At 38.1% G+C, this 57,671-nt stretch carries 44 protein-coding genes (2 of these 44 cut by a window edge); 12 read left to right on the top strand and 32 right to left on the bottom strand.

Features of this window, described 5'->3' with window-relative positions; all coding sequences use genetic code 11:
* On the bottom strand, window positions 1–764 hold the 5' portion of the coding sequence (gene fabI, locus F7731_RS17170; protein WP_151536032.1) for an enoyl-ACP reductase FabI. Its footprint begins 16 nt before the window's first position; the window shows 764 of its 780 coding nt (coding positions 1–764); it begins with the start codon at window positions 762–764; its stop codon lies beyond the left edge, outside the window.
* Window positions 765–1,293: 529 nt separating this feature from the next.
* Here fabI and F7731_RS17165 point away from each other — a divergent pair.
* Complete coding sequence (locus F7731_RS17165) at window positions 1,294–1,563, top strand: hypothetical protein (protein ID WP_151536031.1); 270 nt, start codon at window positions 1,294–1,296, stop codon at window positions 1,561–1,563.
* Window positions 1,564–1,667: 104 nt separating this feature from the next.
* Here the strand turns inward: F7731_RS17165 and F7731_RS27100 are convergent, their stop codons facing one another.
* From F7731_RS27100 to F7731_RS17145, 5 genes are all read right to left on the bottom strand, one after another.
* Entirely contained in the window at window positions 1,668–1,802 is a 135-nt protein-coding gene (locus F7731_RS27100; RefSeq protein ID WP_281352564.1) for a hypothetical protein, read from the bottom strand.
* A 203-nt stretch (window positions 1,803–2,005) separates the two neighbouring features.
* Window positions 2,006–3,481 (bottom strand): protein adenylyltransferase SelO, encoded by a 1,476-nt coding sequence (locus F7731_RS17160; protein WP_151536030.1) that lies wholly within the window; start codon window positions 3,479–3,481, stop codon window positions 2,006–2,008.
* 61 nt (window positions 3,482–3,542) lie between these two features.
* Window positions 3,543–4,220: a hypothetical protein gene (locus tag F7731_RS17155; RefSeq protein WP_246197262.1), complete on the bottom strand. Its 678-nt coding sequence runs from the start codon at window positions 4,218–4,220 to the stop codon at window positions 3,543–3,545.
* A gap of 149 nt (window positions 4,221–4,369) precedes the next feature.
* Window positions 4,370–5,428 carry an LLM class flavin-dependent oxidoreductase gene (locus F7731_RS17150; RefSeq protein ID WP_151536029.1) on the bottom strand — a complete coding sequence of 353 codons (1,059 nt, stop codon included), beginning with the start codon at window positions 5,426–5,428 and terminating at the stop codon, window positions 4,370–4,372.
* 55 nt (window positions 5,429–5,483) lie between these two features.
* On the bottom strand, window positions 5,484–6,278 hold the full coding sequence (locus F7731_RS17145; protein ID WP_151536028.1) for a nucleotidyltransferase domain-containing protein: 795 nt from the start codon (window positions 6,276–6,278) through the stop codon (window positions 5,484–5,486).
* A 215-nt stretch (window positions 6,279–6,493) separates the two neighbouring features.
* Here F7731_RS17145 and F7731_RS17140 point away from each other — a divergent pair, with 215 nt between their 5' ends.
* Window positions 6,494–6,724 (top strand): hypothetical protein, encoded by a 231-nt coding sequence (locus F7731_RS17140; RefSeq protein ID WP_151536027.1) that lies wholly within the window; start codon window positions 6,494–6,496, stop codon window positions 6,722–6,724.
* Window positions 6,725–6,857: 133 nt separating this feature from the next.
* On the opposite strand, the gene qoxD is transcribed toward F7731_RS17140, so the two are convergent.
* The 4 genes from qoxD to qoxA form a co-directional block, all read right to left on the bottom strand.
* Window positions 6,858–7,142, bottom strand: coding sequence for a cytochrome aa3 quinol oxidase subunit IV (qoxD, locus tag F7731_RS17135; protein WP_151536026.1), 285 nt, complete (start codon window positions 7,140–7,142; stop codon window positions 6,858–6,860).
* Window positions 7,143–7,144: 2 nt separating this feature from the next.
* Window positions 7,145–7,741, bottom strand: a complete 597-nt coding sequence (gene qoxC, locus F7731_RS17130) for a cytochrome aa3 quinol oxidase subunit III (protein ID WP_151536025.1) — start codon at window positions 7,739–7,741, stop codon at window positions 7,145–7,147.
* Window positions 7,741–9,687: a cytochrome aa3 quinol oxidase subunit I gene (qoxB, locus tag F7731_RS17125; protein ID WP_151536024.1), complete on the bottom strand. Its 1,947-nt coding sequence runs from the start codon at window positions 9,685–9,687 to the stop codon at window positions 7,741–7,743. Before qoxB ends, qoxC begins: the two co-directional genes overlap by 1 nt.
* A gap of 71 nt (window positions 9,688–9,758) precedes the next feature.
* Window positions 9,759–10,679 carry a cytochrome aa3 quinol oxidase subunit II gene (gene qoxA, locus F7731_RS17120; protein WP_151536023.1) on the bottom strand — a complete coding sequence of 307 codons (921 nt, stop codon included), beginning with the start codon at window positions 10,677–10,679 and terminating at the stop codon, window positions 9,759–9,761.
* Window positions 10,680–11,157: 478 nt separating this feature from the next.
* Between qoxA and F7731_RS17115 the strand changes: the two genes are divergently transcribed.
* Entirely contained in the window at window positions 11,158–11,733 is a 576-nt protein-coding gene (locus F7731_RS17115) for a GNAT family N-acetyltransferase (protein WP_151536022.1), read from the top strand.
* 215 nt (window positions 11,734–11,948) lie between these two features.
* On the opposite strand, the gene F7731_RS17110 is transcribed toward F7731_RS17115, so the two are convergent.
* The 3 genes from F7731_RS17110 to F7731_RS17100 all read right to left on the bottom strand — a co-directional run bounded on the left by F7731_RS17110 (window position 11,949) and on the right by F7731_RS17100 (window position 15,764).
* Window positions 11,949–13,112, bottom strand: coding sequence for a M20 family metallopeptidase (locus F7731_RS17110; RefSeq protein WP_151536021.1), 1,164 nt, complete (start codon window positions 13,110–13,112; stop codon window positions 11,949–11,951).
* A 126-nt stretch (window positions 13,113–13,238) separates the two neighbouring features.
* Entirely contained in the window at window positions 13,239–14,465 is a 1,227-nt protein-coding gene (gene dpaL, locus F7731_RS17105) for a diaminopropionate ammonia-lyase (protein ID WP_170289734.1), read from the bottom strand.
* 42 nt (window positions 14,466–14,507) lie between these two features.
* Window positions 14,508–15,764 carry a Zn-dependent hydrolase gene (locus tag F7731_RS17100; RefSeq protein WP_151536020.1) on the bottom strand — a complete coding sequence of 419 codons (1,257 nt, stop codon included), beginning with the start codon at window positions 15,762–15,764 and terminating at the stop codon, window positions 14,508–14,510.
* A 184-nt stretch (window positions 15,765–15,948) separates the two neighbouring features.
* On the opposite strand from F7731_RS17100, the gene F7731_RS17095 reads away from it, so the two are divergent.
* Entirely contained in the window at window positions 15,949–16,848 is a 900-nt protein-coding gene (locus F7731_RS17095; protein ID WP_151536019.1) for an AraC family transcriptional regulator, read from the top strand.
* A gap of 41 nt (window positions 16,849–16,889) precedes the next feature.
* On the opposite strand, the gene F7731_RS26755 is transcribed toward F7731_RS17095, so the two are convergent.
* Complete coding sequence (locus F7731_RS26755) at window positions 16,890–18,092, bottom strand: SEC-C metal-binding domain-containing protein (RefSeq protein WP_246197260.1); 1,203 nt, start codon at window positions 18,090–18,092, stop codon at window positions 16,890–16,892.
* 322 nt (window positions 18,093–18,414) lie between these two features.
* On the opposite strand from F7731_RS26755, the gene F7731_RS17085 reads away from it, so the two are divergent.
* Entirely contained in the window at window positions 18,415–21,012 is a 2,598-nt protein-coding gene (locus F7731_RS17085; protein ID WP_151536018.1) for a M14 family metallopeptidase, read from the top strand.
* A 385-nt stretch (window positions 21,013–21,397) separates the two neighbouring features.
* On the opposite strand, the gene F7731_RS17080 is transcribed toward F7731_RS17085, so the two are convergent.
* On the bottom strand, window positions 21,398–21,943 hold the full coding sequence (locus tag F7731_RS17080) for a TetR/AcrR family transcriptional regulator (protein WP_151536017.1): 546 nt from the start codon (window positions 21,941–21,943) through the stop codon (window positions 21,398–21,400).
* Between the two features lie 323 nt (window positions 21,944–22,266).
* Here F7731_RS17080 and F7731_RS17075 point away from each other — a divergent pair, with 323 nt between their 5' ends.
* Window positions 22,267–23,364, top strand: coding sequence for an MBL fold metallo-hydrolase (locus F7731_RS17075; protein ID WP_151536016.1), 1,098 nt, complete (start codon window positions 22,267–22,269; stop codon window positions 23,362–23,364).
* Window positions 23,365–24,396: 1,032 nt separating this feature from the next.
* Here F7731_RS17075 and F7731_RS17065 read toward each other — a convergent pair.
* Window positions 24,397–24,984, bottom strand: a complete 588-nt coding sequence (locus F7731_RS17065; RefSeq protein WP_151536015.1) for a 50S ribosomal protein L25 — start codon at window positions 24,982–24,984, stop codon at window positions 24,397–24,399.
* A gap of 556 nt (window positions 24,985–25,540) precedes the next feature.
* Here F7731_RS17065 and F7731_RS17060 point away from each other — a divergent pair.
* Both F7731_RS17060 and F7731_RS17055 read left to right on the top strand, forming a co-directional pair.
* On the top strand, window positions 25,541–27,946 hold the full coding sequence (locus F7731_RS17060; RefSeq protein ID WP_151536014.1) for a M14 family metallopeptidase: 2,406 nt from the start codon (window positions 25,541–25,543) through the stop codon (window positions 27,944–27,946).
* A 421-nt stretch (window positions 27,947–28,367) separates the two neighbouring features.
* A complete protein-coding gene (locus F7731_RS17055; RefSeq protein ID WP_246197259.1) occupies window positions 28,368–29,762 on the top strand; it encodes a DUF4910 domain-containing protein in 1,395 nt (464 codons plus the stop codon).
* A gap of 217 nt (window positions 29,763–29,979) precedes the next feature.
* Here F7731_RS17055 and F7731_RS17050 read toward each other — a convergent pair whose 3' ends face one another.
* The 7 genes from F7731_RS17050 to lpdA all read right to left on the bottom strand — a co-directional run bounded on the left by F7731_RS17050 (window position 29,980) and on the right by lpdA (window position 40,296).
* Window positions 29,980–30,588, bottom strand: coding sequence for a hypothetical protein (locus F7731_RS17050; RefSeq protein ID WP_151536013.1), 609 nt, complete (start codon window positions 30,586–30,588; stop codon window positions 29,980–29,982).
* Window positions 30,589–30,837: 249 nt separating this feature from the next.
* Window positions 30,838–31,740 (bottom strand): succinate--CoA ligase subunit alpha, encoded by a 903-nt coding sequence (gene sucD / locus F7731_RS17045; protein WP_151536012.1) that lies wholly within the window; start codon window positions 31,738–31,740, stop codon window positions 30,838–30,840.
* Between the two features lie 25 nt (window positions 31,741–31,765).
* Window positions 31,766–32,926: an ADP-forming succinate--CoA ligase subunit beta gene (sucC, locus tag F7731_RS17040; RefSeq protein WP_151536011.1), complete on the bottom strand. Its 1,161-nt coding sequence runs from the start codon at window positions 32,924–32,926 to the stop codon at window positions 31,766–31,768.
* Window positions 32,927–33,111: 185 nt separating this feature from the next.
* Window positions 33,112–34,341, bottom strand: a complete 1,230-nt coding sequence (gene odhB, locus F7731_RS17035; RefSeq protein WP_151536010.1) for a 2-oxoglutarate dehydrogenase complex dihydrolipoyllysine-residue succinyltransferase — start codon at window positions 34,339–34,341, stop codon at window positions 33,112–33,114.
* 28 nt (window positions 34,342–34,369) lie between these two features.
* The gene (locus F7731_RS17030; RefSeq protein ID WP_151536009.1) at window positions 34,370–37,207 is read right to left on the bottom strand and encodes a 2-oxoglutarate dehydrogenase E1 component; all 2,838 of its coding nucleotides are present in this window, start codon (window positions 37,205–37,207) and stop codon (window positions 34,370–34,372) included.
* Between the two features lie 75 nt (window positions 37,208–37,282).
* Window positions 37,283–38,740 carry a DASS family sodium-coupled anion symporter gene (locus F7731_RS17025; protein WP_151536008.1) on the bottom strand — a complete coding sequence of 486 codons (1,458 nt, stop codon included), beginning with the start codon at window positions 38,738–38,740 and terminating at the stop codon, window positions 37,283–37,285.
* Window positions 38,741–38,892: 152 nt separating this feature from the next.
* Window positions 38,893–40,296 (bottom strand): dihydrolipoyl dehydrogenase, encoded by a 1,404-nt coding sequence (lpdA, locus tag F7731_RS17020; protein ID WP_151536007.1) that lies wholly within the window; start codon window positions 40,294–40,296, stop codon window positions 38,893–38,895.
* Window positions 40,297–40,757: 461 nt separating this feature from the next.
* Here lpdA and F7731_RS17015 point away from each other — a divergent pair, with 461 nt between their 5' ends.
* On the top strand, window positions 40,758–42,080 hold the full coding sequence (locus F7731_RS17015; RefSeq protein ID WP_151536006.1) for an alkaline phosphatase: 1,323 nt from the start codon (window positions 40,758–40,760) through the stop codon (window positions 42,078–42,080).
* A gap of 134 nt (window positions 42,081–42,214) precedes the next feature.
* On the opposite strand, the gene F7731_RS17010 is transcribed toward F7731_RS17015, so the two are convergent.
* The 4 genes from F7731_RS17010 to F7731_RS16995 form a co-directional block, all read right to left on the bottom strand.
* Complete coding sequence (locus F7731_RS17010; RefSeq protein ID WP_151536005.1) at window positions 42,215–42,943, bottom strand: response regulator; 729 nt, start codon at window positions 42,941–42,943, stop codon at window positions 42,215–42,217.
* Window positions 42,936–44,579 carry an ATP-binding protein gene (locus F7731_RS17005; RefSeq protein WP_246197257.1) on the bottom strand — a complete coding sequence of 548 codons (1,644 nt, stop codon included), beginning with the start codon at window positions 44,577–44,579 and terminating at the stop codon, window positions 42,936–42,938. Before F7731_RS17005 ends, F7731_RS17010 begins: the two co-directional genes overlap by 8 nt.
* 306 nt (window positions 44,580–44,885) lie before the next feature.
* Window positions 44,886–46,616, bottom strand: a complete 1,731-nt coding sequence (locus F7731_RS17000; protein WP_212031208.1) for an L-lactate permease — start codon at window positions 46,614–46,616, stop codon at window positions 44,886–44,888.
* A 278-nt stretch (window positions 46,617–46,894) separates the two neighbouring features.
* Window positions 46,895–49,927: an efflux RND transporter permease subunit gene (locus F7731_RS16995; RefSeq protein ID WP_151536003.1), complete on the bottom strand. Its 3,033-nt coding sequence runs from the start codon at window positions 49,925–49,927 to the stop codon at window positions 46,895–46,897.
* A 607-nt stretch (window positions 49,928–50,534) separates the two neighbouring features.
* On the opposite strand from F7731_RS16995, the gene F7731_RS16990 reads away from it, so the two are divergent.
* Both F7731_RS16990 and F7731_RS16985 read left to right on the top strand, forming a co-directional pair.
* Entirely contained in the window at window positions 50,535–51,803 is a 1,269-nt protein-coding gene (locus F7731_RS16990; protein ID WP_151536002.1) for a mechanosensitive ion channel family protein, read from the top strand.
* A 471-nt stretch (window positions 51,804–52,274) separates the two neighbouring features.
* Window positions 52,275–52,535: a zinc ribbon domain-containing protein gene (locus F7731_RS16985; protein WP_151536001.1), complete on the top strand. Its 261-nt coding sequence runs from the start codon at window positions 52,275–52,277 to the stop codon at window positions 52,533–52,535.
* 186 nt (window positions 52,536–52,721) lie between these two features.
* Here the strand turns inward: F7731_RS16985 and F7731_RS16980 are convergent, their stop codons facing one another.
* The 5 genes from F7731_RS16980 to F7731_RS16960 form a co-directional block, all read right to left on the bottom strand.
* Window positions 52,722–52,934, bottom strand: coding sequence for an acetyl-CoA carboxylase biotin carboxyl carrier protein subunit (locus tag F7731_RS16980; RefSeq protein WP_151536000.1), 213 nt, complete (start codon window positions 52,932–52,934; stop codon window positions 52,722–52,724).
* Window positions 52,935–53,040: 106 nt separating this feature from the next.
* A complete protein-coding gene (locus F7731_RS16975) occupies window positions 53,041–54,678 on the bottom strand; it encodes an AMP-binding protein (protein WP_343032867.1) in 1,638 nt (545 codons plus the stop codon).
* Between the two features lie 18 nt (window positions 54,679–54,696).
* Complete coding sequence (locus F7731_RS16970; RefSeq protein ID WP_151535999.1) at window positions 54,697–55,839, bottom strand: acyl-CoA dehydrogenase; 1,143 nt, start codon at window positions 55,837–55,839, stop codon at window positions 54,697–54,699.
* A 147-nt stretch (window positions 55,840–55,986) separates the two neighbouring features.
* Window positions 55,987–56,625 carry a TetR/AcrR family transcriptional regulator gene (locus tag F7731_RS16965; protein WP_151535998.1) on the bottom strand — a complete coding sequence of 213 codons (639 nt, stop codon included), beginning with the start codon at window positions 56,623–56,625 and terminating at the stop codon, window positions 55,987–55,989.
* Between the two features lie 336 nt (window positions 56,626–56,961).
* Complete coding sequence (locus F7731_RS16960; protein WP_151535997.1) at window positions 56,962–57,141, bottom strand: hypothetical protein; 180 nt, start codon at window positions 57,139–57,141, stop codon at window positions 56,962–56,964.
* A gap of 101 nt (window positions 57,142–57,242) precedes the next feature.
* On the opposite strand from F7731_RS16960, the gene uvsE reads away from it, so the two are divergent.
* Window positions 57,243–57,671, top strand: the 5' end (the start) of a protein-coding gene (gene uvsE / locus F7731_RS16955; RefSeq protein ID WP_151535996.1) for a UV DNA damage repair endonuclease UvsE. Its footprint extends 525 nt past the window's final position; only the first 429 of its 954 coding nucleotides appear in the window; it begins with the start codon at window positions 57,243–57,245; its stop codon lies off the right edge, out of view.

The following is a 57,671-nucleotide window of genomic DNA, read 5'->3' as shown; positions in this document are numbered from 1 at the left end:
TAGCCAGCATCTACATAAACAGTTTCACCCGTAACTCCTCTGGAAAGATGGCTGATTAGTGCAAGTGTCATGTCGCCAACTTCTTCTGCCGTAACATTTCTTTGCAATGGAGCTGTTTCGCCAATTTTATTAAGAATTTCATTGAAGGAAGGAACTCCTTTAGCAGCAAGCGTTCGAATCGCTCCTGCAGAAATAGCGTTAACGCGAATATTGTCCTTTCCTAAATCATGAGCTAAATATCTTACAGCTGACTCAAGTGCCGCCTTAGCTACGCCCATTACGTTATAGCCAGGGAGTACGCGCTCTGCCCCTAGATAAGACATTGCAATAATAGAGCCGCCTTCAGTCATTAAAGGTCTAGCTTCTCTTGCCACTTTAATTAATGAATAAGCGCTTGTATCTTGAGCGAAAGCATAGCCCTCTCTTGACGTATCGATGAAATCACCCTTTAAATCTTCTGCATGTGCAAAAGCAACAGAATGAACAACTCCGTGAATGGTTCCAGCTGCTTCCCCAATTTGTTTAAATGCATCCACAATGCTTTCATCATTATTGACATCACATTGAACGATGAATTTTGCTTCCAATTGATTGTCATTCAAAATCTTTGTCAGTTTACTTAATGAACGTTCTTTTCTGTATGTAAAAATAACATTTGCTCCCGCTTGGTATAAAGATTTCGCTACTCCCCAAGCGATGCTTCGTTCATTTGCTACGCCCATTACGACAATATTCTTATCTTTTAATTTAAGTAAATCTTCCATATTAACCTCCAAGTAATTATCAAGTTTATGAAAAAAGTTTATAGCAAATCTTAGTATCTGCTCCTAATAATTCATTATAGCATAAAGCTTTACAAAATATTATTTATTAAGATCGTTTTTATATGAGTAGGTCATATTTGCTAATTTCTTCCGATAATAAAAAATGCAGCTAAAAATATAAGTGACGCCGATGTTAATAGGATCATGTTTTTGAGCTTGTGTTAATTTCACCTTTTGTTATCAGCAACAAGCCCCCTCGAGAAAACTAACGATAAAATGTTTTAGCCAGTTGTGGCTTTTAATAACCCCTAACCCTTTAAGTCCATGGAGTCCATTTATTCTTGCAATATAAGAAGCAATTGGAAAGAAAAGCAGAAGACAAAAAAATTGCATGATACTATTTGAGATAAAATGTGTGGACGCATTAAAGTAAATATTTAATATTATAAAACTGCCAAAACCTATTATAATTTTCTTCATTTTTTCCCACATTTAATTAACCTACAACTTAGTAGAAAAAAATGATACATTGCTATTTAGTTATTCGCCAAAAAATAAATCGTTTCAAGAACGTACACTTTTTAGTATTGAAAAAATAAAGGAGCAAACGTGGAAGGACGGATATGAAGATAGCTTATATCAAAAATTAGGTGTGAAAAACGGCTATGTGTACGCCATTCTTCCAGCAAGCGAAAATCAATATGCCGATCGCCCGGAGAGTATTGAATATAAAGAATTTGAGAAAATGTGCCTAGATATTCATATTATAAAAAGTACTTTTATGTTTATTAATAATTAAGATGAAAGGGCAGTTATTAGCTGCCCTCTTTTCTTCAGTCGAAACATGCTCATAAATTTACGAACAATATGGTTTCAAATTACAAAAACAAAAAGCGTTCTTTTTTATTGACCTTGTGCACCATTCGATGTGACTCGGCGCACATGTTGATCTTCAAAGTTATTTTTTCGTAACTCTTCTACTTTGTCTTCAAGAAGCTGCTTTTGATCCACTTGATTTACCAGCTTTTTCTTTGCCATCAAAAAACCTCCCTTAAAATTCAATTCTCCCCCTCTTATTGTGCTATCTTTAATAAAAATTAAAACTATGTTAATTGGACAAGTTTTTGGGAATACACATAGACCTGTCCAGTAAACCAGTTTTTTGGACAGGTTATTGGTAATACCAAAGTCATCGTAAAACACAATTTAATCTCATGGGAAATTGAAATATAAGTTTTGCTTTATGTCCCACAAAATGTTCGATAAGGTTGAGATGATGATGCAGGCGCTATACAGTATTCGGTATGTTCCTGTGAATGTTCATACGGTTTGGAAAGAACAGCAAGCAGTCGTTCCATTACGGTAAGGTCGTCATTATTCACTGCTGCATCCAATGCCTCTTCCACCCGGTGATTCCGAGGAATAACGGCTGGATTGCGTTGCCGCATTAACTCATAGGAAGCCTCTTTTGACTGCTCTTGTCTCTTTAATCTTTCTTCCCACATTTTTTGCCAGCCGGCAAATTCAGAAGTGCTAAAGAGGGAGGCTCCATCTAACTTACCATTTGTTAACGCACGGAATGTATTCGTATAATCGGATTGATGCTTTTCCATAATACTGAGCAAAGATTCGAAAATTGCTTGATCTGTAGGCTCCTCATTAAATATTCCTAGTTTCGCTCTCATCCCCGAACGCCAATATGATTGATAGATCTCAGTGTATTGCGAAATTTCGTTTTGTGCCAATTCGAGTGCTTGTTTTTCATTTTCATGAAGCAAAGGCAAAATTGCTTCTGCAAATCGGGCAAGATTCCATCCGCCAATATAAGGCTGATTGCCATATGCATAGCGTCCGTTCCGATCAATTGAACTAAATACAGTTTCTGGGTTATACGTATCCATAAAGGCACAAGGGCCGTAATCAATTGTTTCGCCGCTAATCGTCATATTATCGGTGTTCATTACACCATGAATAAACCCGACTAGCTGCCATTTGGAAATTAACTCGGCCTGACGTTTAATCAATTCTTGAAGCAGAGATAAATAACGATTCTCTTGACCTTCAAGCTTTGGATAATGACGCTTTATTGTATAATCCGCAAGTGTTCGTAAGTCATCAATCGAACCCCATTGAGCGATATATTGAAAAGTGCCGACTCGTATATGGCTAGCTGCTACACGAGTAAGAACAGCTCCCGGCAAGTCTTTTTCCCGAATCACTGCCTCACCAGTCGTTACGACGGCCAGGCTCCGGGTCGTCGGAATCCCCAGTGCATACATCGCTTCACTTATAATATACTCCCTGAGCATCGGCCCGAGTGCAGCTCGGCCATCGCCCCCTCGTGAATAAGGCGTTCTTCCTGACCCTTTCAGCTGAATATCGAAACGTTCACCCTTATGTGTAATCTGCTCCCCAAGTAGCACAGCCCTTCCGTCTCCTAACATGGTAAAATGCCCAAACTGATGCCCTGCATAAGCTTGGGCAAGCGGAAACGCTCCCTTAGGAATTTCATTACCGGCAAATTCCGCTACACCTTCTTCGCTTCTAAGGGCTTCAGCATTCAAGCCAAGTGCGGCGGCCAGCGAATCATTGAAAATCACTAGCTCTGGTGAGCGCACAGAAGTTGGATTGATAGCTGTAAAAAATTTATTCGGAAGATGGGCATAACTATTATCTAAATTCCAGCCTTTATCCATTTTTCCCTTTTGATTTGTCATCTATTTTCCTCCTTTCGGCAATGGAGCCCAGGGCCACATTGCTTATAATGCCCCCCCAATATTAAGCAAACCGATAGTAAATTAATACAAATGCAGACAAGACAAAGATAAAATTCAGAAAGACAAAGATAAATTGGTCGATCCTTGTGTTATGCATTTTGATTGGCGGGTTGTAGAATGATACACCTTCAATTATAAAGATGATTAACACAATATGAATCATAAAGTGTCCGATAATTTCTGTCATTCCAAATAACATCGTTGTCATAATAAAAATAACGGTAACGACAAACCCCAATACCCTGTTCAAAATCCCGACAACTAATAAATATCCGACAATAAATTCAATAAAGGCGGCCATAACGATAAATGCTGCTGGAGCAAAGCCGAACGTAGGAACATGATGGTTTACGACTATATCCAAAGACATAGTTGGATATACCCATTTTTCGACCGCAACCCAGCATAAAGATAATCCTGTTCCTAAATATAAAAATGGAAAACCAATTTTCTCAAACCTTGTATTTCCTACTAATAAGACACCAATGATAGCAACATAAAAGCCATAATCTAGCATATGGAAAATTCCATTATTCATCGTAACATGAATAAATAAGCCTAATAATAAAACTGCCCCAAGTTTAGTAAAAATATGATGTGGAATAAGTAAGAGCCCAATTGTTATCCAAACGAGAATTGTTACAAATGTCGACCCGATATGAAATTCCGGTGTAAACAATATGTCGTCCACAAGGATTCTTTATCAGAGGTAGCTTTTGGGTGATATAACGAGCGGAGTTTTTGGAGATTCTGCGGCTTCCCTGAAATATTGGCGATACGGGTTAGGGACAAGTTCTCTGTCCCTTTTTCCATTATCGCATTCAATTATTATTGGCCGTCACCGGCAGCTTCCCACTCAGCTACCTCTTCCCTAACATGAGGGGCTACTTCTTTTCCTAACAATTCAATTGCACTCATAACATCCTCATGTGGCATTGTGCCCACAGGGACATGGAGCATAAAACGGGTAATGCCGACGTTTTTTCGCAAGTAAATGATTTTATTTGCAACAGTCAGCGGATCGCCGACATACAATGCCCCTTCTAAGCTGCGAGCAGCATCGAATGTAGAACGAGAATACGGTGGCCAACCGCGTTCTTTTCCTAGTTTGCTCATGACTTGCTGAGTGGAAGGGAAAAATTTATCGGCGGCTGTTTCCGTATCCTCAGCAATAAAGCCATGTGAATGGGAAGCAACAGATAGCTTTGATAGATCATGGCCTGCATGTGAGGCAGCTTTTTTATATAGCTCGACTAGCGGTGCAAAATGCAGTGGACTGCCGCCAATAATGGCTAGGACTAAAGGCAATCCAAGCAGACCCGCACGAACTACCGATTCAGAATTCCCACCGCTCCCAATCCACACAGGCAACGGATTCTGAACTGGGCGTGGATAAACGCCGCGATCTTGTATGGCTGGGCGATGTCCGCCTTTCCAAGTCACTTTTTCCGATTCCCGAATTTTCAATAATAGCTCTAGCTTCTCTTCGAATAATTTATCATAATCTTTTAGATCATAGCCAAACAAAGGAAACGACTCTATAAATGATCCCCTTCCGGCCATAATCTCAGCTCGTCCATTTGAAATCGCATCAACTGTGGCAAAATCTTGAAATACCCGTACTGGATCTGCAGAGGAAAGCACCGTAACGGCACTTGTCAGCCGAATTCTTTCAGTCCGCGAAGCTGCCGCTGCCAAGATCACAGCCGGAGAAGATGCCGCAAAATCCTCACGATGATGCTCCCCGACACCAAAAACATCCAACCCTAACTGATCTGCCAATACAATTTCCTCAATTACCTCACGAATACGCTGTGCATGACTAATCACCTCACCCGTCCTCACATCCGGTGTCGTCTCGACAAATGTACTAATCCCTATCTCCATGTTATAACCTCCTGCTACAATTAAATTGCTATTTTTAATAAAATGCGCTTGCTTCCTATCCCCAAACCTCAATTAATGTGTCTCTAAAAAGCTGGTCGAGTTCAGTTGTAGGATCGACTATTTCTTTATGCATAGTTTTTGCACGTGATTCTAGATTTCGTAATTCACTTTCAAGATATTGATTGATGACATCCAAGTCAATATCTCTGTTCCACTCTGTTGTAGTCAATTTACTTTTTATTAAATGTGTAATTGCCTCATTCAGTTCATCAGGCAAATTAAATTGGTCAAGCAAGGCTTGGAATTCTATAGGAGGAAAGGTTCGATGTAATTCGATCCATTTTACTGAAAATATCGGCTTTAAGGCATTTATGTATTTTTTTACGTTTGGCTCCTTGCTATGAAGACAGTCGCGAAAATTTCTTTTTCCCATGTTTAAATAATGATGAAAACAGACTACAGGTGAGAAAATGCTCGGTTCCATCTGACGCATCTTTTCAATAGTTGAATAAGATTCTGAATAAACTAACTTTGAGCTCAGCCATTCGAATATAGATGGATTGGACTTTCTATATAATCGCAATGCCTTCGAAAGCTCCCAACCACTTAAATCCAATCGGTCATCAAGCAGCATCGAAATAGGATCTCTATTAGGAATTTCTAGCGTATCCCTCTTTTGATCGATCGAAAGATACCAATTTTTCCGCTGGACATAAATAAAACGGACGTCATAGTCACTATTTTTTGAAGATAAGCCCCAAGCCCGGCTTCCAGCTTCACATGCATACAGCACCTTCATATCATAATCACGTTCAAGCTGTTTAATCACCTGTTTAATATGCGCTTCCAATGGAATGCCTCCATTCTCCATGTCTAAACAAATTGTCTACGGATTCAGCAGAACTTGTCCTTATACACAAAATAATCACCTTTATATGTTCAATATGAACAAGACATAAACACTTACAATTATAGCATTCTCAGACTAAAACAAGGAACTTCGCAAAAAACATTTGACAAATTTGTGAACAAAATGAATAATGAATACAAAGGGGGATGAAAGAAATGGAATCTAAGTTAAAAATACTTAATGCGACAAAATCTGTTGGCTACACCGTCCTCGCAATTGGGATGGCGATTTTCTTATATGGATTCTTTGTAAGCGATTACAGTGCGGTTACAGGAATTGGCATCGGTACAGTCATGGGAGCTATTTTTATCTTTCTAATTGGGGTATTCTTCGTTATTACAGAAGAAATGAATGAAAAAACGGATAAAGGTATTAAAGTTTTTTAGGGCATTTGAATGTACTTTGGTAAATCTAGGGGTAGTTTGCCAAGAGGAATTCGAAATTAAATACAATTCTATCAATCTTAAACATATTAATAATAAATAATAGGAGCGCCGCAATAGACGCTCCTTTAAATGATTATGCCATATCCCAAATCATAATTAGTAAAGTACCGAAAATGGTACATAGGGCAATAGCAAATGCATAGAAAATATTCGTATAGATCGAACCTTTGTCACCTGTTTCACCAGCGTGCATAAATACTACAAGTTGAACACCTGCTTGCACGAAAGCTGTTACTAAAAGAATTGTCATACCTACTGCAAATGATAGGTTAAAGAAGTAAACAGCAAGAGCAACTACAGTTAGAACCAACGAAAAGACAAAACCAATAACTTGTTTGCGCGGAAATAATTCGCTCATGTTTACATCAATCCTTTCAAGTAGACGAAGCTAAAGATAAAAATCCAAACAACGTCTAAGAAATGCCAGTAAAGTGAAAAGATGAACGCTTTATTCGTTGTTCTAGGAGTTAAACCATCTTTTTTGACTTGTAGGACGATAAATAATCCCCAGAATAAACCAAGCGTCACGTGTGCTCCGTGTGTTCCAAGCGTTGTTAATAGGCTGGCAGTAAATGCACTAGTTTGCAGCCCTGCCCCAATGTGAACGTAATGAACAAACTCAAAAATCTCAACACATAAGAAAGTGAGGCCTAGAAGGAGTGTAATCGCAAAAAAGCTCATCATTGCTTTTTTATGGCCAATACGCATCGCATGAACACCAAGGCCAATCGTAAAACTACTTGTTAAAAGCACGAATGTTTCAATAAGCACTGGTGTAATTTCAAAAATCTCGGCTCCAGATGGGCCGCTTCCTGTCCGATCCACTAATGTGAAATAGGTTGCAAAAAGCGTGGCAAAGAGCATAATTTCAGCTCCAAGGAAAATCCAGAAGCCTAAAATATTCATTTTGTTTTGATCTGTACTATATTCAAGCGGAAGCGAGTGATCTATTCTCATTAGCTAGCACCTCGCAATTTTTTTTCTGTGTCTTCAACTTCCTCAACGGAAATATAAAATCCATCATCTTTCTTAAATGAATTATAAGCCATACAAGCAAATATACCAATTGTTGTAATAATTAATGGAATCCATATGCTAAATACAAAGCAGAAACCCCATACGAAGAAGATACTACTCATAATAAATGGAACGCCACTGCTATTTGGCATATGAATTTTTTCAATATCACCTTTGAAGATTGGTGTTCCTTTTTTCTTATTATCCCAGAATGCTTCGATTGAATCCACTTGCGGTGTTACAGCAAAGTTATAAGCCGGAATCGGAGTATGTGTAGCCCATTCAAGTGTTCTTGCATCCCAAGGATCTGCACTAATATTTCTTGAAGCATAGCGTGTGCTGTAATATACATTGTACACGATTAACGCAAAACCAATTGCAAGCCCTGCAGCACCAATGAACGATAGTAAGTTCAGCGGTCCAAAACCAGTTTCTGCAGAATAAGTGTACATACGACGTGCTTGCCCATCTAATCCTGTGAAGAACATTGGGAAGAATGTCACGTTAAAGCTAATAGCGATAAACCAGAATGCCCATTTACCAATTTTTTCACTCAGCATGAAGCCAAACATTTTTGGCCACCAGTAAGTGAGACCTGCAAGCATCGCAAATACGACACCTGGAATAATTGTATAGTGGAAGTGAGCAACTAAGAACATTGTATTATGGTACTGATAGTCGGCACTTGCCATCCCTAACATTACCCCAGTTACCCCGCCAATTGTAAAGATCGGAATAAATCCTACAGAATAAAGCATCGGAACGGTAAACTTAATTTTCCCTTTATACATTGTTAACAGCCAGTTAAAAATCTTAATTCCAGTCGGAATCGCAATCGCCATTGTCGTGATTGAGAAAATACTATTCGATAGTGCCCCTTGCCCCATTGTAAAGAAGTGATGCATCCAAACTAAGAAGGACAAGAACGAGATGATTACGATAGAAGCAACCATCGATTTATAACCATATAAGTTACGGCGTGCAAAAGTTGAGATAACCTCACTATAAACACCGAATGCAGGTAATACTAGGATATATACCTCTGGATGTCCCCAAACCCAGAATAGGTTGGCCCAAAGCATATCCATACCACCGTTTGTCATCGTAAAGAAGTTTGCGCCAAACAGGCGGTCCATTGTTCCAAGTAATAAAGCAACTGTTAATACTGGGAATGCGAATACTACAATAACGTTCGTAATAAAAGCTGTCCAAGTGAACATTGGCATTTTCATTAACTTCATACCTGGAGCTCTCATTTTTAAGATCGTCGTAATAAAGTTGATACCAGAAATTAATGTACCAATCCCCGCAATCTGAATCGAAATCATATAATAATTCGTTCCTACAGATTGACTGAAGTCATTGCCTGCTAGTGGGAAATAAGAAGTCCAACCAGCATCTGGTGATCCACCAATAACGAATGAAATATTGAATAACATTGCACCCATGAAGTATAACCAGAAGCTCAGTGCATTTAAGCGTGGAAACGCAACGTCACGAGCACCGATCTGTAAAGGAACAACGACGTTCATTAAAGCATAAATAAATGGCATCGCCATAAAAATAATCATTACCACCCCATGGGTAGTGAATACTTCATTATAATGCTGAGCATCAAGTAGCTTATTATCAGGTACAGCTGTTTGTGCTCTCATCATAATCGCATCAACCCCACCACGGAAAAGCATGAGGAGTGCAGAGATTAAATACATAATACCGATCTTCTTATGGTCAACCGTTGTCAACCATTCACGCCATAAATAACCCCATTTTTTAAAATATGTTAAACCGGCGAGAATCGCGATCACTGTTAAACCAATCGCTACCATTGACGCATAAATCGCTGGACTTGGATGAGGTATGGCAAATCGATCAAAGAATTCCATACTTTGTAACTCCTTTCAAGGAAAAATATTGCTTTTAAGACTAAATAAATCGATATAAATCTTGGAGTCTATTAATTATGGTTGTGTTCATCATGAGATTCATGGGATTCATCGTGAGAATCTCCCGTTTCATGCACATGACCTTCATGAGAAGCATGTGATCCATGATTATGTTCTGGAGCAGGTCTAAATTCTAAATGAGTGTTACTAAATGTTAATTGACCAAGATGGCCTGGCTCTAAAAGCTTATCGAATTTTTCTTCCGTTAAAGGTTCAGCTGTCTCTTTCGCTTCTTTTACCCACTTATCAAACTCATCTTCCGGCATGGCTTTCACCTGGAACGTATTTTGTGCGAACCCTTTTCCACTAAAGTTTGAATTACGCCCCATATATTCACCAGGAACGTCAGCTGCTAAATGCAATGTATTCACCATGTCAGACATCGCATATTTTTGTCCACCAAGTTGTGGAATCCAGAAACTTGTAATTGGTCCGTATGAGTATAGTTTAAACTCTAAAGCACGGTCGGTCGGAATATATAAATAGTTAACAGTTTCAATACCTTCCTCTGGGTAACTAAAATGCCATTTCCAATCAGATGATGCTGCATAAATAACTAACGGTTTCTGATCTTCATACCCTTTCGGTGTAGCCTCAACCTCATATGTGGATTTAACCGTAATGATCGAAAGGAAAATAATAATGATAACAGGAATCCCTACACAAATTGCTTCAACCAAATGATTCCCTTCAATATGTGGAGGTTCATAATCCTCACTTTGTTTCGATGCACGGTATTTTAATACAACAAATATTAAAAGGGCAAAAACAACAATGACAATAATCGCCATCATCGCAATTGACATCCAGATGACATTGGCTGTCGTTTCGGCTTGAGGTCCTTTAGGATCTAAAACCATTAACGGTTCACAACCTGTAAGCATCGTGATAATAGTGATAACCAAGCATAAAATAGCCCATTTCAATTTCATTAAGGGTGCCCCTTTCTAAAAATTTTTAGCTTTAAATCATTTTAAAATAGTTTTTCTTGTGATATGTATCACAAACTACTTTCTATCTTATTCTCAACATACAATAAAAACAATGAATTTAGTGCGATGTCACAAAACGTTCAATATTTCACACAGCATTTATTCACAAAATGTTCAAAGGCACACTGCAAAACGAATATTATAGGAAAATAATTACTAAGTTTACTTTGATAGGTAGGTTTATATGTAAGATTTAGCCTTTTCAATAATCCGGACTAAATAGTGATTTGTAGTTATATTCTTGATAACGGACTTTTCTATTAATCTCTGAGTGGAATTTGCCGTTATAGCCTCGATAACGGACATTTTAATCGACCTTTGAGTGGAATATGGCCATTGTGATAATGACAAAAAAAGAAACACAAAGTGTTAATCATATCCAACTATGTATAAAATGGAAGAAAGGGGTGAATCCATTATGGAAAGTATCATATTAGAAAACGAGATTGTTTGTTTAAAAGAAATGGAAGAGAATGACGCGGATGGGGTTTTTGAAGCATCACAGGATGAATTGATTTGGAAGCATATGACGCTGAATATCGCAATTAAAGAAGACGCGGTTGAATTTGTACAAAAGGCCTTAATTTTAAAAGAAAAAGGGATAGAATTTCCATTTGTTATCATCGATAAGAGAACAAAACAAATCATCGGTTCCACTAGATTTCTAGACTTACACATGGAACATAAACGATTAGAAATAGGCTATACATGGTTGAATCCAAAATATTGGCGTACAAAGACCAATACAAATTGTAAATATTTGCTGCTAGAATACTGTTTTGAAAAATTAAACCTTCGCCGTGTGCAGCTTAAAACAGATCACGAGAATTTCCGTTCGCAACAGGCAATTGAACGAATCGGCGGGATAAAAGAAGGCATACTGCGCAATCATATGATTCGCCAAGATGGCACCGCACGTCATTCAGTCATGTACAGTATCACCCAGGAAGAATGGCCAGTAGTGAAAAAGAATCTTCAACAGCTAATCAAGTAGTTTGAATAAATTTTTCATAAAAACTCAATTTCAGATTAAAATATTAACTTAAAACTATTTAATAATGTAAGAAATTCTTAATTCGTTTTGTTTAAATAAAGATCCCCCATGACGCAATAGTGTGATGGGGGATCCCCTTTGCATATGTTTATTTAAGAAAGATTTTCCTTATTTTTATTGATTGTGTTCTACCCTTGTATAGCAAGGAAACTATATTAAACCTCTGCAATTATTCTTTTTTCTCGGAGAAACGTCGTTGCAGTATCTATTAATATATTTGTATTCATTATGACAGACTCGAAATCAACCCATTCCACTGGTTCATGGAGCCCGAATCCAGAAGCACCAATATTAACAGTGGGAATACCAGCCTGTTGGAATATGGCTGCATCTGTCCAAAATCCCCAGCCTACCCTTTCAGGCTCTCTCCCCAATAATCTTTCGAATGATTCAGTTAAATTCCGAACTATTAATTCATTAGGATTACATGAAAAAGGGTTCCTATGAAAGTACCAATCTACTTGAGAACCTTCAGCTACATTCTGTACCACTTTTTCAATCTCTGATTTTATATTAGATATGTTTTCTGAAGGGATAGTACGCCTTTCAATATGAATTTGACATTCTGGTGCATAAGTAGAAATTCCAACACCTCCACTAATGAGACCTACATGCATGGATGCAGGACCAACGAGATCTTCACTTCTGTTTCTTAACACATTTTTATCGAAATCATCTAATCCAACGATAACCTTGCCCATCCTTGTAATGGCACTTTCCCCCAGATCCCATCTACTACCATGAGCGCTGCGACCCATTGATGTTACTTTTCCCCATAAGAATCCTCTGTGGGCAATGACCATTTTCAAGTCGCTTGGCTCAGTAAGAATACATGCATCTGCTTTGTGGTGAAGCACAAAGTGATCCGCCCCGATACTGGAGTATTCTTCATCACAAACAAGGGCCAATATTACTTTCCCCTTTATTGATCCTGAAGCTGCTAATGAGGCTGCTGTACTCATTATCGCTGCTACCCCTGCCTTCATATCACAGCTTCCTCGTCCATAAACTCGATTTCCCTCTACTCTAGGATCAAATGGATCAATCTCCATCCCTTCTGTTCCTACTGTATCCAAGTGTGCACATAAGCAAAGAGTCGGTCCGTCCCCATCTCCAACCTCTGCGAACACATTTGGTCGGCCAGGTTCAACAAACTCTATGCGTGCATCAACCTTATGTTTTTTTAGCCAGTCTACTGCAAATTCGGCTATTTTCACCTCATTATGGCCCTCTTCGGGTACAAGAGTTGGATTAACAGATGGGATTCTTATTAGATCCCGAAGTAACTCGAGAACATCTGATTTTGATATAGTTAACAAAGATAATCACTCCTTCATGTTTTTACTAGTGCTCTTAGCAAATTCTTTACTAGCGGCAATCATTCTGCTGCCTGCCACTTTCGGTTAATATTGTTCTCGACCTTATGTTCCAAATCGATACCCTAATTAATTTGGGCAAAGCCCTTCCCATACGACCTGTTGATATTTTGCTAGGTCAGTATCCCCTTCTGTGCTTATTAGTAATACCCGAGAGTTAGAGTCTAGTGAAATCTCTTGGCAAACTTTCGGGTCGTCTGATAGTTTTCTTAAGTAGTAAAGTACGCCCAAAGTTACTGCACCTGACTCCCCCGAGATAACACGTGGATCATCCTGCAGTGGATTACCGTATACACGCATTCCAAGGGCAGCAATACTATCATTACAAGAAAATGCACCAATAGCATAATGACGCAATAATTCAAAAGCTCTTGTATTCGGTTCCCCACAAGCTAATCCCGCCATAATCGTATTCATTTCTCCAGTAACGATTTCTCTCCTACCTTCTTTAGTTAAATACGATCGATAATAACAATCAGCTTGATCTGGTTCAACCACGACAATTATCGGGGGATTATCTCGATAATAACGAACCATGAAACCAGCAATGGCGGCAGCAAACGAACCTACTCCTGCTTGGAGAAAGATATGTGTCGGTGCTTCTGCACTTTCCTTTTTCAATTGTTCAACAATTTCCGTTGCCATTGAGGCATAGCCCTGCATAATCCAAAGTGGGATTTCCTCATAACCATCCCAAGCAGTATCCTGCACCATAATCCAGCCATTTTTATTAGCTAAATTTGCACATAACCTAACAGTTTCGTCATAATTGACTTCAGTAATATCCGCAGAAGCTCCTTCATCGCGGATTGCAGTCAAGCGCTGTATTGAAGAACCTTTTGGTAAATAAATGATACATTTATGTCCAAGCTCCCTTGCTGCCCAAGCGACACCCCGTCCGTGATTCCCATCTGTAGCTGAAATAAACGTTAATTCACCTAGCTTTTCTTTGATGTTAGAAGATTGTAATTTTTCGAAGGAAAGATCCTCAATATTCTCATCTAGTTGTTCAGCTAAATATTTCGCTACAGCGTAAATTCCGCCCATTACTTTGAAGGCATTAAGACCAAATCGATGGGATTCATCCTTTACTCTTATATCAGCTATGTTTAAGTGTTTAGCTAGATGTTTTAATTGATACAAAGGGGTTTCATTGTAGGATCTATGTGTTTTTTGAAATTCAAGGACTCCTTTTATATCTTTTTCTGCAAATACCGATAATTCCTCTTCGTTATATTCAGGTGAATAATTGTTGTTTTTCGCAAACCTCATTACGGAATTTACTGTTTTCTGCATTTTTAGAACCTCCTAGTATAAAATTTTACGATGACCACTTACTCAAATAGTGTGGTTACCTGAAAGATTGCTAACTACGTCAAGTAATACATTAGCTCCATCTTCTAAGTCTGTATCTTTTGTATATTCCTTAGGATTATGACTAATCCCATCGATACTTGGAACGAAGATCATAGCTGTAGGGCAAACACGAGCCATCATTTGAGCATCATGTCCCGCGCCAGATGTCATTCGTTTTGATTGAAGTCCGCGCTGATTAGCAGCCTGTTCCACAAGTTTAACGATTGTTTCATCAAATGTGACAGGTTGAAAACGTACTAGCTGTTCAGTTGTAATGGATACTTCTTCGGATACAGCTAGTTCTTTGAGGTAGTTTGCAAGTGCTCTCTCTTCCTGTTGCAATCTCTGCTCGTATGGATCACGCAAATCAACAGTGAATGTTGCCAAAGATGGAATGACATTAATAGCATTTGGCTTAAAATCTATAGTTCCAACTGTTGCAACAGTTTGCCCATTAGAATCGTTCGCACGATCGCGTAAATATGTGATCACACGTGCTGCTGCAAGTCCTGCATCACGTCGCATATCTGTCGGTGTAGTACCCGCGTGATTTGCAACTCCTTCAATCGTAATACGCTGCCAAGAAATACCTTGCAAATTCTCTACAGCACCAATTGGAAAGCCCATTTTCTCAAGAATTGGACCTTGTTCGATATGAAGTTCGATATAAGCGTGTGGCTTTAAAAAGCCAGGATCCTCCGTGCCAGCATATCCAATACGTTCAAGTTCCTCGCCCAATAGGGTGCCATCCGCCCCCACTGTTGCAAGCGCGTCTTCAACTGAGAGTCCACCAGCAAATACGAGGGAGCCCATCATATCAGGGGTATATCGAACACCCTCTTCATTTGTAAATGCTGCAACTGCAATTGGACGAGATGGAATAAAACCTGCCTCCTGCAAAGTGTTTATTACTTCAAGTCCAGAAAGGACTCCATAGCAGCCATCAAAAATGCCAGCGTTGATTACTGTGTCGATGTGCGAACCTATCATAATCGGTGCTTCATTTCTATTCTCAGGACCATACCAAATACCAAAAATATTACCGATTCTGTCGATATAAACCTCTAATCCGGATTCCTTCATCCAAGTGACAAATAAGTCCCGTCCTGCTTTGTCTGTATCTGAAGCGGCTAATCTCGTTAGTTTGTTGTCAGTGTCACGACCAATTCGACCAAGTTCTTGAAGACGGTTGAGTAGGCGGTCAGTGTTAATTGATAGATTTAAACTAGTTAATGGCATGTCCAGTTCCCTCTTTTCAAAATGTAAAATAAATTGAAAAAACTAGAATAAACAAGTCTGTAATAAATGAAAATTTTGATGATTAATATCTTTAAATGTAACAATTGTGTTAATATTAAGTTAATATCTATTAGAATAATACTATTATTGAATAGAAAAATATAAATATATTGAGGTTTTAGTTATGCAAATGAAAAACTTCATGATTGATGAAAGCTTAAAAGAACTTACCAAACATCATACAGTCGTAATGCCGATTGCATGTTATAAGACAACGATAAAACAAAATATACATGGCTATATTCCGCTTCATTGGCATGATGAAATTCAATTTGTGTTAATCGTAAAAGGGGAAGCCATTTTTCAAGTTAATGAAGATCAGATAGTAGTACGAGAAGGAGATGGCTTGTTTATAAATAGTGGGTGCCTGCATAAGGCACAAGAAAAAGACCGGTCAGGTTGTGTTTATATTTGCTTAAATATATCTCCTCATTTTGTTTTATCACAAGAACTCTATACGCCCTATGTAAAACCCTATATTCAAGCTACTAATTTCCCTTACTTATATGTAGATGCAAATCAGCTTTGGGGGAAAAACATTTTAAATGCAATTTTGGACATCCATCAATATATTGAGCAAAAACCACCTTACTATGAAATTGATGTTTCGATGCAATTAACATTAATTTGGAAAAACTTAATCGTTAATGGTATTCAACTTGAATATGTGCAGACTGAAATAATAAAGGGAAATAGAATGAAGCAAATGTTAAGTTATATACATCAACATTATGCAGAAAAAATTATGTTAGAGGATATTGCAAAGGCTGGACAGCTAAGCCGTTCTGAATGCTGTCGATATTTCAAGCGAATTTTAAATAGTACACCCTTAAATTATGTAACGGATTATCGAATTCAAAAGAGCTTATATTTACTACAGCACGGTGATTTTAATGTAACAGAAGTTGCTTATCTAGTTGGTTTTAATAGTACAAGCTATTTTATTGATTTATTCAGAAATTTCATGAACATGACTCCATTTGCATATAAAAAATTAAAGAAAAATAATCCACCCGAGTCATGAACTCGGGTGGATTATTTTTTTCATTAAATGTGACAACCTTTTTATCTACCACAACATTTTTTAAATTTCTTTCCGCTTCCACAAGGACAAGGATCGTTTCTTCCAACTTTTCGCTGTGAATTAAAATCTATAACATTATCATTACTTGTTGCTAACGGCAGTATACCTTTATTAATATCCTGCGACAATTCTACTGGAGAATATCCTTTAAGGAACCATTCTCTAGTGTTATTCATCAGGTGAACAACCTTCCCCATGAAACCCTGCAATGTGTCCAAATTATCGATTTCAAGAATGCTTTGCAAATATTTGAGGATATCGTTCGGGCTTTCCCCTAATTTTATAGCAAACACGCACTCTTCAACAATGCTATCGGCATCATTTCGGTTGATGTTGTAATTTTGAACGAGAAAGGAAACGAATTGTTGATAGCTATCATTTCGTTCGACGTAGCCAGGTTCTCCTGCTTTGAGCAGCTGGTCTTTTGTAAAAGGATAGTAGTCAAGACTTTTCCTGTTCGAATGTTCCTTTTTCACTTTTTCAGGGTCAAATACCCTTACATTTGAAAAGCCATGTCCGTCAATACGAACCTCATGATAAAAAGTAGATGCTTGGTTGATAATTGATAAATATTCTAGTGAATCGAATGGATCCGTTGTGTATTTTTCAAGCAACTCAATTAATTCGGGTACACTCAATGTCCCATAATAATATAGAAGTCCATGAGTCAGCTTAATCCATTCCGAATTTCGAGTAACGATTGACTTAACCTTTGAGCTGTCTTTGAGAGAGCTCAGTGGCTCTATTAAATCAGTTGGTATTACAAGTACCTTTTCCCCGCTAACTGTTCCTGTGAATATGAATCCACAAGCACGGAAATGCTTGATCTGATATTCTTCTAAATTCGGGGCTTTTAAATGTCCCCCATTTTTAATGATTTTCTGAATTAATTCCCATTGCTCTTTATCAAAAGTCATAATGACATTTTCTAATAAAGCCGGGATTTTCTCTTGAAAAAGATCTATTAAACCCGCTTTTTTTAAGCCACTAGCCTTTTTAATATTTAAGTGTTTCCGGATCGCATGGAGTTCATCCATAGTCAAGCTATTAAGGCTGTCATTTAAAGCAACAGGAATAGTTAACTCCTTCCAAAACCTATTGTCAGTTTTAACCTTTGCTTTCTTTTTCATATCTTTTAATTCTGCTAAAATATTTAGCATTTCCTTATTCAAATTACTATTCACTTTTTCACCTCTAACAAAACATTCCTAAATTTTCTTAGGAAAGAACAACAATTACTCAGTCTAAGAAAAATACACATCTTTATTTACGATTCTTACATGATTCCCTGTCTCCTTACAACTTTACAGCTAAATTCACTCTAATTCTACTGTCACACAAAAAAAATACTATTTAATTAATTCAAAAAATAACGTTATTTGTTTACTGCTCATTAATTAAAAATTAAAAGCTAAAAGAAAACGGGCTCCAAACCAGGTCGGTCACCTTTAAATTTTTTCTGAATATAATACGAAAATAAAATATTATAAGCGAAAGGAACATTCTATGTTGGAACTTAAAGTTAGCAGGTCTTTATTTTCACTTACGGAAGCAAGAATCGTTGAAATTCAGGCAGATATGGGAAGGAATATTGACTTAAGTCAGCTAGAGTTTCAATTTGGAGGAAAGAGTCTGTCTCAGTGGAGAAAATGGACAAGTGGGTCAAATTTCAACGGAGATCCCTTTATTACCATCATCGATAAACCTAAATTTATTGGAGAAACAGGGATTGTCAAAGTCACCTTAAAGTTTGATCTTCTATTTAATAGAGAGAGTCTGTCGGAGAGGTCCATTCGAACACAATATCAAAAGTTTATTGGAAATTATGAATTAGCTATGATTGACCCGCGATCAAAGATTAAGGCTTCTACCACTGTCCGGTTAAACGTCTATGACGAATTCCTCTTTTATCAAGAGTTGAAACCGGAAATTGACCGCATTTTTAAACAAGCTTCCCAAAAAAACAACCGTTATCTTAAATACGACAGTCTAGGAAAATCCGTACAGGGCAGAGACCTTCATTTTGTTATTTTGGCAAAAAATAAGGTTGTTGTTGACAAATATTTAAAAGTTACACTTCCGACAGCATTAGAAAATCCAGAAACTTTAATAAACAAACTAGAGTACGGATTTATAGGTGAGTATCAGATTCCAATTTGGTTTAATAATATTCATCCTGATGAAATTGAAGGACCCGATGCTCAAGTTGAATTATTAAGGAAATTTGCCTTGGAAGATAAGATCACAGTTCATACGGTTAAAAATGGCCGAAAAGAAACAGTCACCCTTAACGTGAATGAAGTTCTAAATGATGTCATTTTTCTATTCATGTTTACAAATAATCCTGATGGAAGAGTCGCAAATACGAGGAGAAATACAAATGGATTTGACTTAAATCGGGACAATCATTTTCAAACTCAACCTGAAACCATTCTTGTGACCCAGGCAATTGCCAAATGGACTCCCCTTTCCTTCTTGGATATGCATGGGTATGTTAGCACATTCTTGATCGAACCAACCACTCCTCCCCACAATCCAAACTATGAATATGATTTGCTTTACAACAATATGATCGGACAGGCTCGTTCCATGGGACAAGCGGGATTAGGTAATTCTGATTTTAGTTCCTATATCATTCCAGCACTTGATTATAAAAACGGATGGGACGACATGTCTGTCGGCTATACACCAATGTATGCCATGCTGCACGGATCGCTTGGTCATACAATCGAAATTCCGGCATTAAGTCAAGATGGTTTTCATGCGATGGTAGGTGTTGGGCTGGGAGCCGTTCTTTTTGTAAAAGAAAATAAAGATCAACTATATAAAAATCAGCTTGAAATCTTTAGGCGAGGTGTAAATGGGATAGATGATCGTGCAGTCGATAAGTATTTGGTTAATGCTTCCGGAAAACCCATTGGAAGATTTAGAAAAGGAAATAACAACTTCTTTCCCGATTATTATGTGATTCCAATTGATGCAAAACAACAAGAAAATAAACTGGAAGCTTATAAAATGGTCCAATATTTATTACGAAATGGTGTTAAGGTCGATAAATTAACAATAAAAACGAAAGTAAATGGTATCATTTATCCAAAAGGGACATTTATAGTGCCTTTGAAACAGGCGAAACGCGGTATAGCTAATGCCATGCTTTATAAAGGGGATGATGTTTCAGACTGGGGAGCCATGTATGATACAACTGTCGTCAATTTCCCAGATCTACGAGGATTTACGGTATTTGAAATCCGTAATGAAGATGCTTTTAATCAAAATGTTATTAGAATTAAGAATACCGGGCTTCCAAAAGGTAAAATAAAAACAAAAGCACTTTACCATGTGTTGACTAATACCGATAATGATACAATTAAACTAGTAAACTATTTTCTAAAAAATGGAGCCTTTGTTGGAAAGGCACTTGAAACAAGAGGAATAATAAATAAAGGCGATTTTATTGTCAAAACAAAAGATTTACAAACTTATGGCGAGAACTTTTTTTTCACTGCTAGATATATATATACTGCTATTCCTGTAAAAACAATGCAATTAAAGCAGCCGAAAGTGGCTGTCACTGGATCCGATCAATTGAAGTTTACAGTTCAGGAGCTTGGTTTCAAAATGGTCAAACAGGCTGATGCCGACGTCATTGTCAGCGATAGTAGCAGCATCATTACTTCGAATTTACCAGGTAAAACATTAGTGGGAATTGGATTAGATGCATTAAAAGCTGTCAAAGATAGAGGATTGCTGCCGGGCTTTAATATCAACTACACAAAAAATGGCCATGACGGCCTAGTCAAAGCAAAAATCAAGAACCATTTGATCACATCTGGCTATCAGACCGATGAGATTCTTTATACAACTTCTGGAATGTGGATTACGACTGTACCCGCAGGAGCCGAAATACTTGCTTCTTTTAGCAATAGTAATGATTTCTTTGTAGCTGGATGGTGGCCTGGACACGAAAAAGCAAAAGGACAAATCCTTGCCTTGACCCACACATTTAAAAAAACAACATTCATCCTTTTTGCCAACGACCTCGCCTCTAGAGCACACACACAGAACAGCTATCGCTTCATAGCCAATTCCATCTTTGATGCATAGGATAAAAGCCTGATTCCTACTGGCCTGGACAAAATTTACAAAGGTGTAAAAAAGCCTTCAACTGTTCATGTCTCCTTTAAGTAAAAAGTAAAGGAATAAAAAAGAGTCCGTAACACAAATTTTGTGAAAGGACTCTTTTGTCAATTGTTTAGCCTAACACTAATCAACAATTGAAATAACAGATGGCTTATTCAGAAAAGGCATTAGATTTGCGACTTCGGCTTGTAATTCTTGCCCTTCAGCCGAGGCTAAAGCTTCAGTCAATTCTTCTGGATTGTTAAATTGAAGGTATTAGGTAGATACTTGAGACGAATATAATCTATACAAAACAAGGAGCAGTAGACAAAGTGCTCCTTGTTTGATTAAGCTGCTTTTAAGATATTGATTATAGATTCCTATCTAATAATATTCCTGCTTGCTCTGCCATGACGTGAGGGGGATAAGGCATTCCATTCTTGAACCACCATTCCACTGACCCAACAATTGCCACTCCAAAAAATTGAACAATAAAATCCTCACTTAATCCGTAATTTTTCCCTTCTGTTACATTCACTTCATTCTTTAGCTCTTTTACGACATACTCAAGGAACCGATTACGAAATAAAGGGACTCCTTTGTTCGTCAACATTGTTGAAAAGAATAAAAAATTACTTTCAAAGTATTCGAACCATATTCGGTTCGCGTTTACAAAATCTATTTCAGATGCTGAATCGCACAAGTCCCGCAGCCTGTTAATATGTTCTTCAATGAGTTTATCTAGTAGATCAAATTTATCCATGTAATGGTGATAAATAGTTCTTCGTCCAACATTTGCCTTATCAGAAATATCCTGTATTGTAATTCGATCGAAATTTTTTTCAGACATCAATTCAATAAAAGCTTTTTTTATTGCTTCTTGGGATTTGAGTATTCTTCTATCCACCATAGACATTGTAAGAGTCACCAAACTTTCTTGAATATAAGTGCACAAGTTTAATCAAATTGTGCATTAAGGCACAAATCGTGGTTATTTGATTATTGAAGATAACCTGTTTTTATTTTAAATTATACACATATGCGCCATATTGCACCAATATGTATTTTTCTGATAACATCAAATTTATATACCTTCGAGATAATAGAAGAAAATTACATGAAAGAAGGGTTAGAAATGTCAAATATAGAAGGACTTACTCCCACATAAAGGATGATTGGGGATTTTGCACCAAAACTTGTTCTTGCAACAAACGTTAGGAAAGGAAGTTTGAAATAATAATGATTTATTTATTCATTTTTTTCGTTGTATTATGTGTTGTCTTTTCATTGTTCATTAACTTACATCCAGCATTCGGCGGGAACCCTAGTAAAGAACAAAAAGAAGTGTATGAGAAGCTAGATAATTATGTCAAAGGTAAATTTGTCAATCAGGTGCCAACAAAGTTGGATATGAGTCTATCTGATTACTTCTCTCTGATGAAGGAGTCTATTACAGGTGGTAAAGATCGCAATCCTGCCGGTCAAGTTTCTGTTTCAGAGATTGATTGGAACAAAATTAAAAGTGAAGAAGATAGTTTAACTTGGTTTGGGCATTCTGCTTTTTTACTCAGTATCGATAACAAAAAGATACTTGTAGACCCCATGCTGGGTAAAGTAGCTTCACCCGTTTCTTTTGCAGGAAGCAAACGCTACAGTGAAGATATGTTGCATATTATTGATAGAATGCCGCCTATTGATGCTGTCTTCATTACCCATGATCATTACGATCACCTAGATTATCCATCTATTCGAAAGCTGAAGGATAAGATCGGTCATTTCTTCGTTCCTTACGGTGTAAGTGCTCACTTGATCCGATGGGGAGTTGAAAAAGAAAAAATTACAGAATTTAATTGGTGGGATGAAACAGAGTTCCTAGGTTTAACGGTTGCATTCACTCCATCCAAACATTTCTCTGGAAGAGGACCTTTTAATCGAGATACGACATTATGGGGTGGTTGGGTCATTCTTGGTAAAGATACCCGTTTCTATACCAGTGGGGATGGTGGTTATGATGCACATTTCAAGGAAATCGGAAAAAAATACGGTCCTTTTGACATCACTTTAATTGAAGGCGGTCAATACGACCGACGTTGGTCTTGGGTTCATATGACACCCGAACAAGCTGTACAGGCCGATTTAGATGTAAATGGGAAGATTATGATGTTAATTCATTGGGGAGCTTTTACGCTTGCTTATCACGGTTGGACAGAACCTATAGAACGCGCATTAATAGAGGCAAAGAAAGCAGAACGGAACCTCATAGCCCCTAAAATTGGTGAAACTGCTCGATTAACTGGAGAGCTATCTGTTCCTGTCTCATCATGGTGGAAAATGTAAATTGAGAAACACAGGGCATAGCTTAGATATGTTGATTTCTCGGTACGCGCAAACTAGAGCGCCTAAAAGTAATCTTGGTGCAGTGGACGTTGAGTTAACTACCGAGGAACTTAGAGATTTGAACGACACACTCTCGAATATAGAGATTTCTGATGATTGATACCCGGCAGATTCAAAATATGCAAATAGAACGGGTAACTAACCGGGAACGATACTTCAGTAACTCGCTAATTCCTCATCTCAAAACAAGATGGGGATTTTTCCATTAAATGGTGATACAGACTGAATTGTTGTTTCAAAACCCCGAGGAAGGTGTCTCACTCGAACAAATCATGGACCGTCTTGGTCATACCGACGATTAGATTACCAAAAATGTGTACCTTCACTTCACGCAAATAATGAAAAAAGAAGCCTCCCAAAAGTTCAGTGAACTTATGAGAAGCCTCGATTATTATCCTCAATGTTAGCAAAATGTTAGCAAACCACTCTCATCTTACCTAGGCACTTATTACATCATGCCGCCCGTAAGCTGAGAGTGTGTAATATCGTTAACTAGAGGTGAAAAAAGCGCGGTAAATCAACGTTTTGATATTGTTGGCTGTAACTTCTTTAACGGCAATTAACCGTTTCTTATGGGATTGCGTTAGCAAAATGTTAGCATCTTTTAAGGTTTCACATCTAAAACTTAAAGATGTTATAGATATAGATGCCGTTATTTCTTATACAGGACATTGGGCAGAAGACTCGAATACCGTCTTAATTAAGTACAAGTATTCCTGGAATTGAAATGATTGGTACTATTGAGGTATTTCAAGTTCAATCAAGTAAATAAAGAAATCAAAGCAGTTATACCTATAGTATTGCTGCTTTGATTTTTTTTATTGGAAAAACATTTCATTTTAAATGCTTTAAACGTATTGACATAGTTTTTCGGTTTATTTATAATTCTAAACGGTAATTTGAAATTAGCTAAGCTTGGCAGAGCATTAGCATAGAGGGATATTTGTTGCAGAAAGTATTAAGACGAACTCTTTAAACTTCAACTGCACTAATATCCTCTTCTTCCTCTGTGGTCTTCGCATAGTCTATCATTATTATAGTTTCATCATTCTCATTATTGATTGTAAAGTTACTATAATCTTTTTTAAGATCTCCTACTCGTACAGTCCGACCGATTTCAAAATCAGTGATATCAATTTCAATATTATCAGGGATATCATTTGCTTTAGCAGTTATATTCAATTCGTGAAGAAATTGTTTCACTATTCCCCCGGCTTTCTCGCCATTCGATGTTCCCTTTAGAATTACATTCACTTTAGTGTCGATTTCAGTGTGCTGATTAACTTGAAGGAAGTCTACATGAACTACTTCTTTTGTTATAGCTTTATTTTGATAATCTCTTAAAATAACGCTTGTTGATTTTCCATCAAGATTAAGAGATATTATGCCATTTCTACCAATAGCTTTTATCACTTTTAGTAAATCTGCGTTTTTAATAGAAATAGATTTTGTATTAATCTCCCTACCATAAACAACTGCAGGAATCTCTCCATTATTTTTCAATTTCCTCAAAGAACCTTTTTTAAAGTCTTTTCTTTCTTGAGCTACTAACGTATTCATTTTACTTCCACCCTTCTTTTTATTTGAATCTTAGACTTTCATTTTTATAGAAATGTCTAAAAATTACCTTACTATTCAAGTATACCTAATCAATTCTATTATTTCATTGAAAAGGCCCATTCAAAATAATTCTTGTTTCTTCATTAAATATTGGACTGGCACAAAGGTTGATAGGCATTTAATGGTTTTTAACAACAGAGCCGCAATTCACATGAAATATATTATAACTTTCCTTTTACAAATTTAAACAAAAAGCAACATTATTAAACAATAAAAACAGTTGATTATCAATATACAATTTATGTGATTTATAATGGAATAAAATCTAGTAACTTTTGTGCTCCTAAAATTACTAGACTTTTCGAGTGGCACAGTACTTTTTAAATAGGAAAAACAACCTAAAAATTTATTCTTCTAAAATAAAGTATTATATTTTCTCAATAAAATTTTTGTAGAGCGGATTTTTAACTGCCCCTGATTTTACGACAAGATATTAAGTACATTCAATTTACAATAAGCTTGTATTAAAATTTCTAGCATTTTGGGGGTGCAGTTTTTGACAAAACAGAAAAAGCAGAAATGGAAAAGGAATTTAGTGGTGATGACTGCCATAACCGGACTAGGGTTCTCTACATTTTATCCAAGCCTAAGTATTCCGGTTGCAGCGGTCGAAGAGCCTGACCTGCCGATTCCAGAGGAAGAATCGGTCTCAATTGTTCAACTTGTAGTACCAAATGATAAGGCAAAGGACAAGCTTCTTGAGCTTGGAATTGACCTTACCCACAGAATCGAAGCACACGACGGAGTCTATGAAGTGGATGCCGTTGTCACACCAACAGAAATTGTCATGTTAAAGACCTTTGGCATCAATGTAAAAGAGACCCTGATCACCGAAAATCAATGGAACACACGCGTGGCTGAGCGACAATCTGCTGTCCAGCTGCAAGCCAGTCTGGCAGCTTCCGAGGATACACTTAAAGTCCTTAGGGCAAACCATTTTAACAATCAATCAGGCACCTTCCTATATCTCGAAGTGAAATCAAGTGCCGGTGCGACTGCTAGCACAGCACTGAAAGCAACTTGGACCGAGAACGGTGAGGAAAAATCTGCTACACTTTCTAGATTGGTAGATTACGGTGAATATTTATATCACTATTTGCTTCTACCAGTTAGCGCCATTCCTTCATCTGTTAAAATTGAAAGTAATCTTGGAGGAACAGCCACGAGCACCATTACTGAATGGTTAGGGAAAGAGCCGAAACATCCAAAAACAGATTATGTTACGGATTTTGTTGACCACTATATGGCACCAAATGAATTATATGAACGTGCCGAAAAACTTGCAAAAGAATTCCCGAACTTGGTAGAAATCATTGATATGCCAAATAAAACAAATGGTTACAGACGTCTTGCCCAAGCAACTATCGGCGGCACGACGAATCTCGCAGTTGTTGTTTCCTCAAAAGCATGGGGGCATGAAGGCGGGAATGATGTATCGGTAGAATTCAAGAATCCGGGAACCAATAATGCACCAATAAAAGTGACTGTAGATGGTACCAAGATATTAGTAGATTTAGCTACTGATTCGTCAGGAAAGGCGACAAGTACTGCAGCACAAGTGGTTAAAGCACTGAATGAGAATGCTAGCCAACTTGTAACTGCGACTACATACCGCGGTAATACTGGTGCTGGTGTTGTCCCACCAACTACAAATGCTGTGATATTAACTGACGGCTTAAAAGCAGGGGAAGACGTTTCCCGTGATCCTTTTACAGTAAAAGCGATCCGGATCGGCAAGCATCGTGACGGTTCTAAACCAGGTGTTCTTGGATATGCTCAGGAGCATGCCCGTGAATGGGTGACCCCACTCGTAACAATCGAAACGGCGGAAAGACTACTGCGAAACTATAGTCAAGATAGTGAGACAAGAAAGCTTGTCGATAATCTTGATATATTCCTTGTACCTTCAGTAAACCCTGATGGTGCCAATTACAGCTTCAATGATTACAATATGCAGCGGAAGAATATGACCAATCACTGTGGTCCCACTGCCTCTGACCCTGGGTACCGCAATAATTGGGGAGTTGACCTTAACCGCAACCATTCTGTTGGTTCCGTTTTTGATGGTTATATTGGCGGAGGTACAAGTTGCACGGGAGAAACTTACGCTGGACCAGCTGAAAACTCTGAGCCTGAAGCAAGAAACCTTGTCTGGCTTGCTGACAAAAACCCAAATATTAAGTTTGCAATGAATATTCATAGTTATGGCGGCTACTTCATGTGGTCCCCTGGTGCTTACGATTCAAAACGTACAACACTGCCACGCCCATCAGCTGGTGAAGAAGCGTTTTACTGGGCAGCTTCTAATAACATCTTAAATGATATTCAAGACCACCGCGGAACGGTCATTCTACCTAGCCGTACAGGTCCAATTCCTGACGTACTATACTCTGCTGCAGGTAACTCTGCGGACTACCTATGGTATGAAAAGGGGATTTATGCCTGGAACTTCGAAGTAGGGGCAGATTTATGGAATAAGGATACAAAAAGATGGCAGGCAGTTGGATTCCAGCCAGCCTTTGTAGAAGGTCATGAAGAAGCAATGGAATTTGCCAATGGATTGATTGGCTTAATTAAAGTAGCCTACAACAGTTCAAAAGACCATCAGCCGCCTTCCTCAAAAGCTACACCTGGAAACGGTAAATACACAGGTCCGGTTGAAGTTAAGATTGAAACAAGTGAGCCAGCCACCATTTATTATACGCTTGACGGCAGCCGCCCTACCTTCCAATCAGCTAAAATTAATTTAAGCGGCACCCGCGAATTTGCAGAAACATTAAAAATTGAAAAGACAACAACCATCAATTATTTCGCCGTGGACGCCGCAGGAAACATTGAGAAAAACTACAATCCACTTGGTAATGGGAAAAACTATAATTCTGTAACGCTTACAATAAACTAACGGTTTGCAAGGGGTTGGCCTTACGGGGTCAACTCCTTTTTCATTTTCCAATTTTCTAAAATAATGCAATAACATATATCTTTTGGGCAATTCGCCTAGGACTGGCTTAAACATATGGGCGCAATGGCGTCAAGATTAGTAGCGTAAGAGCTCGAGAAAAGGAAATGAAGCATTTTATTAATGTATGGGGGCCGTATGCTATAAGCCGCATAACTAAGAAAATGTATGAGGAAAGGATCCTGAAATTAAACGAGAAATACAGCTAAAATAAATGGCACGGGAAAATCAACATTATTAAATATTACAACCTGCTCACAATCATTCAGTAGTACTAGTCATAATACGACAAAACCTCCCATTGAAGACGTTTAAACTATGACTATATAATTAACTTGATTGTTAAATAGGGAGGGGAACGATTTTGAAAAAGGGTACGAAGATTGTAGGTACAACAATTCTTATTGGAAGTTTATTGGCAGCTTCACACTCTGCTTTTGCAGAGACAAGGGACAATCCATCCCAACAAGCCTTTGACAACAAGGTTGTAAAACGCATTGATGTCGATCGTATTTATGAAAATGTTTCTTATTTGGCAGAGACCATCGGCCCGCGTGTAGCCGGCACAGCAAAGGAAGACCAAACGGTAGAGTACATAGCAAATCAATTTAAGCAATATGGCTTCAATAATGTGGAGATCCAGCCATTTAAAATTGTATCCAGCTACAACAGACCAACGACAGCCTCTTTTTCTGTAAATGGAACGAGTTATCAGGTAACGGCTTTTGGTTACTCGCAAAATACACCATCCGGCGGAATGAGCAGTGAGTTGGTATATGTTGGACTTGGAAGTGAAGCTGAAGTGGCTGGAAAAGATGTATCCCGAAAAATTGCTTTGGTTCATCGAGGCGGAGGAATTCCCTTTGCAACAAAAATGTCAAATGCCAAAAATGCCGGGGCAAGCGGAGTCATTATTATCAACGATGTGGCAGGATTACCCACGTCAAACCTTGCAGCTGATGAATCGAATCTTCCAACCTTATTCATGACCAAAGCAGAGGGGGACGCATTAGTTTCTACTTTGGGACAAACAGCTCTTACCGGCACAATGCGAATTGAAGGTGCGAAGTTTACCATGGCAACCTCCTATAATGTCATTGCCACCAAAAAACCGCAAGCCAATAATGATACAAAGCAAATTATCATGGTTGGAGCTCATCATGATTCCGTTGCAGTTGGTACAGGCGCGAGTGACAACGCATCAGGAACGTCTGTTTTATTGGAGTTAGCTAGAGTACTGGCAAACACCCCTACTGATACCGAAATTCGTTTTATTACGTTTGGTGCAGAAGAAAGAGGTTTGCTAGGATCCTATCATTATACTAAGCAGCTTTCCAAGGATGAAATTAACCGTACGGTTGCAATGTTTAATATGGACATGGTAGGAAGCAAAAATGCCGGGGAATTTGCAATGTTTACAGTAGATGGCAAGCCGAACACCGTCACAACTTTAGGAAATTCGGCCGGAACTCGATTGTATGAAGCGATTTCGTATAACCAAGTCGGAAGGAGTGACCACCAGCCATTCACAGAGGTTGGCATTCCGGCAGCTGTCTTTTCGTATGCTCCCCTAGAACCAGAATACCATTCTCCTAATGATAAAATTGAATTAATAAGCAAAGAAAAACTATTAAAAACAGCTCAAGTACTAGGCGCGGCCATCTATCAGGCAGCCCGTCCTGATACACCGGCTTTAGAACGTTCTAAGGTAGCCCCTATACCTATAGAAGCTAAGTTTGATGGGGATCTACACCTTTAATATCTAATTGGAAGCTGTTGCGAACATTTGTAGCAACAGCTTCATTCATTTTCAATTGCATTTTGTTTTAAGTAACGCCGACTCTTTATGGAAGGTAAATCGAAACCGCGTGTCCATTAACAACATTGTTTAACAAAGCCATTTCATTAAAAAATGCTGATCCCCGCTCCATTTATATGCTAACGAGTCTGGGATCAGGACCAATTTATTCAGTGTCCTAGAATCTTTCTTCTAGCTCTTTTTGATATTGTGCAGCGGATAATAATTTCAATCCTCTTAGCGTCGCCATTTGTTCATCGAGCATCGCTAATGCCTCATCTTTTCTGCCAAGACGGACTTTTTCCTCCATCTCAAGCCACGAAATATAGATTGGATCTTTAAGATGAGATTTGAATTTCTTATATGCCTCTTCATCCTTTTCTTCAAGCGCAATTGCCGCACTATAGTACCATTTATATACGGAATTCCTTAACTGTGGAAGGAGTGCTTTCGCATCCGTGAACCTCTCCTGCTTTACTAACAGCATAATCTTATCGATATTTTTTAGTTGCTTTGAACGAATTCGTTCAATCGACTTTTCAGCGACTTGCATATCCCCATTGAACATATGGTAAATAAATTGATAATGTGATTGTTTCGACTTTCTTAAAAACCTCATGATCTTTTTGAGATCTTTTTCGAACAGAATCGGATAGAATAAAATATAAAGAATGACAAATACGAACAGAATAAAAACGATATTAACAATCCATTGGGGAGCACCAACGAACCCCATTAATAGAGCTATAAAAAACAAAAGGATATACAGCCAGATTATTTTAATCAAATGAAATCCTCCCTAACATTGCTGAACATATCTACTTATAAATAATCGGGCTTTTTCAACGAGCCTCTCTTATTGTATATTGTTATACTCCAATATTAAAGTTTAATATAGTATTTTTATAATTAATCCATTAAGCATCCTATAAAATTAAACAAAAGAAAAATAGCCTTCCCGAAAAGAGAAGACTATTTTTCTTTTGTTTCGACCTTATTATAAAAATGTCTCTGTTTAGTAACCTAATTTCCTTTATTAATGTGTTTTACATTTATCGTAAAGGCCTTTTTCTTTCAGTACTTTAATCAATGTTTTACCCATGACTGATGGTGTAGGAGCAACTTCAATTCCACATTCGTTCATGACGCGGATTTTCTCATCTGCCGTACCTTTACCGCCTGAAATGATCGCACCTGCGTGGCCCATACGTTTTCCTGGAGGAGCAGTTTGTCCACCAATAAATCCGACTACAGGCTTCGTCATATTCGCTTTCACCCATTCAGCGGCTTCTTCTTCAGCTGTACCGCCAATCTCCCCTATCATAATAACCGCATATGTTTCAGGGTCTTCATTAAATGCTTTTAACACATCGATGAAGTTTGTTCCATTAACAGGATCGCCCCCGATACCAACAGCAGTAGTTTGGCCAATACCAGCTGTCGTTAATTGGTGTACTGCTTCATAGGTTAGCGTTCCAGAACGTGAAACAACTCCCACATGACCTTTCTTATGAATATAACCTGGCATTATACCAATCTTACATTCGTCTGCTGTGATGACACCTGGGCAGTTCGGTCCTATTAGGCGAGTTTTCTTGCCCTCCATATAGCGTTTTACCTTCACCATATCTAGTACAGGAATATGCTCTGTGATACAGATTGTAAGTTCAAGTTCTGCATCAACCGCTTCTAAAATCGCATCCGCGGCAAATGGAGCTGGAACATAAATTACTGAAGCTGTTGCCCCAGTAGACTTTACAGCATCCTCAACCGTATTGAAAACAGGTACACCTTCGACTTCTGTTCCTCCTTTTCCAGGAGTGACACCACCAACAATCTGTGTACCATATTCAAGCATTTGTTTCGTATGAAAGAGGGCTGTTGCCCCTGTAATTCCTTGTACGATTACTTTAGTATCTTTATTAATAAATACGCTCATTATGATTCCTCCTTTACTTTTTCGCCTAACCAACTAATGAAACAATTTTTTGTGCACCGTCAGCCATAGAATCTGCTGCAATAATATCAATATCTGATTCAGCAAGAATTTTCTTGCCTAAATCAACATTTGTTCCTTCTAAACGAACAACTAAAGGCACCTTTAAGCCTACTTGTTTTGCGGCTTCTACAACGCCTGTTGCGATGACATCACATTTCATGATTCCGCCAAAGATATTCACAAAGATTCCTTTAACGCTTTCATCAGACAGAATAATTTTGAAGGCTTCTGTTACTTTCTCAGCTGTTGCACCGCCACCAACATCAAGGAAGTTAGCGGGATCGCCGCCATAGTGCTTAACGATATCCATTGTCGCCATCGCAAGTCCCGCACCATTCACCATGCACCCAATATTTCCATCTAATGAAATATAGCTTAAGTCATACTTGGAAGCTTCAATTTCTTTCGGATCTTCTTCATCTAAGTCACGTAATTCAATAATATCTTTCTGACGATAGAGAGCATTAGAGTCAAAGTTTAATTTTGCATCTAAGGCAATAACTTTACCGTCGCCAGTAATGACTAGCGGATTAATTTCTGCAATAGAGCAGTCCTTCTCGATATAAGCTTGATATAAGCCCATCATAAATTTAACAGCCTGTCCAACTAGTTTGTTTGGAATATTAATATTAAAAGCTATTCGACGAGCCTGAAAAGGAGTTAAGCCAACAACTGGATCGATTTCTTCCTTAAAAATCTTCTCAGGTGTTTTTTCAGCTACTTCCTCAATTTCTGTTCCACCCTCTTCAGAAGCCATAAGAACGACGCGTGAAGTGGCACGGTCCAATACTAGGCCAACATAGTACTCTTTTTGAATATCACAGCCTTCTTCAATGAGAAGACGCTTGACTTCTTTCCCTTCTGGCCCTGTTTGATGTGTAACAAGTGTTTTTCCTAAAATCTCGGTCGCATACAAACGTACTTCTTCTAAATTTTTAGCAACCTTTACACCGCCAGCCTTACCACGGCCACCTGCATGAATTTGTGCTTTCACCACACATACTTCAGTACCTAGTTCTTTTGCTGCTTCAACTGCCTCTTCAACTGTAAAAGCAACTCTTCCGTTCGGAACCATAACTCCATATTGTCTAAGGACTTCTTTTCCTTGATACTCATGAATATTCATATTACTCCTCCTCTAATTTAGAAAGTCTTATATTTATACTTGGAAGCTATTCCAATTGTCGGATAATAGCTTCCTAATTTTCCTATTATCAAAAAACATAGGGTGGGAATCAGAACGCGATCCTGATGCCCGTTTCACCAAAAGAATCGTAGAGTGGGAATTAGAATCCAATCCTCATGCCCTTTTTACCCTTCTAATAGTAATTTTTCAGGGTCTTCGAGAAGCTGCTTCACTTTTACTAGAAAGCCGACTGCTTCTTTTCCATCAACAATGCGATGGTCATAAGAAAGAGCGATATACATCATCGGTCTATTCTCAATTGTTTCATTATCTATTGCAACAGGTCGGTTTTGGATTGAATGCATGCCCAAAATTCCAACTTGTGGCGCATTTAATATTGGTGTAGATAATAATGAACCAAATGTGCCCCCATTTGTGATTGTAAACGTTCCACCTTGCATATCCGCTAATGTAAGCTTAGAATCTCTCGCTTTCTTTGCTAAATCACCAATTCCCTTTTCAATCTCAGCAAAGTTTAAACGATCGGCATCTCTTACAACAGGAACGACTAATCCTCCGTCAGTAGAAACAGCGACACCAATATCATAGAAGTTTTTCTTGACAATTTCATCGCCATCAATTTCTGCATTCAGTAAAGGATAGGCTTTTAACGCACCAACAACTGCTTTCGTAAAGAAGGACATGAATCCTAATTTCACATCATATTGTTTTAAGAAATCATCTTTTCTTTTCTTTCTTAAATTCATAATGGCAGTCATATCGATCTCATTAAATGTTGTTAACATCGCCGCGGTATGTTGGACTTCTACAAGTCGCTTAGCAATCGTTTGGCGTCTGCGAGACATTTTAATTCTCTCGACTGGTTTACTATCTGAAATAGTCGGCTGTTGTACTGCAGGTGTAGCTGCTGGAGCTGGTTTTGCTGCAGGCGCTTGTTTTACCGGCTCATAATTAGATACATCCTGTTTACGCACTCTGCCTAATGGATCAGCTGAAGCAACTTGATTTAAATCAATGCCGTGCTCTCTCGCATATTTTCTTGCAGCAGGAGAAGCAATTACATCACTTGATGCAGCAGGTGTTGGCTCTGATTTTTCTTCGGATACCTCCTTTGATTCACTTTGACCGCTTTCAGAAGGTGAAGGAGTGCTGCTCTGGCTGCCTTCGCCAACAATCGCAACCGTTTCCCCTACATTTACAGTGTCACCTTCTTCTTTCAATTTTTCTTGCAATACCCCATCGTACTCAGAAATAATCTCTACATTTACTTTGTCTGTTTCAAGCTCTAGTATATAATCACCTTTTGCTATCGTTTCACCAGGCTGCTTTAGCCATTGTGCAATGGTACCCTCTGTAATCGATTCTGCTAATTCAGGAATTTTGATCTCTGACATTTTTCTGCACATCCCCTTTTGTAAATGTCTAGTTCATTGAACTTACTTTTTCTTTTGCTAGTGTAAAAACATTGTTAATAATTCTTTGTTGTTCTTTCTTATGAACAACCGGATCTCCTTCAGAAGGACTCGCCATTTCCGGGCGGCCGTTATAGGAAACTTGTATATCATTTGGTAACAATTGTTGTAAGCGTGTAGCAATATATGTCCATGCGCCCATATTTTTAGGTTCTTCTTGAGTCCAGATAATTTCTTTAAGATTTTTATATTTTTTTAATAGATTCTTAATTTCCTGTTCTGGGAAAGGATATATTTCTTCGATTCGAATGATATCTAACCATTTGAATTGTTCAACATCTGTTAAATGATCAGATAGCTCAACTGCTAAGCGGCCACTAGTAAATACAATTCTCTCCACTTGTTCAGGTTCTTTACCTAAACCTGGTTGCTCAATAATCGGCTGGAATTCTCCATTCGTGAATTCTTCCAGATAAGATGCGGCTGAAGCATGGCGTAATAAGCTTTTCGGTGCCATTAATACAAGCGGTTTTACTTCATCTGAAAGAAGCATAGCAGCCTGCCTTCTTAAAATATGAAAATATTGAGCAGAAGAAGAAAGATTCGCTACAGACCAATTATTCTCAGCAGCAAGCTGGAGAAAACGTTCTAATCTTGCACTTGAATGTTCAGGGCCTTGACCCTCATAGCCATGCGGTAATAACATCACAACCCCTGATGTTTGTCCCCATTTCGCTTTCCCCGGCGAAATAAACTGGTCTAAAATAATTTGTGCTCCGTTTGCAAAATCTCCAAATTGCGCTTCCCATAATACGAGTGTCTCAGGTGAAATCACATTATAGCCATATTCAAAGCCTAAAATGGCTGCTTCAGATAAAACGCTATTATGGATAGCAAAGGATGCATTTGAAGTGCTAAGTGTATGCATTGGGCAATATTTCTCCCCCGTTTTTTCATCTGACAGTACTAGATTCCGATGGGAGAAAGTTCCACGCTCAGAATCTTGGCCCGTCAACCGAATCGGAGAGCCATCCTGCAAAATAGTTGCGAAAGCTAATGCTTCTGCATGTGCCCAATCAACTTTCCCTTTGTTCTTAAAAACATCAAGCCTGCGTTCTAAAATTCTTTTCAGTTTTCCAAACACATTGAAGTTTTCCGGCCACTCTAAAATCTCCTGATTGATTTTCGTTAAGGACGCCTTATCAACAGTCGTATCAACTTTGGCAACATCTTTATTTGCAAATGCTAACATATCTTCAAGACTCTTAATTTCTTCTTGGTTTTTATCGATATTTTCATAGGCTTTTGCAAATTTTCCGAATGTATTCGTTTCAATGGCAGCTATTTGTTCTTCTGTTAAGGACTTTTCATTTAATAGCTGTTGCTTATAAATTCCTGTAATTGTCGGATGTTTACGGACGATTTGGTAAGTAACTGGATTCGTAGCCATTGGTTCATCCATTTCGTTATGGCCAAGTCTTCTGTAACCAATTAAATCGATTAATATATCTTTGTTAAAAGTTTGGCGATACTCAAAAGCCAAGCGAATGAGGGAAAGAGTCGCCTCAGGAGCATCCGCATTTACATGGAAAATCGGAATATGAAATCCTTTCGCCATATCACTTGAATATCTAGTAGACCTGGAATCTTCACTTTCCGTAGTGAAACCAATTCTATTGTTCGCAATAATATGAATAGTTCCCCCGGTTTGATAAGCAGCTGTACTTGAATAGTTAAGCGTTTCAGCTACTACTCCTTGTCCTGGAAAAGCCGCATCTCCATGCACTAAAACAGCTAACGCTTTTGTTACATCCTGTTTTGGATATCCTTTTTCAGAGCGATCCTCCTGAGCAGCTCTTGTATAGCCTTCTACTACTGTTCCCGCAACCTCTAAATGACTTGGGTTATACGCTAATGTTACTTTAATGTCTTTATCATTGATTCGTCTTTTCTTTACATCACCAGCATGATACTTTACATCACCAGTTGTACTTAATGTTCGATTTCGATCGAATTCATTTGGCTCCCATTTCGAATGCTGGAATTGTGAAAAAATCGCTTCATATGGTTTTTCTAACACATGGGCAAGCACATTTAGCCGCCCTCTATGAGCCATAGAAATCATCACGTCTTGCATGCCATCCTCTGCACCTAAAGCTACGATTTCATTAATAGCAGGAACTAATGTTTCCAATCCTTCAACGGAAAAACGCTTTTGTCCTACATATGTTTTTTGTAGAAATTGCTCAAAGCCCTCTGCTTCATACAAATTTGTTAATAGAGCTGTTTTTTGTGCTTCCACTAATTCTTTATTAAGAAACCCAGTTTCAATTTTGCTTTGCAGCCATTTTCTTTCTTCTGGATCAATATGCTGAATTTCTACCCCAACAAAGCCTGTGTATACTTGTTTTAAATATTGAATGGCTTCTAAACCATCAGATAATTTGCCGCTCATTTCCGGACAAATCATTTCTACTGGGATTTCTCTTACATCATTTTCTGTTAGCCCATAGGTAGACAAAGAAAACATGTCAGTCGCTTCTTGCTTCTCTAATGGATAAATATCTGCTTTTAAATGACCCATTGCACGGATGTTTTCAGCCAACTTTAATACATTAACGAGCGCTTTCATTTTATTTAAAATATATGAAGGCGATACATTTTGCTGAGACTGCTCGGTATAGTTACCATCTTGCAGTTCAGGGGCTCCCCATTTGGCAAACATCGCTCTTAAGCTCTCATCTACTAATGACATATCTTCTAAATACAAATCATACTGTTCTAATAAATATCCAAGATTTGGGCCATGGAAGTCACTCCATGGATTTCCTTTATATGTTTCTTGCATCTATTTTCCCTCCTAAAATTGTAGGCAAATAGTTTTACAATTTATATAACTTATATGGCAATTCCAGTCTTCTTTTTATAGTAATCCAACCCATTTCCAATAAGTTAAGCTGAAAATGATAATTAAGATATAGCCAATGATTGTAATTGGAAGACCAGATTTTAATAGATCTTTCGATGTAAATGTGCCCGTACCATATGCAAGCATATTTTGAGGTGCACTTACCGGTAATAAGAAACCAAAGCTAATCACGAATTGCTGAATTAATACAAGCCCCGGACCATTAAAGGATGTAGGCCCCATTGCGGTAACAAGGGCAATAACAATCGGGATAAAAGCCGATGACAAGCTTGTTGCACTTGCAAAACCTAAATGAATTAAGATGTTAAATAAAGAAAGAATCATAATAACGTAAACAAGCGGCATACTTGTTAAGCCTAAAGCTTCTAATGTAACCGATGATAGCCACTGTGCACCTTGTGTATCTAATAATACTGTTCCTAATGAAATTCCGATTGCGAAAACGACTAAAGTGCCCCATGGAATTTTACTTTCGACTTCTTTCCATGTATAAATTCCTATTCCAGGTAAAAGCATGATCGCTACAGCAATAAGTGTAACGGTCGTCGAATCGAATGGATGAAGAATTCCCTCGGTTGACCAGAAGAACAGTAATAGCACTGAAATAATAATTAGTTTTAATTCCTTAGATGTCAGCTTTCCTAATTCGGCCAGCTTACTGACAATTACTTCTTTTCCACCTGGTAATTCTGATACTTCAGGCTTGATGAGTCTAATCATGACAAAGAAAAGAACGATTGACATTAGCAAGGACCATGGTGCAGCATAAATGAACCAATTACCCCAAGTTATATTTGAACCAAATGCTTTTTCCATAAATCCTAAGGCGACCATATTTTGTGCCGCACTTGTTTTGATCCCTATATTCCAAATAGAGATGGCTTGAACAGCCGTAATCATCAATAAAGCCGCGAATCTACTATTTTTTTGTAATCCGAATGCAGCAATCATCCCCATTAGGATTGGAACGGTTGTACCAGCCCGTGCAGTTGCACTAGGTACGAATAAGGCAAGAACGATACTTACAAGTATAGTTCCAATGATAAGGCTATTCGTTTTCGTCCCAACCTTAGACATAATGAAGAGCGCTACACGCTTATGCAAGCCTGTTATCTCCATTGCTGCAGCGATAAATAATGCTCCTCCGACAAGCCCAACTGCTGATGAGCTAAATCCGCCTAAGGCCAATTTTAATGCTCCTTGACTCGTATATAGTGTTGAAGGATTATCGATTGTCGGAGCCAAGCCAATAGAAATGGTAATGAGACCGACAATAATGGCGGCGCTTACAGGAAACGACACAGCCTCTGTCACCCAAAGAATGACTGCCAAAGCCAAAATAGCTAAAGCCCTTTGACCAGCGATTGGCAGACTATCAGGATTTGGAAGCAAAATAATGATGAGAAAAGCAACAAATGCTAGAAGAATAGATATAACTCTTTTTTTCTCCAATAGAAGTCCCCTCCCCTTTCTCTCTACATCATTATTGTAATATACAAACCTAGTATGAAATCGATTTATAAAGTTTCGAAACGCTTACATTAATTACATAAGTCGATAACATGAACAGCCAAATAGAAAAAGCTGTCATTTGACAGCTTTTATTATTTAACAATATGGATAGGATTTCCCAATGCCAACTCCGCCGTTTCCATAACAATTTCTCCTAGCGTAGGATGAGCATGAATGGTTAAAGCAAGATCTTCAGCCGTTAAACCAGTTTCAATAGCGAGAGTTATTTCAGCAATCATATCCGAAGCATTCGGACCGATAATTTGTCCGCCAATAACCATGTCATTATCTGCTCTTGTAACAAGCTGGACAAAACCTTCTATCTGATTAAGAGCGATGGCTCTACCGTTAGCAGCGAATGGAAATTTGGAAACTTTCGTATCAATTCCGGCCTTTTTTGCACTTTCTTCGGAATGACCAACAACAGCAATTTCTGGTTCTGAGAATACGACAGCAGGTATACATGTATAATCTACAATTGCTTTTTCTCCCGCAATCGCTTCAGCAGCTACTTTTCCTTCATATGAAGCTTTATGAGCAAGCTGCGGTCCTGAAATTATGTCCCCTATCGCATAAATATGAGGGATGGAAGTTCGGCATTGGTTATCAGTTTTTATCAAACCCTTTTCATCTATTTCTACACCGGCCTCTGTTAAACCGATCTTGTCTGTATTAGGTTTTCTACCAACACTTACAAGCAAATAGTCCGCTTCAAATATTCTTTTTTCTCCATTAATTTCACAAGTAACCTCGACACCATTGTCAGTTTCCTTCGCACCTTCTACGAACGCCTTTGTATAGATGTCAACCCCTTTTTTCTTAAGATTCCGTTTGACTATAGAGGTTGCTTTATTATCGATGCCAATTAGAATATCACTTTGTCCTTCTAATATTGTTACATTCACGCCAAAATTAGCGTAAGCTCCAACAAGTTCTACACCAATCACACCGCCACCAACAACGAGTAAACTTTTAGGAATCCCCTTTAAGTTTAGTGCCCCTGTAGAGTCGATAATTCTATTGGAAAATTTCATTGTCGGAAGTTCAAACGGACGCGATCCTGTTGCAATAATCGCATGTTTAAAGTGGATGTTTTTTTCTCCTTCTACACTATTAATCTTTACAGTATTAGCATCCACAAATGTAGCTGTTCCCTTTACAATTTCGACTTTATTCCCTTTTAAGAGCATGCCAACTCCAGCTGTTAGCTTATTGACAACGCTTTCTTTGAAAGCTTGAACTTTTGAAAAATCGACTTCAACCTTAGGTACAGAAAGACCGAACACATCTAAATTTTGTGCTTGATGATAATGATGGCCAGCTGTTATCAATGCTTTAGAAGGAATACAGCCGACATTTAAACAAACACCGCCTAAGTTTTCTTTTTCTACAATCGTCACTTTTTGTCCGAGCTGTGCAGCCCGAATCGCTGCTACATATCCCCCGGGTCCTGCTCCAATTACTATTGTGTCTGTCGAATGAAGATTATCTCCCATTTCTTTTCCCCCTCCAAAATGTCCAAATTGTCATATGAATCATACCCCCTCAATGTAAACAATAAATACTTACATTTCTATATTAAGAAAGTAAAGAAAGGTTTTTGTAATTATTGAAAGTGATACGCATTAACCTATTTTTTAAAAAACTTTATACAGTTCTAATAGATTCACAATCAGTAAATATTTTTTCAAAATTGTAAATCTATCATCTACATAAATACAGTTCAAAAGCATTATTCTGCTCTGCCATTTTACGGAAAATAAAAAATATATTTAAATTTCCACTTTTTAACTATGCAATTGTATATGTAAAAATAGGAATAATTTATTATTTATGGAATTCACATACTGATTTTTACCTATTTATTCACATTTACACATTATTAGCCTTTTATTAAAACTGATTTAACACTCAAGATCTATGCTAGGTTTGTACAATACTTTAGGAGGGAATTTGAATGAATAAGAAATCTATTAAAAAGAAACTGATCCCGTTTGCTGTAGTATCGTCAATCGCAATTGGAAGTCTTGTTGGAAGCTTTTCGGCTTCAGCAGCAGATTCAAAGTCTAATAATGGTCAAAATAATGGAAAAGCCCAAAATGTTATTTTTATGGTTCCAGATGGATATTCTGCTTCATATGCAACTAACTACCGTTTGTATAAAGGTGAAGAATCTATATTAGATTCCATGCTGGTTGGGATGCATCGTACATATTCCGCAAATTCAGAAATAACGGACTCTGCAGCAGCTGGTACAGCAATGGCAACAGGAGTCAAAACAAATAATGGCATGATCAGCACAACTCCAGACGGCAAAGAGTTAAAAACTATTCTTGAAGCGGCTGAAGAAACTGGTAAATCATCAGGTTTAGTAGCTACATCAACAATCACTCATGCAACTCCTGCTGTATTTGCTTCCCACGTTGCTTCACGTGCAAATGAAGCTGATATCGCACCTCAATTCCTTGAAAATGGGGTTGATGTCATTCTTGGGGGCGGAAAAAAGTATTTCCCTGAGTCCTTATTAAATGAGGCAAAAGTACAGGGCTATCAATTTGTCTCTAATAAAGAAGAACTTACTAATGTGAAAAAATCAGACAAGCTAATCGGGCTATTCGCTGAAGATGGCATGGCACCAGAGCTTGATCGTGATGAGACCAATCAACCAAGCCTTGCAGACATGACAGAATCAGCATTAGATGTACTTAAGAAAGATAAGGACGGTTTCTTCTTAATGGTTGAAGGCAGCCAAATTGATTGGGCAGGTCATGCTAATGATGCTGCTTGGGCAATGAAGGATAGTGAAGCGTTTGAAGAGGCTGTTACAAAAGCCGTTGAATTTGCGAAAAAGGATGGTAACACATTAGTAGTCGTTGCTGGCGATCATGATACTGGCGGCATGTCAGTCGGCGGATATGGCAAGGGGGATGCAAAACTAGAGGTATTGCGTCAAGTTACAGCAACTGGCGATTTTATGGAAAGCAAACTAAATGCTGACCGCAGTAATGTTAAAGACATCATTAAACAATATACAAACCTTGACTTAAGTGATGCTGAAGCAGAAAGAATTAAGACAGCAAAAAGTCCATCTATGACTATAAATCAGATCGTTTCTGAGCGTGCAATCGTAGGGTGGTCTAGCACTGGACATACAGGTACAGATGTTCCGTTATATGCATTCGGACCAGGCTCTGATTTATTTAGAGGGTTGCATGAAAATACTGATCTTCCTGTCTTAATGGCAGAAGCTATGAAGATTAAGTTTTCTCCTGAAAAGTAATATAATTAATTATTTTTTCACCTAAAATACAAAAGGAGCTGTGGAAAAAACAGCTCCTTTCATTTACTTTTAAGATGAATAATCACAAAACAATAAAAATCCCAGTCTATTTAATGTGAAATGTTTGACCCTGTTTATAAAAATGGCGTAATTAAATGCTCTTTCTCACGGTCAGTATAAAATACAGTAATCGGTCTCCCGACTGCCAAATACTTTAATTCTTCCCGTAAATAGCCAATCTCATTTAAAAAATTTAAATATTTCTTAGTTGAGATTCGTGATAAATCAACTTCTTTTGCAATATCCTCTGTCGAAAAATCTCCCTTTTGATCACTTACAATTAGAAGAATTCTTTTTAATGTTATTTTTGATAACCCCTTTGGTACTATTGCAACAAATTTCTTATTATCAGGAATGAAAGGTGACGGACCTCTTTCATTTATTAAAATTTGATCTAGCATATCCTGATCTGCTTTTTCTAGCTCTGTCGTTAATGAATGATATTGAAGAAACTTCTCTATAGCCATTTTAAATCTTTCATATGAAAAGGGTTTAATTAAGAAATCAATCACACCATATTCTAACGATTTCTTAATTGTAGGTATATCATGAGCAGCTGTAATCATAATAATTGGTACTGAAAGCTGTTTTTGACGCACCTCTTGTAGAAAATCAATTCCAGTTTCTCCAGGTAAGTAAACATCAAGTAAAATTAAATCTGGTATATCCTTATTAAGTACATTCCATAATTCATCAATTCTACCGACAGTTGCAATAATTTGAAAACCGCCGAAACGCTCAAGATATTGTTGATTGATCATGGCAACCATTGGGTCATCTTCAACGATGATGACTTTAATCATTTAAGCTCCTCCATTTATATGGCACTTCAATTCGAAAATTACTTCCGTTCCCTACTTCTGATTGTACATCAACAATCCCTTGATATTGTTTGACAATGGATTGAACGGCATCCAACCCATACCCTCGCGTTCCGCCCTTTGTCGAAAATCCTCTTTCAAATATCTTTTCAATTAGCCCCTCATCTATACCGGCGCCTGAATCTTGTACTTCAAACAAGATCACTTCCTCTTCTTCATCATAATGCAGAAAAAGCGACACTTGTTTTTCCTTTGAATTTGCTACAGCATCTTTCGCATTATCTAGTAAGACTCCCATCGATAATAGCAAATCATGAAGCATCTCACCCATTTTCATATTCGGAAAATGAGAATCTGAATCAATCGTTAACTTTACACCTTGCTCCTTTAATTCACTCGTTTTTCCTAGTAAGAAACCTGCAACTGCCGGGCTTTTTATTTTATCAGTTACAAATCCAACTTCTCGGTGATAATCAGCATTTAAAACGCGAATAAAGTGAGCAACATCATCAAATTTCTTCAATTCAATTAATCCTAGAATGGTATGTAATTGATTCATAAATTTATGGTTTTGCGCACGCAAGGAATCAATAAATTGTTCTGTTCCACTTAGTTGACGAATAAGCTGCTGCATTTCAGATTGATCACGTAAAGTGGCAACCGCTCCATATATCTCATCATTTATATAAATGACCTTAATATTGACGATTAGCTCAGATTGATTAACGACTACTACTTGATTGGAAATTGATTTGCCTGTCGTGAATACTTCATTAAAAAACAAAGAAAAAATGTCCTTATCGAGGTACGCATCTTTCTTGTAATCACCAGTAAACTTCGCCTTTTCCATAAGTTTAGTAAAATTCAAATTATGTAAAAGGATTCTTTGATCTGGGGTTACAGCAATAATCCCCTCACTTACTGAATCGATAATGATATCACGTTCTTGTATATTTGCTACGATCTGCTGCGGTTCAAGCCCTAATAATAATTTTTTTAATTGATGTGCTAAATATATGGCTCCGATTATCCCCACTAAAAGACCAAATCCTAAACCAAAATAGAGAGTTCTCTGAGCATCCCAAAGGGCTTGATTAACGGTTTCCTGTACAATACCGACACAAACAATGCCAACTTGCTGCCCATCTTCATTCCAAATCGGTGTAAAAAAACGTGTCCCTTCTCCCAGAATGCCTTGTTGCTTTGAAAAATGCTCGGTCCCATTCAATGATTGTTTGGCATCTTCAATATTTGAAAAAGGTTGTCCTATGACATTAACATGTGGATGTGATTTGCGAATAAGCTCATTATTTAGAACAACTACAAAGCTAACCCCCGTCGATTCAACTACTTCAGTTGCATATTGCTGTATAACCGAATTAAGTAAATCATTATCAACCTCATTTATTACACGGGGATCTTTTGCAACCATTCTAGCAACATCTTTTAATTTTTCTTTGACAACATCATGTTCGCGTTTCACTAGATTATGATGTAAAAGTGAGGCCGATGCGATCAATGTGACTATAACTGACATTAAAACCAATAATACCGTCATTTTTCTTAAAGTTAAATTAAATATCCATTTATTCCAAATAATCATCAAAACCTTTATCATTATTTTCTTACCTATTTTAGCATTTATAATAGGCTATTAGGAAACTTCCTGAAAACGAATTATAGGACTATGGATTTGCTACCTCGATTTTTTTAAAATTTTGTGATTATGTAAATACTGCTGATCTTTTCAAATCAAGCTAAGTTTGCTATTTTTATAAGCAATCATCACACGGTTGAAAAAGATTGATAGCTTTGAATCGTTTCGTAATTTAATTTTTCCATTTGCTTAACTTTTCGATTGTGCACAAAATTATAAAAAAAAGCACTCGTTGCGATATCGCATCGAATGCTTCGGATCAGTTTTTTATAGGGTATAAGCTGGAATCATCCATGGGAATACATAAGCCTGCAACATGACTAAAATACCCATCAAAGCGGCTAATGCTATACTGTGGAAGATAACTGCTCGGAATATTGGCCCTACAGCATTAGCCCCTTCTACACGATTTTCATAACATGCAGCAGTCGCTACGACAATGCTTTGGGCATCAATCATTTTACCCATGACTCCCCCAGTTGAGTTCGCTGCAGAAATAAGGACCGGATCCAAGCCCAACTGCTGTGCAGTAATTTTCTGCATGCTTCCGAAAAGGGCGTTTGATGAAGTATCACTACCTGTTAAAAAGACCCCTAGCCAGCCGAGCATTGCTGCAAAGAATGGATAGAATACACCGGTTTTTGTAAAAGCAAGACCAAGGATGGCATCCATTCCTGAATAACGCGTGGTAAATCCTAAACCAAGCACTAAAGCAATCGTAATTAAAGGCGTTTTCATCCTTTGAGCGGTTCGCACGATAGAAAGTTTCCATTGTTCTTTGCTTAATTTGAGGAACAAGCCGCTAAGCACAGCCGCGAAAAACACTCCTGTCCCTGCTGCTGATAGCCAATTAAAGGAATAAACAGCTGCTTCTGGCACTAACTCCTTTGCAAGCGGTGGACTGCGGAAAACTAACTGGTCTAAAAAGGGTACTGGGATCGCATACAATGATTTAATGCCAAAAATATTTAGTGAGTTCAAAATGCTTTTCCATTGAGGCAGCCCCCACATGAAAACAAATAGAGTTAAGAAGACCCATGGTGTCCAAGCTCGAGCAACTTGACCTGTTGTATAATTTGATTTCTGCTGCTCCAGGGCCTTTATTGTTTCTTCTTCACCTGGCAGATAAAATTTATTCTTAGGTTGCCATACTTTAAGAAGTAAAATTAATGCAATAATCGAAATGATACCTGCCAAAATATCAACTAGCATCGGACCAATATAATTGGAAACCCAAAATTGGGCTAGTGCGAATGAGACACCAGTAACCAATATGGCTGGCCAGATTTCCATGACCTGTTTCCATTTTCCTTTATGCATGAACACCATCGTTGCGATAAGCCAAAAAGGTACAAGAACAGAGAAAAACGGAAGTTGACGTCCTGCCATAGCTGACAATGCATCCTCTGGAAGTCCTGTGACAGTAGCTAATGTAATGATTGGCGTCCCTACAGCCCCAAAGGCAACTGGTGCTGTATTAGCAATCAAACAGAGAACAGCTGCCGCCATTGGTCGAAATCCAAGCCCGACCATGAGTGCACCCGCGATCGCAACTGGAGTACCAAAGCCTGCTGCACCTTCGATAAAAGCTCCGAACGAAAAAGCAATAAGAAGTGTTTGAATACGTCTGTCAGAAGATAATGAAACAACGGATGTCTTCACAATTTCAAATTGACCAGTAACCAACGTAATCGTATACAAAAACATCGCCGCAACAATAATCCAGCCGATCGGCATCATGCCGAAGAAAGAACCATAACCAAAAGCAGCTAAAGTACTAGAAACAGGCATTCCTACTAACCAGATGGCCATTAAAACAGTGACTAGCCCAGCAATAAGCGCAGCCTTTGGCGCTGCAATTCCATAATGAGTTTTACCTAGCTTATCCTTATGAGGATGAAAAGCGAGTAAATACAGCAAGGTCAATATTGGAATTGCTGCCAACAACGTAGAAAAAAAAGCATTCCCCATAGGGTCATACACTTGATGGAACTCCATTATAATCCCTCCTTAACTTGTTCTATTCAAAGCTTATGAGAGAAATAAAAAGTTAGTATAAATATTCCTAATATTATGAAAATAATTATGCGAAAAATAGGTTCATTCACCTATATCTGTCCATAGAAAAAAACTTTACGATATACTAAAGTCCGTACCGAGTTGTAAAATCCATTCTAAAAAGCCCCGGTCCGCTTATTTCGGATCGGGGTTCAGTTCATTTCCGGGAAGCTTATTTTTCAACGCGACCAAATTCTTCATTTACATTCTGCAGTTTATTACAATGTAAATTCCTGATCAGCTGCTTGGATTGCTCTCTGTTTCTTTGATTTTCTATAATAAAGCAACTCATAAATACATGGAATGACAATTAGGGTCAAGAGTGTTGCCATTGCTAGTCCTCCGATGACTACAATGGCTAGGCTTTGTGAGACTAGGCTTCCGGTTTCAGCTTCTTTCAATAATAGCGGAAGCATCGCACAGATCGTGGCGACGGCAGTCATGAAAATTGGCCTCATTCTAGTTGCTGTGGCTTCTACAAGCGCCTCTCGAATAGTCATTTTCTGTTCGTTTTGTCTAACACGATCTAAAAGAACGATGGCATTTGTCACGACAATTCCTATGAGCATTAACGCCCCTAGAAGCGCGGTTATATCCACAGATATTCCGCTTATGACAATCCCTAAAATAGCGCCGATTGCTGCGAGTGGTAAAGAGCAAAGGATGGCAATAGGAGCTTTAATCGACTTAAAGGTGATGACCATGATTAAAAATACGATTCCAATGGAAATAAGCATAACGAGAAATAAATCAGTAAAGTCATCTGCCTGCTGGGCACTTGCTCCTCCAACCAATACGTCTATACCTTCTGGTAAGTCCATTCCTTTATGATCCTTTTTATCTCCGAATATCTCCAGATTCACCTTGTTTGATATTTCGGATAGTTTAGCAGGATCGACTGAAGCTGTTACGCGAAGGTACGTATCTCCGTCTTTATGAAACTGGTTTGTTGAACGCTCCTCACTTTGTAATGTAGCAATAGACGATACGGTTACAAGACCGGCATCTGTCAAAACGGGAATATTCTTTAAATCTTCTGGAGTTTTTGTATCTAGAATGGGTTCTAGAACGACTAGTGTTTGTTTATCATTCAAGTTGATTGTTCCAATTGGTGTTTGATTTAACATGACACCTAGTTGATGGGCTACTTGTTCTGTATTTCCTTTCTTTGAGTCTACTGTTAAGGAATAAACGCGTTTCTTTTCATCTTGATTAGTTGTCGCTTCTTCAACGCCATCAATTTTTTCCACTTTTTCTTTAATCTCGTTTGCTGTTTTTTCAAGATCGGATAAATTTCCCCCAATCACATCTATGGTTATATTGGTACTAGCTCCACCCATCATGAACGATGCAGCGGATACTTCTAATTGTCCCTCTGGAAATTGATTTTTTTTATTTTCTACTTCTTCTATTATTTTTTCTGTGTCTTTTTTATCATTCAACAATATACTAAAGCTCGCTTTTGTTGGAGACTCAACATGACCAAATCGTGCTGCCTCAGGTGGAGATCCAACCTGTGTGAATAAGAATTGAACTTCATCCATTTCACGAATCGATGATTCCAGTTCGATCGCCTTTTCCTTCACCTCTTCTATTGCCGTATCATTTGGGAAACTTAGTGTGGCAACGACATAATCAGCTGAAGAGTTGTCAACCGCACCCTTAGGAATGACAAAGTATGTCCCGATAGAACCAACAAACAGCAGGAATGCAATTGTGAAAACAATCCATTTATGATTTAACGACCAAGTGACCATTTTCGGAAAACGTACAGAAGGTTTATGTTCAGGAAGCTTTGTATTCTTCAGTAAACCCGTACTCATTAACGGGACAACAGTCAATGCGACAATTAAGGAAGCAAGTAACGAATAAGTGACTGTTAAGGCGAATGGTAAAAGAAATTCTTGAAGTCCCCCGTTCAACAAACTCATCGGTAAGAAAACGGCAACGGTCGTTAATGTAGAAGAAGTGATGGCAACTCCTACTTGTTTCGTTGCATCAATAACCAATTGAACTGAGAATTTATCTGTTTGCATCTTCCGAAAAACATTTTCGATCACAACAATACTGTCATCAACTAGACGACCAACAGCAACAGCCACTCCGCCTAGTGTTAAAATATTCAATGTAATTCCGGACCATGAAAGCAAGAAGAGTGTAAAACAAAGTGATAACGGAATCGAAACGATTGTAATAAAGGTGGACCGGATATTTCGCAAAAATACCATTATGACAACCGTCGCAAATAGCGCACCGAGCAGGACTTCTTTTATCATTGTTATTACCGAAGTCTGCACCAAATCAGCGGATGAAATGTAAACAACTGATTCCTGCTGGTCATACATTTCATTTATTTTCTTTGCTACTTTTTTTACTTCTTTGCTTATTGTCACTGCATTTGATTGACTGTCTTTCGTGATACTTAAATTTAAACTATCTTTCCCATTAAATCGGCTAATGAAATTCGCATTTTTTGTTTCATCAATGGTCGATATATCTCCAAGAGTAACATTTGGACCTACTTTTAATTCTTTTAGCTTTTCTAAACTATTTACGTCACCAATCACCTTAATATTGCTCGTTTTTCCATTAATAATTTTTTCCCCAACGGCAAAGGCTGTGTTTTGTCCTTGAAGAACGCTCATAACAGCATGGATGGTAACTTGCTTTTCGGCTAATTTTTCATTATTTATTTTTACAGAAATGACGGAATCTGTAATCCCATACACATCGGCACTAGATACCCCTTTGATATCTTGATATAATGGCTGGAGTTTTTCCCGGACTAATGCCATATTTTCTGCCGTCATGCCATCTTTGAATGTTACGGCTATATCCACAATGGGAATCATAGATGTATTAAGCTGTGAAACAGTGGGTTTTGATATATTTGGTGGCATTGCTATGCTGTTTAAAGCATCTTGAACCTCTTGTTTAGCTTGCTTCATATCAGATCCCGGTTCAAAGAATAAGTCGATTTTTGAAAATCCGTCTCCTGTTGTGGAATAGATGGATTTTTTCCCCTTCACACCAGTAACGGCTCTTTCTACTGGAATGGTTACCTCTGTTTCCATTGTTTTCGAATCTGTCCCTTGACCCATTGCAATTATAGTTACTTGCGGATTATCAGCAGAAGGTAAAAATTCCATTGGCAATCTAAAGTAACTAACAACACCAATAATTAAAATTAATATGGTCATTAATGCAACAGCTGCCTTATTACCAAATGCCCACTTCGTTATAAATGACAAAGAGTATTCTCCTCTCAAAATAGAAATATGAAACCGAAAAAATAATACCATAAATATCCTGAAATAATCTGCACACCGATTAATACTTTTCAAAAAATTAACATTTTTACATCCAGTTCATAATTCCTCCTTTCTTCCAATTGAATTTCATCTTTATTTTAGAAAACCAGGACTTTAAAAGCATTGAGCCTCAGGATTAAATTTATCTAAGACCTAAGTCGTATTCCGATTTTTCTGTAAATATTTTTTTAAAAAAATAAGGCGAACAGTGACTGTCACTGTTCGCTAAGTGTCGGTTATGGCCGTATTAGGGGTTTTTCTGCTTGAAATGTCCGTTATCACCGTTATAAAGGACACTCCTTTCTGTTCGGGAGTGCGCCGACTACCATTGAAGAACCTATTCTATTGCTACTTTCGGTTCGAGTAAACAGAATGTATTTCTTTATACATTTATAAGTACCATCGGAAGTCTTTAATTATTTAATCCCCGTGTAAGGGTTAAAGTATTTATTTTGGAGAAAATAAAGATCATAATACTCAGATATAGTATCAAGTAGGAGATTGATACAACGAGGCCGAGATTTTATACATATTACGGAGGAAATAGATGAATTTCATTAGAAAATATATTTTCAAATTTGACTTGGATCCTTCGGTAGCTGAATATCTTTCTATTTTTATTAATATCCTTTTTATAGCAATTATCTGTATTGTCGCGAACTTTATCACCAAAAAGGTCGTCATCAGAATCATCACTCATATTGTAACGAATAACAAAGTCCAGTGGGATGATATGCTTTTGGAACGGAAGGTGTTTCATGAGTTATCTCAAATTGTACCTGCGATTATTATTTTTTACTTTTCATCCAACTTTCCGTCTTATCAGCATTTGATTCAAAAAAGTGCGATTGCCTATTTAATTATTGTGGGGCTATGGGTCCTTAATAGTTTATTAAATGCAATCAACGATATTTATCAAACCCATGAAATATCAAAGGTGAAGCCGATTAAAGGGTATATTCAGGTCTCAAAAATCATTGTCATCGTCGTTGGCATTATCATAGTAATTGCGAACCTGATTGGTGAAAGTCCGTTTGTGCTTCTAAGCGGAATTGGAGCCCTATCAGCTGTATTTCTGCTGGTTTTTAAAGATACCTTATTAGGGCTTGTTGCTGGGATACAGCTAACAGCTCATAATATGGTTCGAGTCGGTGACTGGATTGAAATGCCAAAATATGGAGCCGACGGAAATATCATTGAAATCTCTTTAAATACAGTTAAGATCCAAAATTTTGATAATACGATTACGACTTTTCCTACCTACGCCTTGATTTCCGATTCTTTCAAGAACTGGACGGCCATGCAAGCCTCCGGAGGGCGACGGATTAAGCGGGCTTTACTTATTGATACGAATAGAATTTCGATTTGTACAGAGGAGATGATTGATCGATATAAAACGATCCACTATCTTTCCGATTATATTATTAACCGGGAGCGTGAAATTACAGAGTTCAATTCCTTAAACGAGTTAAATCGGAGCAATCCGGTGAATGGAAAATCACTTACAAATATCGGAGTCTTTAGGGCGTATATCAGCAATTACCTCAAAAATCACCCAGGCATAAATCAGGAGATGTCATTAATGGTAAGACCGTTGGCACCTACTGAAAATGGGTTGCCGCTAGAAATATATGCATTTACAAATGATGTAAGATGGGCCGTATACGAAGCGATTCAAGCTGAAATCTTTGACCACCTTTTTGCCGTAGTGAAGGAGTTTGATCTTCGACTATTCCAAAATCCTTCCGGGCATGATTTTAAAGCGGTTGTCGATTTATCTAAAAGGAAAGTATTAATTGAAGAAATAGATCAATAACTTCATTTTTCTGTCCCCGTTTCTTTAAATTATAAATCTTTTACCGAATGCGGGGACAGCTCCATATTAGTAAAAATGAAAATGATATTATACCGATAAACTCTGATTCAGCCACAACATAAAATTTTGTTTCTTTTTTGTTGCCTTTAAATTGATTGTTCAACTTATATTTCTTCATAAAAAATAACCTCTGATTTCAAGTCAAGTTTCCTTTTTGATTCTTTATTTACTTTCTTATAAAAATTGCCAATATCCCCTTTTGAGTTAATAATATACATTCCAACAAAGGAGAGTCTTACTTTTCTAATGTCTAGAAGAGAGATAGACGGAACTCTTTTTGAATAGATTGTAAGAATGTTCCGACTATTATATAATAATGTAGATACATCTAAGTTAACATATTATATTTCTATCAAAAATGATGTCTATTCATTCTTTACAAGAAATTTAATGAATTGAGAGGTAATATTAGTGGAGAAATACAAAAATTGTCAAAGTTGCAGTATGCCATTAGCCAAAGACGAAATAGGTGGTGGTACGGAAAGAGATGGCACAAAAAGTGTGATGTTTTGTAGCCACTGCTATATCGATGGAGAATTCACTCTGCCAAATATAACGGTAGATGAAATGAAGGAGATCGTTAAAGGAAAGATTGTTGAGTTCGGTATGCCTAAATTTATAGCTGGATTATTCACACGAAATATTCCTAAACTTAAAAGATGGAAAAACTAAAGTGAATTGTCCGTCAATGGTATTTTACTACCCAAGAAACTGCCTGTTCCATAGTAATTTAAAGTAAAAATGCCACCTTGTAAAAGTACAAGGTGGTCCATCCTTGGAAGCTTTATTGCCCGCTTCTAAAGTCTCTTTCAGTTTTCTGTACCATTAGGATTTTTTCATCAATCCCCAGTAGCTTGACTACTCGGTTTCCAAAAGGACATCAGCGTCGTTCACAAATTCCCCTTCTTGGGCATATACCTTTGTCACGACACCATCTACCTCAGCCGCAATAGGTATTTCCATTTTCATCGATTCAAGGATAACCACGTCCTGGCCCGCCTTAATCTCGTCGCCTTCTTTCACCAATACCTTCCAAACACTTCCTGCCATGCTTGCTTCAATTTTCGCCATCTTTTTTTCTCCTCACCTAGTTGATGTTAATTCCCTCGATTTTATTGTTATTGTCTCGGCGGCCACATTTTCGTTCAATTTTCACCTTCCCGCCCCCCGAACTAGGTCAAATCGTTAACAGATTAATAGACTGTTCGCGGAGCTTGAACTTTTGGATCTTTCCAGAAGCGGTCATTGGATATGCATCCGTGAAATTGATATATTTTGGAATCTTGTGGCGGGACACTTTATTTTTAAAATAATCCTTGATTTCATCGGCTGTGGCAGTTTCGCCATCCTTTAAAATAATCCAGGCCATCACTTCCTCACCGAATTTATCATCAGGTACCCCGATCACCTGAGCATCAAGTACCTTCGGATGGGTATAAAGGAATTCTTCAATTTCACGCGGATAAATGTTTTCTCCCCCGCGGATTATCATATCCTTCAGGCGGCCGGTAACTCGGCAATAGCCATTTTCATCCATAACAGCTAAATCGCCAGTATGGAGCCAGCCATCTTCATCAATGGTCTCCCTCGTTGCCTCATCATTCCGGTAATAGCCCTTCATCACATGATAACCCCTCGTACAAAGCTCACCTTGATGATTGGCTGGCAGTTCGCGGTTCGTGCCAGGTTCTACAATCTTTACTTCCACATTCGGAAGAGCCCTGCCAATCGTTTCTACCCTCAGCTCAATCGGATCATCTGTTCGAGTCTGAGTAATGACTGGGGATGCTTCAGTCTGGCCGTAGCAAATCGTTATTTCGGTCATATTCATTTTATTAATGACGGCTTTCATCACTTCGACCGGGCAGTTGGAACCAGCCATCACGCCAGTGCGAAGCGTGGAAAGGTCATATTTTGCAAAATTAGGATGGTTAAGCTCAGCAATAAACATCGTCGGCACGCCGTGTAGCGCTGTGCACTTTTCTTGTTCAACTGTAAGCAGCACCGCTTCAGGGTCGAATTCCTGAACTGGGATCATCGTAGCCCCGACACTAACACATGCTAACGTGCCAATCACGCACCCAAAACAATGGAAAAATGGAACAGGAATACATAACCGGTCTTGCTCTGTGAGCTCCATACATTTTGCAATATTATAAGCATTATTCGTCAAGTTGCTATGTGTCAGCATGACCCCCTTTGGAAAACCAGTCGTGCCAGATGTATATTGCATATTGATGACATCATCTGGATCCAAGGAAGCCATTCTTGCCTTTAATTCTTCATCAGTAATATGCCCTGCCAATTCAATCAGATCGGACCAGTTGTAGGCACCTTCGTACTTCTTTTCGCCTATGATAATTACGTTTTTTAGTAATGGCAGCCTTTTGGATTCAAGCTTGCCTGGTTCAGCTGTTTTTAGTTCGGGACACAGATCATAAATTGTGTCGATATAGGAGTTTCCCCTGTAACCTTCAATTAAAAAAAGTGTGGTGCTTTCTGATTGTTTTAAAAGGTATTCAAGTTCTGACGAGCGATAGTTCGTGTTGACCGTCACTAAAACAGCTCCCATTTTTCCTGTGCCAAATTGCAGGCTTACCCACTCTGGGACATTTGTCGCCCAAACAGCTACATTTTCTCCTTTTTGAACACCAAGAGCGATTAACCCCTTTGCCACCTGCTCACATACATCATTGAATTCACTGTATGAGTAGCGAAGGCCGCGGTCGGGATACACAAGGGCATCACGGTTTGGCATTTCCTTTGCTCTATCGGCTAATAGCTCTCCTACACTTTTTCGGATCAATTCGGCCATTTTTTTTCCTCCTGCTTATTAACATCCTAAATGGCGTGCAATGACCAAACGCTGGATTTCAGAGGTTCCTTCTCCTATTTCCATTAATTTGATGTCACGCAAATAGCGCTCTACATCATACTCTTTCATATAGCCATAGCCGCCATGTATCTGGATAGCTTGGTTACAGACACGGAAGCCTGCTTCAGATGCATAAAGCTTAGCAAATGCGGATTCTTTGCCAAATGGTTTTCCTTGATCCTTCAGCCATGCTGACTTGTAAACCATATTCCGGGCCAGTTCAATTTCCATCGCCATATCCGCCAGTTTAAACTGAATGGCCTGGAAGTTAGAAATGGACTGCCCGAACTGCTGCCTTTCCTTCGAATATTGAAGGGCTTTCTCATAAGCCGCCTGTGCAATTCCGACAGATAGGGCTGCGATCGAAATCCGGCCTCCATCAAGGGTATATAAAAATTGGCTGAAGCCCTTTTTCTCATCACCTAGCAGGTTTTCCCTCGGAACGCGAACATTTTCAAGGACGATTTCACACGTATTGGAGCCACGGACACCCATCTTGTCATAATTGCAGGAAATCCTTACGCCTGGTGCATCGGTTGGCACAATAATTGCAGAGACAATATTACGTCCATTGTCTTTTTTACCGGTGACAGCGGTTACAATTACTTGCCTAGAATAGCCAGCATTAGTAATCCAGCACTTTTCACCATTAATCACCCACTCGTCACCGTCAAGTACGGCTCTCGTTCTTGTTCCACCAGCATCGGATCCGGCATTTGGTTCCGTTAAACCAAAAGCACCCATTGTTTCTCCTTTCGCCATTGGGACCAGCCATTCCTGCTTTTGCTCTTCAGTTCCGAAATAATAAATTGGGCTCGCTCCAAGGCTGGTGTTTGCCGCGTAGCTTAATCCAGTGCCGCCGCAAGCTCTTCCGATTTCCTCCACTGCAATAATATAAGAAATGGTATCCCCGCCAGCACCGCCATATTTTTCAGGAAAAGGAATGCCTAACAAGCCGAGCTCCCCCAGCTTTTTAAAAGTTTCATAGCGCATTTGCGAAGTTTCATCCACCTCACGTGCATATGGCTTGATTTCTTTCTTGGCAAAATCCCTTACCATTTCCTTTAGCATTTGCTGTTCGCTCGTTAATTCGAAATTCACGACTTGTTTCCTCCTTTTATTGAGACCGACCAGTTGGTCTGCAACTAGGTAATAGGACGAATTTGGATCATGGTGGATGGATCATTGCAATGGGGTTCCAATTGTATTACCGACCAGTCGGTCTGTCCCTCGTATATTAATAGCCAGCTAGAATGATATCGGCTGACTTTTAAGTAAATAGTTGTTGACTGCTTCATCTTTCATGCCCTTTTCTGTTAGAAGTGAATGAAGAATAAGGTCATTAAAAATGAGTGCAATAGATTCAATTGACAACGGGCCTTCTTTACTAAACCATTTGTAAGTCCAGTTGATCATGCCAATGATTGACATCGTAGAGATATCCGCCGGAACTTCAGTTCGGAAGTCGCCATTTGTCTGCCCTTCCTTAATCATCTGAACGATTAATTTCCGGTACTCATCGCGTTTTTCATCGATCTTCTGATAATAATCGCCAACTAAATAGGTGCTTTCCTGATAAAAAACAGTAATATGGGGTTTGTATAAATCAAATACTTTTGTAAAAGATTGAATGGTTGCGCATAATCGGGAAACGGGTGTATCAAAGTTATCATAAGCTTCCCTGGCTTTATCGAGAACATAGGAGATGAAACAATCGTGGATGTGATAAAGCAATTCATCTTTGGATTTAAAGTTGTGATAGAAACCCCCTTTGGATGTCCCGCACTCATCAACAATTTGACTGACCGTGACTCCATGGTAGCCATGCTGTTCAAACAAAACCAGTGCTGTTTCAATAATCCTCTCCTTAAGTGGTAACTTTTTCATAAACATCATCCTTTGAAAAATATCGTAACATAGAGGTTTGGGAAAATCAATTGAAGTTTCTGAAAATAATACAGAATTCAGAATAGGGGAAAATGGGGAAAGGTGCACTGTCCCGAGAGTTATTGAAGTTTAACTTTACGTTGTATTAATTGTTAATAGGTGTTACAGATATTCCTAAAAGAATAAGAAGTACCCCGCCCCATTGAAGAATAGAAACATTCTCTTTTAAAACCAATGAAGCAAGGTTTTCTACTGGAATGGAGAAGGAATCAATATCCATTGAAGAGCAAATATACGGCCTTCTACTATGTCATTTTTCCATAAAGTACAAGAAAGCTATTTTATTAAAATAAAATTCTTAGTCAGTTCATCTTCTGAAATGACGATCCTATTTATTAAATCCTGGGTTCTTAAGACATATTCCTTTACTCCAATAAACTCTGATTCAGCCACAACATAAAACCGAGTTCCTTTTTTGTATCCTTTAAATTCATTTTTTAATCTATATTTTTTCATAAGTATACCCCTGATTTTCAAAATAGAGTTTTCTTTTCTGTATATCGTAAACCTTTTAGTTAATGATAATTTATACAAAATACTTAATAAAAGGAAAAAAGATGAAGATACGTTTCGGCTATGTTGCGAATGCATTAGGATTATGGGATGCAAGCCCATCAAAAACTTTAACATTTACACGATATTCAGCATTACCTAAAAACGAACGATTGGAAAAACTTAAATCCGTAACAGCACAAAACTTACATCACACAAAAAGGATTCTATATTATAATATTGCGCATGAAATCGAGCTATATCGATTTTCAAGTGCGATCGTCCCTTTAGCCACCCATCCAGAAGTCATGTGGGATTTTGTCACGCCATTTAAAAAAGAATGGGAAGAACTAGGAAGAATAATAAATCAGTTTAGACTTCGAGTCAGCTTTCACCCAAATCAATTTACTCTTTTCACAAGTCTAAGAGACGAAGTGACCATAAATGCAGTGAAGGATATGGAATATCATTACAAAATGCTGCATGCAATGAAT

Source organism: Cytobacillus depressus, assembly GCF_008923245.1.
GTDB lineage: Bacteria > Bacillota > Bacilli > Bacillales > Cytobacillaceae > Cytobacillus > Cytobacillus depressus.
Note: the sequence above shows the minus strand (reverse complement) of the source record. Positions and strands in the feature narration are given on the sequence as shown.

Coding starts and splice junctions, on each gene's coding strand:
- F7731_RS27100 (WP_281352564.1), bottom strand. CDS start 1,802: ATGGCAAAGAAAAAGCTGGTAAATCAAGTGGATCAAAAGCAGCTTCTT.
- F7731_RS17160 (WP_151536030.1), bottom strand. CDS start 3,481: ATGACAAATCAAAAGGGAAAAATGGATAAAGGCTGGAATTTAGATAAT.
- F7731_RS17150 (WP_151536029.1), bottom strand. CDS start 5,428: ATGGAGATAGGGATTAGTACATTTGTCGAGACGACACCGGATGTGAGG.
- F7731_RS17140 (WP_151536027.1), top strand. CDS start 6,494: ATGGAATCTAAGTTAAAAATACTTAATGCGACAAAATCTGTTGGCTAC.
- qoxD (WP_151536026.1), bottom strand. CDS start 7,142: ATGAGCGAATTATTTCCGCGCAAACAAGTTATTGGTTTTGTCTTTTCG.
- qoxC (WP_151536025.1), bottom strand. CDS start 7,741: ATGAGAATAGATCACTCGCTTCCGCTTGAATATAGTACAGATCAAAAC.
- qoxB (WP_151536024.1), bottom strand. CDS start 9,687: ATGGAATTCTTTGATCGATTTGCCATACCTCATCCAAGTCCAGCGATT.
- qoxA (WP_151536023.1), bottom strand. CDS start 10,679: ATGAAATTGAAATGGGCTATTTTATGCTTGGTTATCACTATTATCACG.
- F7731_RS17115 (WP_151536022.1), top strand. CDS start 11,158: ATGGAAAGTATCATATTAGAAAACGAGATTGTTTGTTTAAAAGAAATG.
- dpaL (WP_170289734.1), bottom strand. CDS start 14,465: ATGCAGAAAACAGTAAATTCCGTAATGAGGTTTGCGAAAAACAACAAT.
- F7731_RS17100 (WP_151536020.1), bottom strand. CDS start 15,764: ATGCCATTAACTAGTTTAAATCTATCAATTAACACTGACCGCCTACTC.
- F7731_RS17095 (WP_151536019.1), top strand. CDS start 15,949: ATGCAAATGAAAAACTTCATGATTGATGAAAGCTTAAAAGAACTTACC.
- F7731_RS17085 (WP_151536018.1), top strand. CDS start 18,415: ATGTTGGAACTTAAAGTTAGCAGGTCTTTATTTTCACTTACGGAAGCA.
- F7731_RS17080 (WP_151536017.1), bottom strand. CDS start 21,943: ATGTCTATGGTGGATAGAAGAATACTCAAATCCCAAGAAGCAATAAAA.
- F7731_RS17075 (WP_151536016.1), top strand. CDS start 22,267: ATGATTTATTTATTCATTTTTTTCGTTGTATTATGTGTTGTCTTTTCA.
- F7731_RS17065 (WP_151536015.1), bottom strand. CDS start 24,984: ATGAATACGTTAGTAGCTCAAGAAAGAAAAGACTTTAAAAAAGGTTCT.
- sucD (WP_151536012.1), bottom strand. CDS start 31,740: ATGAGCGTATTTATTAATAAAGATACTAAAGTAATCGTACAAGGAATT.
- sucC (WP_151536011.1), bottom strand. CDS start 32,926: ATGAATATTCATGAGTATCAAGGAAAAGAAGTCCTTAGACAATATGGA.
- odhB (WP_151536010.1), bottom strand. CDS start 34,341: ATGTCAGAGATCAAAATTCCTGAATTAGCAGAATCGATTACAGAGGGT.
- F7731_RS17030 (WP_151536009.1), bottom strand. CDS start 37,207: ATGCAAGAAACATATAAAGGAAATCCATGGAGTGACTTCCATGGCCCA.
- lpdA (WP_151536007.1), bottom strand. CDS start 40,296: ATGGGAGATAATCTTCATTCGACAGACACAATAGTAATTGGAGCAGGA.
- F7731_RS17015 (WP_151536006.1), top strand. CDS start 40,758: ATGAATAAGAAATCTATTAAAAAGAAACTGATCCCGTTTGCTGTAGTA.
- F7731_RS17010 (WP_151536005.1), bottom strand. CDS start 42,943: ATGATTAAAGTCATCATCGTTGAAGATGACCCAATGGTTGCCATGATC.
- F7731_RS17005 (WP_246197257.1), bottom strand. CDS start 44,579: ATGATAAAGGTTTTGATGATTATTTGGAATAAATGGATATTTAATTTA.
- F7731_RS17000 (WP_212031208.1), bottom strand. CDS start 46,616: ATGGAGTTCCATCAAGTGTATGACCCTATGGGGAATGCTTTTTTTTCT.
- F7731_RS16990 (WP_151536002.1), top strand. CDS start 50,535: ATGAATTTCATTAGAAAATATATTTTCAAATTTGACTTGGATCCTTCG.
- F7731_RS16980 (WP_151536000.1), bottom strand. CDS start 52,934: ATGGCGAAAATTGAAGCAAGCATGGCAGGAAGTGTTTGGAAGGTATTG.
- F7731_RS16975 (WP_343032867.1), bottom strand. CDS start 54,678: ATGGCCGAATTGATCCGAAAAAGTGTAGGAGAGCTATTAGCCGATAGA.
- F7731_RS16965 (WP_151535998.1), bottom strand. CDS start 56,625: ATGAAAAAGTTACCACTTAAGGAGAGGATTATTGAAACAGCACTGGTT.
- F7731_RS16960 (WP_151535997.1), bottom strand. CDS start 57,141: ATGAAAAAATATAGATTAAAAAATGAATTTAAAGGATACAAAAAAGGA.